Source organism: Clostridia bacterium (genome assembly GCA_017620395.1).
Taxonomy (GTDB): domain Bacteria; phylum Bacillota; class Clostridia; order Oscillospirales; family RGIG8002; genus RGIG8002.
In genome coordinates, this window is the sequence record JAFZQJ010000013.1 from 1 (window position 1) to 57671 (window position 57671).

The following is a 57671-nucleotide window of genomic DNA, read 5'->3' on the forward strand; positions in this document are numbered from 1 at the left end:
AACGACGATCACGAACCTGATCAACCGCTTCTACGACATCGCGGACGGCAAGATCCGCTACGACGGGATCAACATAAACAAGATCAAAAAAGCCGATCTGCGCCAGTCGCTCGGGATCGTTCTGCAGGACACGAACCTCTTCTCCGGCACGGTGATGGACAACATCCGCTACGGGCGGCTCGACGCGACGGACGAGGAGTGCCGCGAGGCGGCGCGGCTCGCGGGCGCGGACGATTTCATCACGCGACTGCCGAACAGCTACGACACCGAGCTTGCGAACAACGGCGCGAACCTCTCGCAGGGACAGCGCCAGCTCATCTCCATCGCGCGCGCCGCCGTCGCCGATCCGCCCGTAATGATACTCGACGAGGCGACCTCCTCCATCGACACCCGCACCGAAGCCATCGTTCAGCGCGGCATGGATAAGCTGATGGAAGGCCGCACCGTCTTCGTCATCGCGCACCGCCTCTCCACCGTCATGAACTCCGACGTCATCATGGTGCTCGACCACGGCAGGATAATCGAGCGCGGCACGCACAAGGACCTTCTCGCGCAGAAGGGCACGTATTACCAGCTTTACACCGGCGCGTTCGAGCTTGAATAAGCCCGCGGACCAACGGCGTTTACATTTTGGGAAGTGAAACTATGAAAAACATACGCAACGTCGCGATAATCGCGCACGTCGACCACGGCAAGACCACGCTCGTTGACGAAATGCTCAAGCAGAGCGGCGTCTTCCGCGAGAACCAGTCGGTCAAGGAGCGCGTCATGGACTCCGGCGACCTCGAGCGCGAGCGCGGGATAACCATTCTCGCGAAGAACACCGCCGTAACCTACGGCGGCGTGAAGATCAATATCGTCGACACCCCCGGCCACGCCGATTTCGGAGGCGAGGTCGAGCGCATACTGAAAATGGTCAACGGAGTCATCCTGCTCGTCGACGCCGCCGAAGGTCCGATGCCGCAGACCCGCTTCGTCCTTCAGCGCGCGCTGGAGCTTGGGCACCGCGTCATAGTTGTCGTCAACAAGATAGACCGCCCCGACCAGCGCATACACGAGGTCGTCGACGAGATACTCGAGCTGCTCATCGACCTCAACGCCACCGACGACCAGCTCGACAGCCCGATGCTCTTCTGCTCGGCGCGGCAGGGCACGGCGTCCTTCTCGCCGGAGGCGCCCGGCACAGATCTCAAGCCGCTTTTCGACACGATACTCGAATACATCCCCGCGCCCGAAGACAACGACGAAGGGCCATTCCAGATGCTCGTTTCGTCCGTCGACTACAACGAATACGTCGGCCGCATCGCGATCGGCAGGATCGAGCGCGGCGTGATTAAGCAGAATCAGGACATCGTCGTCTGCAACTACCACGAGGAGCGCAGTCCGAAGCGCGTGAAGGTCTCCAACATCTTCGAGTTCGACGGGCTGAGCAGGATCCCGGTCACGGAATCATCCTCCGGAAACATAATCGCGATAAGCGGCATCGGCGACATCACGATAGGCGACACCATCTGCGCGCCGGAAACGCCGGAGGCGCTCCCCTTCGTGAAGATCTCCGCGCCGACGATGGAGATGACCTTCTCGGTCAACGACAGCCCCTACGCGGGACGCGACGGCAAGTACGTCACCACCCGCAACATACGCGACCGCCTCATGCGCGAAACGCTCAAGGACGTTTCGCTCAAGGTCAGCGAGGTGCCGAACAGCGACAGCTTCAACGTAGCCGGCCGCGGCGAGATGCACCTGAGCATACTCATCGAAACGATGCGCCGCGAGGGCTACGAATTCCAGGTCAGCCCCCCGCGTATCCTCAACCGCGAGATCGACGGAGTGCTCTGCGAACCGGTCGAGCGCGTCGCGATAGACGTTCCCGCCGACGCGGTCGGCTCCGTCATCGAGAAGCTCGGCGGCCGCAAGGGCGAGCTGCTTGAAATGAACCCCGTCGGCAGCCGCATGAAGCTCGAGTTCTTCGTCCCGTCGCGCGGACTTTTCGGTTACCGCAACGAGTTCCTCACCGACACAAAGGGCGAGGGCATCATGAGCTCCGTTTTCGAACGCTACGAGCCCTTCAAGGGCGAGATAAAGCGCCGCAACACCGGCTCGCTTATCGCCTTCGAGACCGGCGACGCCGTCGCCTACGGCATCTGGTGCGTGCAGGACCGCGGGCAGATGTTCATCGCGCCCGGCACGCCCGTCTACGGCGGTATGATAGTCGGCGAGTGCGCGAAGACGGAGGACATCACCGTCAACGTCTGCAAGACGAAGCACCTGACCAACACCCGCGCCGCCGGAAGCGACGAGGCGCTCCGCCTCGTGCCTCCGCGCATCATGTCGCTTGAACAGTGCCTCGAGTTCCTCGCGGACGACGAGCTGCTGGAGGTAACGCCCCACAGCCTGCGCCTGCGCAAGAGCATACTCGACCACCAGAACAGGATGAAGGCGCTGAAAAAGAAAGCCTGACCTTATGCTTGAAATGAGAACCGCACGCGCGGAGGATATCGACCGCATTATGGAGGTCTACGCCGCCGCGCAGGAGTATATGATCGCCTCCGGCAACCCGACGCAGTGGCGCCGCGCGTATCCGGCGCGGGAGCTTATCGAAGACGACGTCGCCGCCGGCCGCTGCCGCGTGCTGACGGAGGGCGGCGAGATACACGCCGTCGCCGCGATATGCGCGGGCGAAGACCCCGCCTATCTCGGCATCGTCGGAAAGTGGCTCAACGACGAGCCGTATATCGCGATCCACCGCATCGCGAGCGACGGAAAATGCCGCGGCGTTTTCCGCTTCGTCGCCGACGAGTGCAAGCGGATCAGCGATAACGTCCGCGTGGATACGCACGAAAACAACCGCAAGATGCGGGAGAATATCGCCGCCTGCGGCTTCGTGCACTGCGGCACCGTCTTCATGGCGGACGGCTCCCCGCGCCTCGCGTTCCACTGGAGCAGAGAATACGAAAAGGAGCAAGCGAAATGAAAACCGCAATCGTCTACTTCTCCCTTAACGGCAACACCGAGTTTGTCGCAAGCGAACTCGCCGCGAAGCTCGGCGCAGACGTTATACGCCTCGCACCGAAAAAGGCGTTCCCCGACAGCGGCTTCAAAAAGTTCCTGTGGGGCGGCAAAAGCGCCGTCATGAAGGAAAAGCCCGAGCTCGAGCCGTATGAGTTCGACTCGGAAAAGTACGGCCGCGTGATCTTCGGCACTCCCGTCTGGGCGAGCCGCTTCACGCCGCCGATACGCACCTTCATCGCCGACAACGCCGACGCGCTGAAGGGCAAGCGCTTCGCCGCATTCACCTGCTTCTCCGGCGGCGGCGCGGACAAGGCGCTCGCGCGGCTGAAGGAGCTGCTCGGCGCCGACCTCGACGCGGAGCTTATCCTCGTCGACCCGAAGGACAAGCCCTCCGACGGAAACGCCGCGAAGATCGCGGAGTTCTGCGAAAAGCTCGGCGAGTAAAAAATGATACGAAAAAAGCGGAGCGTTATGCTCCGCTTTTTATTATGCCTGTTGCGTTTTTCCTTCGCGCGCGCCGCCGCTATTCCTCGGGCGACCATGACGGCTGAAGCTCGTCTATCTGCAGGAAGCCGTCCGCCTTCGCGGCGATCTGGTACTTATCCTCATAGACTATCTCGCCGGGCGTGTTCGTATAGACGAGGAAGTACGGATGCTCGTACCTTTCGAGCAGCCACAGCGCGGGACGTATCATTTTCATCATCTCGGCGGAGTTCTCCGTCTTGAACCAGCATACGACCGGCTCGCGGTTTCTGCACTGGGGAGGCCACGGGAGATTCTCCGCGAACCAGGCGTCGATCTCTTTGAAAAGGTCGGCGTCCTCCGCCTCCATAACGTCGTTCTGAACGAGCTGCCAGCACATACTGAACACGCCCTTGGCGTGCATGGTGTTCCTCGCCAGCTCCTTGCCCTGAATGCGCACGTATTTGAAGTTGAGATTACTCATCGGTTTCCGCTCCCCCCGTATCAGCCGGCTATAAACGCCTCGATCTTCGCGATCTGCCCGTCGGTAAGGCCGCCGCGGCGGAGGTAGTTCTCGCCGCCCTTTTTAAGGTCGAGCGTGTTGATATCCGTTCCCTTCTCCGCTTCGCACATGCAGTAGAGGAAGTCGTCGACGTTGCCCTTGACCGCCTCGTATTTATCGGGCATTCCCTCTTTGGTTATGCCGTAGTAATTATAATAGGTGATCATATAGTCGTCGACGATCTCCTGAGCGGAGGCGCCGGCGAGCGCGAGCAGCAGCGCGCAGACGAAGCCGGTCCTGTCCTTGCCCTCGACGCAGTGGATGAGCACGCGGCCGCCGTTTTCGGTCATTTTGACGAAGGCGTCCGATACGACCTGCGCGAACCCGTCCGCGCGGTAGTTGGCGTTCAGCGCCATCAGCAGGACGTTGCCCTCTTTATAGAGCGAGTCGTAGTATTCGGAAACGAAGTCCTCCTTCTCGGTATGCGCCTTATACTTCGTTTCGTTATCCGAGAGGTTGAGCACGAATCTGACGCCGTATTCCTCGGCGAATCTGTTCGCGTACGCCGCGCGGTTGTGCTGGTTGTCGCAGGGGGACGCGGAGCGGTAGAAGCCGCCCTTCTTCAGATTTCCGCCGACGACCTCGCGGAAGTTGGCGAACATAATATCTGAGTCGAACTCCTCGCGCAGATCGGAATAGTCCAGCGCGTAGAGCTCCTGAACCGCCATGTACTTGCCCCGCTCCCTCAGCGTGACCGTGACCTTGGAGGATTCCGTCATTTCGAACTCCTCCCAGGTGGACGCGCCGTAGTTGCGCGCGATGACGACGTGGGGGTAGCCGGGATAGCCGCAGGCGAGCATTTCTCCCACCGGCACGTAGTAGCCGGAGTAATACGGGACGTCTTCGTAGCTCTTGCCGTTATCGAAGGCTATGTCGACGCTGTCGCCGAAGGCGAAGCCGAGCGCGTTGAATCCGTCGATCGTAAGGTCTATATAGACGTTGCCGAATTCCTCGTCTCTGACGACTCCTATCTCGCCGGTGGTAACGGCCTCGCCGGGCTCTTCGTTACTGCCGCCGCAGCCGCCGAGGGCGAGCGCGGAAAGCATCAGAGCCGCCGCGATCAGGAGTGATATTATTCTCTTTGTTTTGCAACGCATAACGATTTCCCCTTTGCGTAATTCAGAAACAGCGGAGCGCGCGCTCCGCTGTTTTGTTATTTATTTATCCGAGACGGACTTGGCGTCGTCGTCTTCCTCGTAGTTGCGGCGGCGGTCGCCGAACTGCTTATAGTAGTTGCCCTTGTTCTGATACATCGCCTCGTCGGCGCGCTTGAAGACTTCCTTGAACGCGGCGTCTTCGCCCGGGCGGTAGACCGCGCCGCCGCCGGAGAAGGAGAGCGTCATCGCGTAACGCTTCTCTTCGGCGTTGAACTTCTCCACAAGCTCGCCGATCTGAAGGAGCTTGGCGTCCAGCTCGTTCTCGGTGGTTGAGCCGAGTATGACGATGAATTCGTCGCCGCCGATGCGGAAGATCTGCTCGCCGCTGAATACGCGGCGGATCATCGCCGCGGCGTCTACTATGATGCGGTCGCCGCATTCGTGGCCGTAGTTGTCGTTCGTGGTCTTCAGACCGTTGACATCGAAGACGGCTATCGCGAAGGAGGCGGTGCCGTTGTATATCCTGCTGTTGAGCTCCTTGACGTAGTCGAGGTACGCTGTCTTGTTCGCGACGCCGGTCATGGAGTCGGTGTACGCCTGCTCGTGCGCATACTGCATATACGCCTGGAGCTTGCCGCGCATGGCGTGGATCTTGCCGCTGAGCTCGCCGATGGTATCGCCGGATTCGTTCTCCTCCGGCGCCGCGTCCGAGTAACCGGGGCGCACGCGGATCTCGTTCGAGAGCTTCTCGACGTCGCCGGAGAGCGTCTGCATTTCGGAATTGAGCTCGCGGATGCGGCGGCGGAGCTGGCCGGTCAGAAGCAGCATTATCGCGGCGCCGACGACCAGCGAAAGCGCGCTGCCGATAACGACGAATTTCGTATGCGCGGCGATCTGCTCATCGAACCAGTCGGCGACGAAGTCGACTCCGACGAGGCCGACGACCTTGCCGGAGAAGTTCTTGATCGGACTCCACGCGGTGTAAAAGCTGCCCCATTCGTCCTGATACTTCTCGGCGTCGACCGCGGAAACGCCGGTATTCCAAGCGGCGGCCTGCGAATCGGTGTCTACGACGCGCTTGCCGTAGAGTCCCGGGTTCACGGGGTCGGGATCGACGACGAATATGAAGTGATCGCCCTGTTTCTTGACGGTGTAAATATACTTGATGTCGCTGTCCTTCTGCGCGCGCAGGACGTTCGTCAGATCGGAGTATATCCCGTCGTACTCCGGCGTTCCGGCGTTGTCGCCGTCTATTGTCGCGAAGGCGTCGCCGTCGAGCGAAGCGGCGACTGTATCGGCGACGGAGAGCATGTTCCTGCGGATCATTTCCTTCATCGACTTGCCGGACTGCGACATGAGCAGCAGTCCGAGCGTGACGTTCAGCGTAAGCAGAAGCACGCAGACTATGACCACGTACTGAGTCGTAATATTCAGCTTTCGTTTACGTTTCGTCATATATATCCCTTCAAAGCGGCGCGAACGCCGTTTAATTACAGCAAGAACGATTATACCATATTATCGCAAAAAAATCTACGGTTATTTTATTGAGTTTATATATCCGCGGAGCGATCAGTGCTTCGTCGTCATTTCGAGCTCGATATTGAAGAAGCCGCCGCCGAGCTGATCCGGAAGTCTTTTGCCGCCGGGAACGGTTATCACGCCGCCGTCGGCGAAAACGAAGGCGAGCGTTTTTTCGGAACCGTATTTGAAGCCGCTTTCCGGCAGGTCCGCCCAGGCGAGCATTCCGCAGTTCCCGATGCTCCCGCGGATCGCGGCGACGGTTTCGGCGTCTACCGGCTTCTCGCTCTCGTAGACCGCGGGGCCGTCGTAACGCGAGGTCTTCGCGTTCGTTCCCGTGCCGTCGGGGTTGATCGTCAGCGTCGCGCGGGTGAAGCCGCCGTCCTCGCGTTCCTCCGCGTAGCGTATCTCCGTCAGCGCGGAAAGATCGGGAAGCGTCTCGCGTTCGCCCTTCAGGGCGGCGCGGAACGCGCCGGCAATCGCGACGCCGGCGTCGTAGGAGATTACCGGACACTGGTTGTCTGAAGCGCTTATCCGTTCGCCGGAGGCGTATCTTATATCCACGCTGCCGCCGAAGTTTTCCGGAAGGCCGTGGGTCTGCGAATGATAGCCGTTGTTTTTCGCAAGGCCGTGCTCACGCGCGAGGGCGGTCAGCTTCGGCATGATATTTTCCTTCAGCAGCGCCCACTCGCAGTGCGGCTCGTCGTAATCGGAATACTCGCGCGTTTCGAGGAAGACGAAGCTGCCGTCCCCGACCGGCGCGGCGAAGGCGGAAACGTAGTCCAGCCGGTCGGCGCCGTCGACGGCGAGCGTTCTGAACGCGCTCGTCACGTCGAAGAGAGTCATATCGCCGGAGGTTATCTCCTTCGGCGCCTTCGTGTCAATATAGGCGTCGGTGCCGCCGCAGACGCACGGAGGCGTCTTTTTTATTATTACTATGCCGTCGTCGACGTCTTCATCTCGCTTTTTCTTCTTGAATATCGACATATTACCCCTCCCCGTTCAGCGTTTTATAAAGCCAGTCGCGCAGTTCGCGGAAACCGTTCGGAAAGTTCTGCGAGCCGTCGGCGCGTATGCGTTCGCCGTCCATGACCGCCTCGAGGCGGAACATTTCGCCGTCCAGCACACCGCGCGGGTGCTTGCCGTGAAAGCCGTTCCAAGAAGGCACGCCGCAGTCGTTCAGCGTATCCAGCGCAGTTTCCGCAGGGCAGGCCGCGCGTTTCTCGAGGCGGCGCTCCTCCCCGTCCGGCGCGCAGTAACGGTAGGTATACATCGACACTTCCGCTTCAGCGCCGAGGTTTTTTATTTCGTATTCGGTCATCCCGCGCATACCGCTTATCGAAAGCGTCAGCGTTTCGAACGAGACCGCCTTTTTCTTTTTGAACATAGCGTTTTATTCCTTCCGCTCCTGCGCCTGCGGTTTGGCGGGCTCCGAAAGGAAGACCGCGGGCGAATACAGATAGCCCTGATAGCAGTCGCAGCCGATCTCGTGCAGCGCTTCGCGCTCCTCCGCCGTCTCCACGTATTCGGCGAGCACCGTCAGACTCAGGCTCGCGGCGAGCTGCGTTATGGAGAGGATTATCTCGCGGCAGTTCTTATGAGTGAAGAGCCCCTTGACGAGCGAGCCGTCCAGCTTGATGAAATCGAAGAGGCTTTCCTTCAGATAGTTGATGGAGGTCTGCCCCATCGAGAAGTCGTCGATGGCGAGCAACAGCCCCAGATCGCGGAACGCGTGAAGCGTGTTTATCGTTTCCTCGTCAAATGAAAGCGCCGCCTGCTCGGTCAGCTCGAGACAGAAATTCTTGCCCTCGAAGGACTCTTTGGCCGCGAGCCTCTGCATGAACTGCATGTAGCGCGGCGTGACTATCGTCGTGCCGGTGACGTTGACGGAGATCTTGACGTCCTTTCCGAAGCGTTCGATTATCTTCGGGCGGTCCTCAAGCGCACGGAGCACGACCGCCTCCTCCATATCCGGGAGGTATCCTCCCTCCTGCGCGAGTTTTATGACCATCGGCGGATAGAGCATGCCGTAGTTCGGATGATGCCAGCGCAGCAGCGCCTCGACTCCGATACAGCGGCCGTCATAACCGTACTGCGGCTGATACGCGAGGACGACGCCCTTCTTCATGCCGTGTTTGATCTCCGCGCAGAGCGCTCTGGCGAAGTCGCCGTACACGCTCTTCTGCTCGAGAATGCTGGCGTTCGCAAGCGACTGCTCGTTCTGACGGAAGTATTCGAGGAACGAATCGTATTCCCTCTTGTATTTATCCGCGTCGCGTTTGTCGAGCATACGGACGAAAGGAACGTATATCAGCACGCCGAGCACGACGTTCGCCACCTGCAGCAGGCTGCCGGCGACCGAGCCGGTCGCGTGGAAGCCGCCGAGCAGTATCGGCGTCGTCCATTCGACGCTGCCGGTTATCATCGGCACGAGCCCCGTCGCTATCGCGACGTACGCCGTAGAATAGCAGACGAGCGGAACGGTGATGAACGGTATAAGCATTATGGGATTGAAGACCACCGGCAGCCCGAAGACCATCAGCTCGTTGATGTTGAAAAGCATCGGGAACGCCGCCGACCAGCCGAGTCCGCGGCGGGCTCTGTTTTTGGAGAAAAGCAGTATCGCTATAAGAAGGCATATCGCGGAACCGCATCCTCCCATAAGCACGAAGCAGTCGAAAAACTGCTTCGTCAGTATCTCGGTCGGCGCGTTTCCCGCCGCGGCCGCGGCCTGATTCGCCGCGAGTCCGGGCGCGAAGTACTGCTGCATAACGCCCTCCAGCGTGTCGCTGCCGTGGATACCGAAGAACCACAGCACCGAGGAGAGCATTACGAAGAAGAATCCCTTGAAGAATCCGCTCCCGCCGATAGAGAAGAGATTGTTAAACGCGCTCGCGAGCAGCTCGCGGAAGGAATGAACGCTGAATATGTTGACTATCGCCGTGTTGAATACCGCAAAGACCGCAGCGGTCAGGGTTATCGGGAAAAGATATGAAAGCATCAGGTTGAAATCGTGATCCGCGCCCGTCGAGTAGAAGCGTCTGCGGCGTCCGTGAAGCAGGCGGTAAAACCGAGCGTACAGCGCGGCGGCGCCGATGCCCGTGAGTATCGCGAGGAACATCGCCTGCGGACCGAGACCGTTAGTGACGAAGGCTATGTTGAACTTATCGTTCGTCCCCGCTTCCGTTATCTCGCGGAACGTGCCCGCGAGTATCGTAAAGGACAGCATCGACGAGAGCATCGCGCCGATGGCAGGCGTATCCTCGTTAAGCTTCTCAGCGTTTTTCACGCGCATATACGAACGGCTTATCGCGACAGTCATATAAAGGCTCAGAATGCCGAAGGTTGCGTTGTAAACGAAGTCGAGGAACTGAAGCAGAAGTCCGCCCGCGAAGCCGTTGACAAACTTCTGATACGCTTCGACCGGGAAGGTCTTCAGTATCAGCGCGAACGCGCCGATGATGAGCACCGGCGTTATGCTGAGCAGTCCGCCGCGTATCGCGCGTACGAGGGTATAACCCTCCGCTTTTTCCATCAGATCCCTGACCGCGCCGGTTTTTTTCAAACTGTTGCCCATTTGCGTCATACCTTTTGTTGCGGATAGATATATGCGTCCTCCGCGTCCGTTTTCCGACGGCTGTATGTAGACGCATATAGATATATATTTAATATGATAACTCAACCACAAGCCTTTGTCAAGAAATGTTATGGATGAACCGGTATTTTTTTACTTCGAGCTCCCGGACGCGGGGGATTCGCTCGGCGCGCTTTTGCGCGCGCCGACACGCCCTCGTCGGCGGAAACGCGCCACCGGCGCGTTTCCTTCCGTCCGCTCCGCGGACTCCCTCCTTTTCGAATCCCTCCGATTCTATATTAAAAGCGTAAGGCGCCCGAATGGGCGCCTTACGCTTTTGGCGGAAGCGGTGGGATTCGCTCGGCGCGCTTTTGCGCGCGCCGACACGCCCTCGTCGGCGGAAACGCGCCCCCGGCGCGTTTCCTTCCGCTTCGCTCCCTCCTTTTCGAATCCCTCCGATTCATATTAAAAGCGTAAGGCGCCCATCGGGCGCCTTACGCTTTTGGCGGAAGCGGTGGGATTCGAACCCACGAGACCTTGCGATCTACCTGATTTCGAGTCAGGCCCGTTATGACCACTTCGATACGCTTCCGTATTATCCGCCGCGCTTTCCGCGCGGCCACGAACTATTTTACTTTATACCCCGCCGGTTGTCAAGTGTTTTTACGCTTTTCATCTCCGCGGAAGTCCCGTTTTTTCGCTTTTAACCCGCCCCGGACGGTCTGACGAATATTTTTCAAAATTTTTTCGCCACTTTACTTGACTAAATTGATAAAGTGTGATATAGTACGTCATATACTTCCGAAGATATTAACGAAAACCGCGCGGGAACGCGCTTTGAGAGGTACTTGTCTATGATCTCCGACGCTTATGAAAACGGAATAAACGGACGCGACTTCGGCGCGATTTACCGCAAGCTCGGCTACAAGCCGTTCCGCATGAACCGCTTTGAGGAATATTCCCTCTACGCCGAGAACCGCAGCTTCCTCGTCTGCGACAGCGTGATAACCTTCAACGACAGGCGCGGGCGCCTCATGGCGCTGAAGCCCGACGTCACGCTCTCCATCGCCAAAAGCTGCCGCGACGACGGCGGCACGTCGAAGTTTTACTACGACGAAAACGTCTACAGGCTCGACGACGCCTCCGGCGAGTTCCGCGAGATAATGCAGTCCGGCCTTGAATGCATGGGCGCGATCGATCTCTACTCTGAATGCGAAGTGCTTTCGCTCGCAGTAAAAAGCCTTGAGCTGATAAGCGGCGACTGCGTGCTCGACGTTTCGCACGTCGGGATACCGCAGGCGGTCATCGACGACGCGGGGCTCGACCGCGACGCCGCGCTGAAGCTGCTCGCCGCGAAGAACGCGCACGGTCTGCGCGCGCTCTGCGCGGAAAGCGGCGTTCCCGCCGCGAAGGCGGACGCGCTCGCGGAGCTGGCGCAGCTCTACGGCGGTTTCGCCGAGCTGCTGCCGCGCCTGCGTTCTCTCCTGCCCGAAGCCGCGCAGCCGGCGCTCGCCGAGCTCGAGCGCGTATACTCCGTGATGGGCGCCGCCGGCGAAGCGGATAAGCTACGGCTCGACTTCTCCCTCGTCAGCGACATGAGCTATTACAACGGGATAATCTTCCGCGGCTTCGTCAAGGGCGTCACCCGAGCGGTTATCTCCGGCGGCCGCTACGATAACCTTCTGAAAAAACTGGGCAAAAACGCGCAGGCGATCGGCTTCGCCGTCTACCGCGACACGCTCGCGGACCTCGACTGCGCGCCTGAATACGACGCGGACGTGCTGCTCCTCTGCGGCGACGCCGCGCCGGAGGAAACGATGCGCGCCGTGAAGGCGCTGAACGGCGCCGGAAAGAGCGTGCGCGTTTCGCGCGACGGCGCGGGACTCCGCTGCCGCGAGGTCAAAAAGCTCGTGAAAGGAGCGATAACCGATGCCGAATGAGATGCTGAACGTCGCGCTGCCGAAGGGGCGGCTCGGCGAAGCCGTCTATGAACGCTTCGAGAAGGCGGGCTTCGGCTGTCCGTCGATACGCGAGACCAACCGCAAGCTGATATTCGAGAATCCCGAAACGCGGGTGCGCTACTTCTGGGTAAAGCCCTCCGACGTCGCGATCTACGTCGAGCGCGGAGCCGCCGACTGCGGAGTCGCCGGCAGCGATATCCTGCTGGAGTACTCCCCCGACGTCTACGAGCTTCTCGACCTCGGGCTCGGTAAATGCAGGATGGCGGTCGCCGGCAAAAAGGGCTTCGCCGACAACACCGAGCGCGCCCTGCGCGTCGCGACCAAGTTCCCCAACATCGCCCGCGATTTCTACATGAAAAAGGGCAGGCAGATAGACATCATCCGCCTCAACGGCTCCATCGAGCTCGCGCCGATACTCGGCATATCCGACGTCATCGTCGACATTGTCGAAACGGGCAAGACCCTGCTGGAAAACGACCTCGAGCCCTTCGAGGACATCGTTCCGATAAGCGCGCGGCTGATCGCAAACAAGGTCAGCTGCAAATTCAAGACGGACCTGATAAACGCCCTCGTCAGCGGGCTGGAAGGAGACCTGAAATGATAAGGATACTCGACAGCGCCTCCGTGCCGCTCAGCGAGATACTGCTTCGCGAAAACGCCGTTTCCGGCGTGACCGACGCGGTGGCGAACATACTGCGCGAGGTGCGCGAACGCGGCGACGAAGCCGTGCGCGAATTCACCGAGCGCTTCGACCGCACGCGGCTCGACTCCTTCGAGCTGACCGCGGAGGAGTACGCCGACGGCGCCGCGAAGGCGGATCCGCGGCTCGTCGCCGTCATGGAAAAGGCGGCGGCCAACATACGCGAATACCACTCCGCGCAGGTGCGCGGGTCGAGCGTAGTCAAGGAGCGCGACGGCATCGTGCTCGGGCAGCGCGTGATGGGGCTCGCGAAGGTGCTGCTTTACGTTCCCGGCGGCACGGCGAGGTATCCCTCCTCCGTGCTTATGAACGCGATACCCGCCTCCCTCGCGGGAGTAGGCGAGATAATAATGACCACACCGCCCTCCGCGGACGGCACCGTTCCGCCGGCGATACTCGCCGCCGCGAAGATAGCGGGCGTGCACCGCGTTTTCAAGCTCGGCGGAGCGCAGGCGGTCGCCGCCTTCGCCTACGGCACCGAAAGCGCGCCGCGGGTCGATAAGATAGTCGGACCCGGCAACGCCTTCGTCGCCGAAGCCAAGCGGCAGGTCTACGGGCTCGTCGCGATAGACATGATCGCCGGACCGAGCGAAATACTCGTCGTTTCCGACGGAAAGAACGACCCCCGCGTGCTCGCCGCCGACCTGCTCTCGCAGGCGGAGCATGACAGAAACGCGACCGCGGCGCTCGTCACCGTCAGCCGCGAAGAAGCCGACGCGGTCAGCGCGGAGCTGGAGCGTCAGATACCGCTGCTCCCGCGCGCCGAGATCGCCCGCGCGTCAATAGACGGCAACGGCAAGATAATACTCGTCTCCGACGTTGAGGCGGCGGTGGAAATGTCCAACGCGCTCGCGCCGGAGCATCTGGAACTCGCGGTGGAGGACCCCTTCGCCCTGCTCCCGCTGGTGCGCGACGCCGGCTCGGTCTTCCTCGGCAGGAGCTGCCCCGAGCCGCTCGGCGACTACTTCGCCGGCACCAACCACACACTCCCGACCGGAGGCACCGCCCGTTTCTCGAGCCCGCTCTCCGTCGACGATTTCTGCAAAAAGTCATCCTATACGTACTACACGCCCGAAGCGCTCGACGCGGTATGCGACGACATCGCGTACTTCGCGCGCGCCGAGGGACTTGAAGCGCACGCGCGTTCGGCGCTTGCGCGGAGGGAGAAAGAATGAGCCGTTTCATGCTGCCGCGCCTCGAAGCGCTCGAGGCGTACGTCCCCGGCGAACAGCCGCGCGACCGCAAATACGTAAAGCTGAATACGAACGAATCGCCCTATCCGCCGTCGCCTTCCGTGCTCGAAGCGGTGAGCCGCGGCGAGCTTGAAGACCTGCGCCTCTACTCCGACCCGACCTGCGCCGCGCTGAAGGCCGCGCTGGCGGACGAGTACGGCGTGAAGCCCGAAAACGTCTTCGTTTCCAACGGCTCGGACGAAACGCTTTCCTTCTTCTTCGCCGCCTACTGCGGCGAAGAGGCCGCGGCGTACTGCCCGGAGATAAGCTACGGCTTCTACCCCGTTTTCGCGCAGTTTTACGGCGCGCCGTACAAGGCAGTGCCGATGGAGGACGACCTGTCGATAGACTACCGCCGCTTCCTCGGCGTCGACGGTAACGTCGTCATCGCCAACCCGAACGCGCCGACGGGGATCGCGCTGCCCGTTTCGCAGCTGCGCGAGATCGCGGAAAGCATTCCCGACCGCGTGCTCTGCGTCGACGAGGCCTACGTCGACTTCGGCGCGGAAAGCGCCCTGCCGCTGATAAAGGAGCTGCCGAACGTGCTCGTCGTGCGCACCTACTCCAAGTCGCGCTCGATGGCGGGCGCGCGGCTCGGCTTCGCCTTCGGCCCGCCGGAGATCGTAGCCGACCTGGAGAAGCTGAAGTACTCCTTCAACCCCTACAACGTCAACCGCCTGACGCAGCTCTGCGGCGCGGCCGCGCTCAAGGACGGCGGCTACTACCGCGACTGCTGCGCTAAGATAATCCGCGAACGCGAATATCTTTCCGGCGAGCTGAAGGCGCTCGGCGGCGAAACGACTCCGTCGGAGGCGAACTTCGTCTTCGTGCGTTTCCCCGGCTGCGACGGCGCGGAGCTCTGCGCGGAGCTGAAGGCGCGCGGCGTGCTCGTCAGGCATTTCAATATACCCGCGATAAAAGACTATTTGAGGATAACCGTCGGCTCGCGCGACGAATGCGAAACGCTCGTAGCGCGGCTGACTGAAATAATCGGAGGTGCAAAATGAGGACCGCTGAAATCAAAAGAAAGACCGCAGAGACCGATATCGCCGTTAAGCTGAATATAGACGGCAGCGGCAACGCCGCCGTTTCCACCGGAGTCGGCTTTCTCGACCACATGCTGACGCTCTTCGCGAAGCACGGCCGCTTCGACCTCGACGTAAAGTGCAAGGGCGACCTCAACGTCGACTTCCACCACACCGTCGAGGACGTCGCGATCTGCATCGGCAAGGCGTTCGGGCAGGCGCTCGGCGACAAGGCGGGAATCACGCGCTACGGAAGCGTCATTCTGCCGATGGACGAGGCGCTCGTGCTCTGCGCGCTCGATATTTCCGGCCGCACCTTCCTCGCGCTCGACCTCGGCATACGGGCGAAGCGCATCGGCGACTTCGACGTGGAGCTTATAGAGGAGTTTTTCCACGGCTTCACGCGCGCCTGCCCCGTCACGCTTCACATAAAGAAGCTCGACGGGCGCAACTCGCATCACATCGCGGAGGCGGCGTTCAAGGCGTTCGGCAGAACGCTCTGCGCGGCCTGCGCGTTCGACGAACGGCTCGGCGGACGCATTCCGTCGACGAAAGGCGTTTTATGACAGCGATAGTAGACTACGGCGTGGGCAACCTCTTTTCCCTCGCCTGCTCATTCAAGGCCGTCGGCGCCGACGCGGTCGTCACCGGCGACGCGGAGGTCATACGCTCCGCCGACCGCGTGGTGCTCCCCGGAGTCGGCGCGTTCGCGGACGCGGCGGCGAAGCTGCGCGAAAGCGGACTTGACGCGGTCATCCGCGAGCAGGCCGCCGCCGGCAAGCCGCTGCTCGGCGTCTGCCTCGGTATGCAGCTTCTGTTTGACCGCAGCCTCGAATACGGCGAGCACGAAGGGCTCGGGCTCATCCCCGGCGAGATCGTGCCAATCGCCTCGGCGCTTCCCGGGGGCTCGGACCTGAAGATCCCGCAGATCGGCTGGAACGCGCTGCGCTTCCCCGCCGGCAGGCCGAAAAGCCGCCTCTTCGCAGGAATAAACGAGGGCGACTGCGTTTACTTCGTCCACTCCTACTACGCAGCGACCGAGCCGCAGTACGTCTCCGCGTACACGGAGTACGGCGCGGAGCTGACCGCTTCCGCGGAGCGCGGTAGCGTCTACGGCATGCAGTTCCACCCCGAAAAAAGCGGCCGCGTGGGGCTCGCGATACTCTCCGCCTTCGCGGAGCTGAAATAGAAAGGGCATTTCTTTTATGGAGATTTTTCCCGCCATCGACATATACGGCGGCAAGGTCGTCCGGCTCATGCAGGGCGACTACGATAAGATGACCGTCTACTCCGACGACCCGCCCGCGTTCGCGAAAAAGTTCGCGGCGCAGGGGGCGAAGTTCCTGCACGCCGTCGACCTCGAGGGCGCGCGGGACGGCGGCACGCCGAACTTCGCGGTCGTAAAGCGCCTCGCCGCGACCTCCGGTCTGAAGGTCGAGATCGGCGGCGGCATCCGCTCCGCCGAGGTCGCCGAGAAGTACCTCGAGGCGGGCGTGTGGCGCGTGATACTCGGCACGGCCGCGGTCTCCGACCCCGGCCTGCTGCGGAAGCTCGTCTCTAAATGGGGCGAACGCGTCGCCGTCGGCGTCGACGTCAAGGACGGCTTCGTCGCGGTGCGCGGCTGGCGCGAGGTCAGCAGGCGCGAATGCTTCGAGTTCTGCGGCGAGCTGCAGGACGCCGGAGTGCGCTGCGTCATCTGCACCGACGTTTCCCGCGACGGTATGCTCGGCGGTTCGAACGCCGAACTTTACCGCCGGCTGACCGCCGAATACGATATGGATTTCGTCGCCTCGGGCGGCGTGTCGAGCGCCGGCGAGCTGAAAAAGCTCGCGGAAACGGGCGTTTACGGCGCGATACTCGGCCGCGCTCTCTACGAGGGGCGGCTGACGGTCGCTCAGGCACTGGAGGCGGTCAAATGATAACGAAACGCATCATTCCCTGCCTCGACGTCCGCGACGGACGAGTGGTCAAGGGCGTCAACTTCGAAGGGCTGCGGGACGTGTCCTCCCCCGTCGAGCTGGCCGAATACTACGACAAAAACGGCGCGGACGAGCTGGTCTTTTACGACATCACCGCTTCCGCCGAGGGGCGCTCGCTCTTCACCGACGCGCTGCGCGAAACCGCAAGCAAGGTCTTCATTCCGCTCACCGTCGGCGGCGGGATAAACACGCTCGACGACTTCGACCGCGTGCTCAAATGCGGCGCGGACAAGGTCAGCGTCAACTCCGGCGCGATACGCGATCCCTCGCTCATCGAAAAGGCGGCGAAGCGTTACGGCGATCAGTGCGTCGTCCTCTCCGTAGACTGCAAGCGCGTCGGCGGCAGGTACGTCGTCTTCGCGCGCGGAGGCCGCGACGACACCGGCATCGACGCGATCGAATGGGTAAAGCGCGGAGTCGCGTCCGGCGCGGGCGAGATAGTGCTCAACTCCATCGACACCGACGGAGTCAAGGGCGGCTTCGATATCGAAATGCTACGCGACGTCTGCGGAAACGCCGGCGTTCCGGTCATCGCTTCCGGCGGCGCGGGCGGCATAGAGGACTTCGTCACCCTCTTCCGCGAAGCGCCGAACGTCGACGCGGGACTCGCCGCTTCGATATTCCACTTCCGCGAAGTGACGATCCCCGATTTGAAAAACGCGCTCGCCGAAGCGGGCGTGAACGTCCGGAGGGTAAAAGTATGAAACTGATAAACGCAAACGAACTGAAATACGGCGCCGACGGTCTGATCCCCGCGGTCGTCGTCGACGCGGAGACCGGCAAGGTGCTCACCGTCGCCTATATGAACGCCGAATCGCTCGGAATCACGATGAAGGAGGGGCGCACCTGCTTCTGGTCGCGTTCGCGCGGCGAGCTCTGGCGCAAGGGCGAGACCTCCGGCAACGTTCAGCACGTCGTCGATATCACCGCCGACTGCGACCTCGACGCGCTGCTCGTACGCGTCAAAAAGGACGGGCCCGCCTGCCACACCGGCAGCGACAGCTGCTTCTTCAACGCCGTCTACGTTTCCGACGAGAACTCCGCCTTCTCCCTCGACGCGCTGATGGAGCTCATCAAGGGGCGCAAGACCGACAAAAAGGAAGGCAGCTACACCACCTACCTCTTCGAAAAAGGCATAGACAAGATACTTAAAAAGATCGGCGAGGAATCCACCGAGGTCATCGTCGCCGGCAAGGGCGGCGACCGCGCCGAAACGATATACGAGATTGCCGACCTCTGCTATCACGTCATGGTGCTGATGGCGGAAATGGGCATCTCAAACGACGAAATACTCCGCGAGCTCGCCTCGCGCCACGTCATCGACAGGAAGGTCAAACAGGAGAAAATGGTCTGACCTTCCCGAAATATGCAATAAAAACACGGTATTCCGTGTTTTTATTCATTTTTTGAGCGCAGATATACACTTTTGGTCAAATATTCCATAACTTTGGTATATATTAAGACGATTTAGTGTAAATTTTTCATTTTTGCTATTGACAAATCCGGATATGCGAGTATAATTATTCACATAAATTGAATAAATTACATATTCGGAGGCAACAAAATGAAAAAATCAGACATCAAAAAGGTAGTTCTTGCATATTCCGGCGGACTTGATACTTCGATAATCATTCCGTGGCTGAAAGAGAATTACAACAACTGCGAAGTCATCGCCGTTTCCGGCAACGTCGGCCAGGGCACCGAGCTCGACGGCCTCGAGGAGAAGGCGCTGAAGACCGGCGCTTCCAAGCTCTATATCGAGGATCTGCGCAAGGAGTTCGTCGAGGATTACATCTTCCCGACCGTCAAGGCGGGCGCCGTCTACGAGGGCGACTACCTGCTCGGCACCTCCTTCGCCCGTCCCTCCATCGCCAAGCGCATCGTCGAGATCGCGAAGGCGGAGGGCGCGGACGCCATCTGCCACGGCTGCACCGGCAAGGGCAACGACCAGGTCCGCTTCGAGCTGACGATAAAGGCGTTCGCGCCTGATATGCCCGTCATCGCCCCCTGGCGCGAATGGGACATCAAGAGCCGCGAGGAAGAGATCGACTACGCCGAGGCGCACGACATCCCGCTGAAGATCAACCGCGAGACGAACTATTCCAAGGACAAGAACCTCTGGCACCTCTCGCACGAGGGACTCGACCTCGAGGATCCCGCCAACGAGCCGCAGTACAACAAGCCCGGCTTCCTCGAAATGTGCGTTTCGCCCGAGCAGGCGCCCGATACTCCCACCTATATGACGCTCCACTTCGAGAAGGGTATCCCCACCGCGATAGACGGCGTTGAGTACGGTCCCGTCGAGCTCGTGGAAAAGCTCAACGAGCTGGGCGGCAAGAACGGCATCGGCCTCGCCGACCTCGTGGAAAACCGCCTCGTCGGAATGAAGAGCCGCGGCGTTTACGAAACTCCCGGCGGCACGATCCTCTTCCGCGCCCATCAGGTGCTTGAAACGATCACCCTCGACCGCGACACCCAGCACTACAAGTCGCTCGTCGCGCAGAAGTTCGCCGAGCTCGTCTACTTCGGCCAGTGGTTCACCCCGCTGCGCGAGGCGCTCTCCGCCTTCGTCGACAAGACGCAGGAGACCGTCACCGGCGACGTCAAGCTCAAACTCTACAAGGGCAATATCATCAACGCCGGAGTCACCTCCCCCTACTCCCTCTACGATCCGGAGATCGCTACCTTCGACGAGGACGAGGTCTATAACCAGGCGGACAGCGCGGGCTTCATCAATCTCTTCGGACTGCCCGTGAAGGTCGCCGCCAAGGCGAAGGCGAAATACCAGAAATAACACAGAAAGCGAAAATCCATGCTGAACAAACCGGTCATAAAAGTATTCATAGACGGCAGCGCCGGAACGACGGGACTGCGCATCAACGAACGCCTGCGCGGGCTCGGCGGAGTCGAACCGCTGACGCTCCCCGAGGAGCTGCGCAAGGACGTTTCCGCGCGCACGGAGGCGATAGCCGCCGCGGACGTCGCGGTGCTCTGCCTGCCGGACGACGCCGCGAGGGAGGCCGCCGCGATAGCCGATTCCGTCGGCACCGCGGTAATCGACGCCTCCACCGCGCACCGCGTCGCGCCCGGGTGGGCGTACGGCTTTCCGGAGCTTTCCGCCGCGCACAGAAGCGCCGTTGAAAGCTCGAACCGCGTCGCCGTCCCCGGCTGCCACGCGAGCGGCTTCGTCGCGCTGGTCTTCCCCCTCGTAGAGGCGGGCGTCATACCGGCGGACGCGGAGCTGACGGCGTTTTCGCTGACCGGATACAGCGGCGGCGGCAAGAAGATGATCGCCGAGTATCAGTCCGGAGCGCGCTCCGCGCTTTACGGCGCGCCGAGGCAGTACGCGCTCGGGCAGACGCACAAGCACCTGCCTGAGATGGCGGCGGTCACGGGGCTGAAAAAAGCCCCCGCCTTCTGCCCGATCGTCGCGGATTTCTACAGCGGCATGGAGGTCACCGTCCCGCTCTTCGCCGACGCGATAAACGGCGGGATTGACGGGATAAAAGAGATTTATAAAGCGAAGTACCGCGGGCCCGTCGTCAACTATACGGACAGCCCCGACGCCGACGGATTCCTTTCCGCCGCGGCGTTCTCGGGCAGGGACGACATGGCGGTAAGCGTTTTCGGCAACGGCGAGCGGATACTGCTCACGGCGAGGTTCGACAACCTCGGCAAGGGCGCTTCCGGAGCCGCCGTGCAGTGTCTGAACGTCATGCGCGGCGCCGATGAGACCGCGGGACTCGTTATCGGAGGCAGTTATGAGTGATTTCAAGCATATACCGGGCGGCGTATGCGCCGCTAAGGGCTTTAAGGCGAACGGCGTACACTGCGGCATCCGCCGCAGTCAGAGCAAGCGCGATCTCGCGCTGATCTGGTCGGAAACTCCCGCCGCGGCCGCCGCCGTCTACACGACCAACCTCGTGAAAGGCGCGCCTATCGCGGTCACGAAGGCGAATATATCCGACGGCTTCGCCAGAGCGGTCATCTGCAACAGCGGCAACGCCAACACCTGCAACGCGAACGGAGTCGAGATCGCGGAGCAGACCTGCGCGCTGCTCGCCGAAAAGCTCGGCGTTTCCGCCTCCGACGTCATCGTCGCCTCAACCGGCGTAATCGGTCAGCCGCTCGATATAGCGCCGATCGCCTCCGGCATCCCCTCCCTCTGCGAAGGGCTCGCCGCCGACGGCTCCGACCTCGCCGCCGAAGCGATAATGACCACCGACACGAAGCTAAAATCCGTCTCCGTTTCGTTCGAGATAGGCGGAACCGAATGCCGCGTCGGCGGCATCGCGAAGGGCAGCGGAATGATACATCCGAATATGGCGACGATGCTCGTTTTCGTCACCACCGACTGCGCGATAACCCCCGCAATGCTCCAAAAGGCGCTCTCCGCCGACGTTGAGGACTCCTTCAACATGATAAGCGTCGACGGCGACACCTCCACAAACGATATGGTCTGCGTAATGGCCAACGGCGCGGCTGGCAACCCCGTCATCGACGCCGAAGGCGCGGAGTTTGAAACCTTCCGCGCCGCGCTCGCGGAAGTCACCGTTTCGCTCTGCAGGATGATCGCCGGCGACGGCGAGGGCGCGACGAAGCTGCTCGAATGCAGCGTCACCGGCGCCGCGGACGCCGCTTCCGCGAAGACGGTCGCGAAAAGCGTGATATGCTCCTCCCTGCTGAAAGCCGCGATGTTCGGCGCCGACGCCAACTGGGGCCGCGTGCTCTGCGCCGTCGGCTACAGCGGAGTCGATACCGACGTTTCGAAGATAGGCGTTTCCTTCGCCTCCTGCGCCGGAGAGATCGAAGTCTGCAGAAACGGAGCGGGCATGGAGTTCTCGGAAGAGAAAGCCAAAGAGATACTCTCGCAGAGCGAGATAAAAATAAACGTGTCGCTGGGCGACGGAAACGCCTCCGCTGTCGCGTGGGGCTGCGACCTGACCTACGACTACGTGAAGATCAACGGAGATTACAGAACGTGATGAACATTTCAAACGCCGCGCGCGCCGAGATACTTACACAGGCGCTCCCCTACATCCGCGAATACTACGACAAGACCGTCGTCGTCAAATACGGCGGCAACGCGATGATAAACGAAGAGCTGAAGGAGGCCGTCATGGGCGACCTCGTTCTGCTTTCGCTTATCGGAATAAAGGTCGTGCTCGTCCACGGCGGCGGGCCGGAAATAACCGAAACGCTCGCAAAGATCGGCAAGAAGAGCGAGTTCGTCAACGGCCTGCGCGTCACCGACAAGGAAACCGTCGACGTCGTGCAGATGGTGCTGGCGGGCAAGATAAACAAGAACCTCGTCAACCTGCTCGAAGGCAAGGGCGGCCGCGCGATGGGGCTCTGCGGCATAGACGGACATATGCTCCGCGCCAGGCCGATAAGCGCCGAGCTCGGCTACGTCGGCGAGATAACCGAGGTGGATATCAAGCCGATAAACGACCTGCTTGAAAAGGGCTATATCCCGGTCGTTTCCTCCGTCGGCTGCGACGAGGACGGCAACGTCTACAACATCAACGCGGACAGCGCCGCCGCCGCGATAGCGGGCGCGGTAAACGCCGAATGCCTCATCTCCATGACCGACATCAGCGGCATTCTGCGCGATAAGGACGACCCCTCCACGCTTATTCCGCAGGTCACGGTCGCAGAGGCGCCGCAGCTCGTCAGGGACGGCGTCATCTCCGGCGGCATGATCCCGAAGATAGACTGCTGCATCGAGGCGATAAACAAGGGCGTGCGCAAGGTCTTCATCATCGACGGCCGCGTTCCGCACGCGATACTGATAGAAATACTCACCGACGAAGGCGTCGGCACTATGATAATCTGACGGGTGAAGCCATGGATACCGTACGCAAGGATAACGAATATATCGCGAACACCTACTCGCGCTTTCCGCTCACGCTGACGCGCGGGCGGGGTTCCCTTTTATATGACGAAAACGGGAAAGAATACGTAGACCTCGGCACCGGCATCGCGGTCAACGGCTTCGGCGTCGCCGACTCCGTCTGGGCGGGCGCGGTGACGATGCAGCTCAACACCCTGCCGCATACGTCGAACCTCTACTACTCCGCCCCCTGCGCCGAACTCGCCGAGGAACTTTGCAAGCGCACCGGGATGAAAAAGGTCTTCTTCTCCAACAGCGGCGCCGAGGCGAACGAATGCGCGATAAAGGCCGCGCGGAAGTACGCCGAGGACAAGGGCAACGCCGGAGCGAAGATAATCACGCTGAAAAACAGCTTCCACGGCCGCACCCTCGCGACTCTCGCCGCGACCGGACAGGATACCTTCCACAAGGACTTCCTGCCCGTCACCCCCGGCTTCGCGTACGTCGATCCGGCATCGCCCGAAGCGCTCGAAGCCGCCGTCGCCGAAGGCGGCGTATGCGCGATAATGATAGAGGTCGTGCAGGGCGAGGGCGGCGTAGTGCCGCTGAAGCCCGAGTTCGCGGCGAAGGCCGCTTCGCTCGCCGCGGAAAACGATATCCTGCTCATCTGCGACGAGGTGCAGATCGGCAACGGCCGCAGCGGCGCGCTTTACGGCTACATGAACTACGGGCTGAAGCCCGATATCGTCACCACCGCGAAGGGGCTCGGCGGCGGCCTTCCCATCGGCGCGACGCTGCTGGGCGAAAAGGTGAAGGACACCCTCACCCCCGGCTCCCACGGCTCCACCTTCGGCGGCAACCCCGTCTGCTGCGCCGGCGCGCTCTCGATAATCAAGCGCATCGACGATAAGCTCCTCGCCGGAGTCCGCGAACGGAGCGAGTATATCTTCTCCGAGCTTTCCGGCGCGAAGGGCGTCGTTTCCGTCAGCGGTATGGGGCTGATGATCGGAGTCGAGACCGTCCGTCCCGCCGCCGACGTCATCGCCGACTGTATGGCGGAGGGCGTTCTCGTGATAAAAGCGAAAAACAAGGTCCGGCTGCTGCCGGCGCTGAACATACCGACGGAGCTGCTTAAAGCCGCCGTCAGAACGCTCAAGGAGGTCTGCGCAAAATGAAACATCTGCTCAAACTCGCCGACTGGTCGGGCGAAGAAATAATCGCGACGCTCGACCTCGCGGATAAGCTCAAAAAGGAAAAGAAAGCCGGCGTTCCCCACCACGTCCTCGCGGGAAAAACGCTCGGAATGATATTCTCGAAGGCGTCCACGCGCACCCGCGTTTCCTTCGAGGTCGGAATGTACGACCTCGGCGGCAGCGCGCTCTTCCTCTCCTCCCACGACCTGCAGATAGGCCGCGGCGAGCCGGTGGAGGACACCGCGCGCGTGCTCTCGCGCTTCCTCGACGGGATAATGATACGCACCTTCGAACAGAAGGAGGTCGAGGACCTCGCGAAGTACGGCAGCATCCCGATAATCAACGGGCTGACCGACTACTGCCATCCCTGCCAGGTGCTCGCCGATCTGATGACGATACGCGAACACCGCGGCGCGCTCGCCGGCAACAAGCTCTGCTTCGTCGGCGACGGGAACAATATGGCCAACTCCCTCATCGTAGGCGGCATAAAGACCGGAATGAAGGTCGCGATCGCCTGCCCCTCCACGCACAAGCCGGACGCGGCGCTGATGAAGTGGGCGGCTGAAAACGGCGATTTCACCTGCACCGAGAGCGTGCTTGAAGCCGCCGAGGGCGCGGACGTGCTCTACACCGACGTGTGGGCTTCGATGGGCCAGGAGGGCGAAGCGGACGAGCGCAAGCTCGCCTTCGCCGGATACTGCGTCGACGATTCCGTCATGGCGGTCGCCAAGAGCGACGCGATGGTGCAGCACTGCCTGCCCGCGCACCGCGGGGAGGAGATCACAGCCGAGGTCTTCGAGGCGCACGCCGGCGAGATCTTCGACGAGGCGGAGAACCGCCTGCACGCGCAGAAGGCGGTGCTCGTGCGCTGCCTCGGCGCAGAATAACGCGAAAAGCGGGTTTTTACTATGAAGAAATTTCTCGTGCTTGCCGACGGCTCGGTCTTCGAGGGCGTCGGCTTCGGCGCCGACAGAGACGCGGTCGGCGAGCTCGTTTTCACCACCGGCGTCTGCGGTTATATAGAAACGCTGACCGACCCGAGCTACTACGGGCAGATCGTCATGCAGACCTTCCCGCAGATCGGCAACTACGGCGTCATAAGGGAGGACTTCGAAGGGAAGCCCGCCCTTTTCGGCTACGTTACGCGCGAATACTGCGACGCGCCCTCAAACTTCCGCTGCGGCGGCACGCTCGACGCCTTCCTGCGCGAAAGCGGCATCCCCGCGATCTGCGGAGTCGACACGCGCGAGATCACCCGCCGCATACGCGAAAGCGGCACGATGAACGCCGCGATATGCTCCGAAATCCCCGCCGACCTTTCCGCGATAAAGGCGTATTCAGTCAAAGACGCCGTCGCCGCTGTCAGCCGCCGCGACTCCGCCGTCTTCCCCGCGCTGAACGGCGAACGCTTCAGGGTCGCGCTCATCGACTACGGCGCGAAGGGGCACATCGTGCAGTGCCTGCGCGAACGCGGCTGCTCCGTGACCGAGCTGCCCTTCGACGTTACGGCGGAGTACATACTTTCAAACGGCTTCGACGGCGTGATGCTCTCAAACGGCCCGGGCGATCCGGCGGAGAACGCCGCCGCCGTCGCGGAGCTGAAAAAGCTGCTCGGAAAGCTGCCGATCTTCGGCATCTGCCTCGGGCATCAGCTCCTCGCGCTCGCCGCCGGCGGACGCACCGTCAAGCTCCCCTACGGGCACCGCGGCGCGAACCAGCCCGTCCGCGACCTTGAAAGCGGGCGCGTCTACATCACGAGCCAGAACCACGGCTACGCCGCCGACGGAAGCATCCCCGGCGCGACGGAGCTTTTCAAAAACGCCAACGACGGCACGAACGAGGGCCTCGCCTACCCCGGCCTGCAGGCGCTCTCCGTGCAGTTCCACCCCGAAGCGAGCGCAGGTCCGCACGACGCGGGCTTCATGTTCGACCGCTTTATTCAGCTGATGGAGGATAATAAGTAATGCCGCGCGATCCCGAAATCAAAAAAGTCGTCGTCATCGGCTCCGGCCCCATCGTTATCGGGCAGGCCGCCGAGTTCGACTACGCCGGCGCCCAGGCCTGCCGCGTGCTTCGCGCGGAGGGAGTGGACACCGTGCTAGTCAACTCCAACCCCGCCACGATAATGACCGACGCCGCGCTCGCCGACGAAATATACCTCGAGCCCCTCAACGAAGAAACGCTCAAGCGCGTCATCGAGAAGGAGAAGCCCGACAGTCTGCTCGCCTCCCTCGGCGGACAGACCGGCCTTACGCTCGCGATGAAGCTCTCCCGCGACGGCTGGCTCGCCGCGCACGGCGTGCGCCTGCTCGGCACCGACGCGGAAGCCATTTCGCGCGCCGAGGACCGCGAGCTTTTCAAGCAGACGATGGAGGAGCTCGGCCAGCCGACGATACCCTCCGACATCGCCAACGACGTCGAAACCGCGCTTTATATCGCTGACAGGATTAAATACCCCGTCATCGTGCGCCCCGCCTTCACCCTCGGCGGAAGCGGCGGCGGCATCGCATATAACGCCGAGGAGCTGCGCTCCGTCGCGGCGATAGGGCTCGACACCTCCCCGATACGCCAGATACTCGTAGAGCGTTACATCTACGGCTGGAAGGAGATCGAGTTAGAGACCGTCCGCGACAGCGCCGGCAACGCCATCGCCGTCTGCAGCATGGAGAACTTCGACCCCGTCGGCGTCCACACCGGCGACAGCATCGTCGCCGCGCCCGCGCTGACGCTCTCCGACAAGGAATACCAGATGCTCCGCACGGCGTCGCTCGACATAATCTCCGCGCTCGGCATCGTCGGCGGCTGCAACTGCCAGTTCGCGCTCGATCCCGACAGCTTCGAATACGCCGTCATCGAGGTCAACCCGCGCGTTTCGCGCTCCTCCGCCCTCGCGTCGAAGGCGACCGGATACCCGATCGCGAAGATCACCACGAAGCTCGCGCTCGGCTACACGCTCGACGAGATACCCAACGAAATAACCGGCAAGACCTGCGCCTGCTTCGAGCCGACGGTCGACTACGTCGTCGTCAAGTTCCCGAAGTGGCCCTTCGACAAGTTCCCCGGCAGCGACCGCACGCTCGGCACGCAGATGAAGGCGACCGGCGAGGTCATGGCCATCGCCCACTCCTTTGAGGCCGCCGTAATGAAGGCGGCGCGCGGCGCGGAGATCTCTCTCGACACGCTCGACCGCTCCGGCGGCGGCGAGCCGGTAGAAGAACGGCTGAAGCGCATGGACGACCACCGCCTTTTCACGATATTCGAGGCGCTCCGCAAGGGAGTCGGCGCCGACGAGATAAACGCCGCGACGCGCATCGACAAATACTTCATCGGCTGCCTGAAGAAGCTCGCCGACTTCGAGAACGAAATCGAGGGGCGCGCGCTGACGGAGGAAGAATACCTCCGCGCAAAGCGCCTCGGCTACACCGACAAGGCGCTGGCGCGGCTCTCCGCGCACCCGCTTCCGCCGCACCGCGACGCCGTCTATAAGATGGTCGACACCTGCGCCGCGGAGTTCGACGCGGAAACGCCGTATTTCTACTCGACCTACGACGACGCCTGCGACTCGCGCCGCTTCGTCCGCTCCGGCAAGCCGGTCATAATCGTGCTCGGATCCGGCCCGATACGCATCGGGCAGGGCATCGAGTTCGACTACTCCTCCGTCCACTGCGTCAAAACGCTCAAGGAAATCGGCTACGACGTCGTCATCATCAACAACAACCCCGAGACCGTCTCCACCGACTACGACACCGCCGACCGCCTCTATTTCGAGCCGCTCTGCGAGGAGGACGTGATGAACGTCATCCGCGCCGAGAACCCCGTGGGAGTCGTCGTCGCCTTCGGCGGCCAGACCGCGATACGCCTCGCGAAGTTCCTTGACGAAAACGGAGTGAAAATACTCGGCACCTCCGCCGACGGCATCGACACCGCCGAGGACCGCGAGCGCTTCGACGCGCTGCTCGAGCGCTTCTCGATAAGGCGCCCGAAGGGCGAATCCGTCACCACCGAGGAAGGCGCGCTCGCCGCTGCGAAAGAGCTCGGCTACCCCGTGCTGCTCCGCCCGAGCTACGTCATCGGCGGCCAGAATATGACCATCGCGCACGACGAGCGCGACGTATCGGTCTATATGCGCCGCATACTCGCCGGAGGCATCTCCGCGCCCGTGCTCTGCGACAAATACATGATGGGGCCCGAGCTCGAGGTGGACGTCATCTCCGACGGCACGGACGTGCTCATCCCCGGCATAATGCAGCACATCGAGCGCGCCGGAGTACATTCCGGCGACTCCATCGCCGTCTACCCGACCTACAACATCGGCGACATAATGCTGAAAAAGCTCGTCGACTACTCGACGAAGCTCGCCCTCGCGCTCGGCACGAAGGGCCTTGTCAACATACAGTATCTCATATACGAAAACGAGCTCTACGTTATCGAAGTCAACCCCCGCGCGTCGCGCACCGTGCCGTATATCAGCAAGGTCTCCGGCGTGCCGATGGTGGATATCGCCTCCCGCGTCATGTGCGGAGCGACGCTGCGCGAGCTCGGCTGCGGAACGGGGCTCTGCCCGACTCCGCCCTACTACGCCGTCAAGGTGCCTGTCTTCTCCTTCGAGAAGCTGACCGACGTCAACGCGTACCTCGGGCCCGAGATGAAGTCCACCGGCGAAGCGCTCGGCATCGGCAGGACTCTGCCGGAAGCGCTCTTCAAGGGACTGACCGCCGCGGGCATCAAGGTAGTTTCGCCGCACGATACGAACGCCGACGTCGGCGTCTTCCTCAGCGTCGACGCGCACGATCTCTACGAAGTCGTCGGGCTCGCCAAGAAGTTCGACGATCTCGGCATGAAGCTCTACGCGACCGCCGACACCGCCGACTCCATCGCCTCGCTCGGCATCGACGTCGAGCGCGTGCCCGGAGTGCGTGAAAGCGGCGAGGTCTTCAACCTCATCGAGAGCGGCGCGGTCAGCTACGTCGTCTACACCGGCGCCGTCTACGACGACACCATCGAGGACTATATCGCGCTGCACCGCCGCGCGCTCGCGCATTCGGTGGCGTGCTTCACGTCGCTCGACACCGCGAACGCCGTAGCGGACATAATCGCGAGCCGCTACAACGCCTTCAACACCGAGCTGGTGGACATAGCGCATATGCGCAGGGAGCGTCCGCGCCTGCGCTTCACGAAGATGCAGGGCTCCGGCAACGACTACATCTTCTTCGAGAACTTCGACGGCGCGCTGCCCGCGCCGGAATCCCTCTGCGTCACCCTCTGCGACCGCGCCTACGGCGTCGGCGGCGACGGGATCGTCTATATCGAGCGCTCCGAGGTCGCGGACGCGAAGATGCGCATCTTCAACCGCGACGGAAGCGAGGGACTTATGGCGGGCAACAGCATCCGCTGCGTCGGCAAATATCTGCACGACAAGGGGATTGTCGCCGGCGACGAGATCTCCGTAGAGACCGCGAGCGGAATAAAGAAGCTGCGGCTGTATCTGACCAACGGGCGCGTGACCTCCGTCACCGTCGATATGGGCGAAGCCGACTTCGACGCCGCATCCCTGCCCTCCGCGCTCGGCGGCGAGATAATCGACCGCCCGGTGAACGTCGCGGGCGAGGAGCGCCGCATAACCTGCCTCTCGGTAGGCAACCCGCACTGCGTCATCTTCTGCGACCGCGTGGACGCCGTGGACGTGCCGCGCGTCGGTCAGATTTTCGAGCACGCGGATATGTTCCCCGACAGGATAAACGTCGAGTTCGTCCGCGTCGTCAACCCCACGACGCTGAAAATGCGCGTCTGGGAGCGCGGCAACGGCGAAACGCTCGCCTGCGGTACCGGCGCCTGCGCCGGAGCCGCCGCCGCGATACGCCTCGGGCTCTGCCGCGCGGACGGCGACGTGACCGTCAAGCTACCCGGCGGCGACCTGAGCGTCCGCGTCGAGAACGGCCGCGTACTGCTGACCGGCGACGCCGCCTTCGTGTATGAGGGCGAAGTGGAAATATAAAGATTCGCCCGCGCCACGGGCGAAATAATGAATACTGAAAACTGAAGATTTAATAATGAATAATTAAGGAAAAACGGCTCCGGATTCGGAGCCGTTTTGAATTACAGCGGCTTCCGCAGCGAAAACGCGCTCGCGCCGTAAAAGTTACAAAATAGTTACAAAACAGCCGTAAAAGTAACAAAACAGTTACAAAAACGCCCTAAAAGTTACAAAAGGGTTACAAAACTGTAACTAATTTGTAACCGTTTTTCGCGTTTTTTTATGATATAATGCAATTGTAGCGAGATACCGCGCCCGCGAGCGCGAAAAACATACGATCATATTTCAAAGGAGGAATCGGAAATGAAAAAACTGCTTGCGTTCACACTTGCATTGGCGATGGCGCTGACGCTCTTCGCCTGCTCGAAGGCGGCGGATCCGGTCAGCAGCTCGGAACCCGTCACGGATACGCAGGATGACGCCGAGCCCGCGTTCACCTTCGAGGACATCCGCGTCTACGACAAGTACCTGCCGACCTCGCTCGGCATAGAGATGAAAAACGTAAATCTCACGGCTGTCCGCGACGACCGGCCTCTCGAAGATTACGAACTCCAACTCGCGGCAAGATACGGCGTTACCGGCGAAGCCGCGAAGGCCATGACACGCGCCGAGCTTCTCGATCTCGAAAGCAAACACAAACTCACTCCGCAATCAATAAGCAGCATAAAAACAGTTTATCCCGAAGTTCCGGAAAGCGTACTGAGAACGTGGACGTACGGCGATTACGAAGCTTACGGCGTCGCCGTATCGTATGAGAGACTCAGGCCGAGCGAAGAGATCCGCGCCGAGCTCGAGCGCCGCGGGATAACCGAAGACGATTTCATGCGCCTTCGCAAGTTCTACGAATACGAATCCGATGAGGAGATAATCGCGAGAAGCGACGATGAACTGAGGGCGACCATCATCAAGGATTACGAGCAAAAGCTCGAATACGCCCGCGCGGTATCGAAGGACGATTACGGAGATTGATCGCCGATCATGCAGAAAGGAGCGACAGTATGAATATGAAGAAGCTTTTTGCGTTCATACTTGCGGCGGCGATGGCGCTGACGCTCTTCGCCTGCGCGAAGGCAGCGGATCCGACCGCGTCTTCGAGCGGGCTCGGCGGGCCTAAGCTCTATATCCTCGCGGACCGCGGGACAGGACAGATGTATTACAAGGTGCTCGAGCTGCATCCCGAGCCGGAGTTCGACGGCGCCGGCGAGCCGATGGATGAGAAGTATATCGAATACCTCATCCGCTGTCAGGTCTACGAGGACGAGTATCGCGACTGGACGAACGGCGACGCCGAGGCGCGCCTGCGCGGCAAGACGTATCTGTTCGAACGTGAATACACCGCGGCGCAGCTTGCGAAGTTCAACGAGCTCGGGCTGACGACGGGCAAGCTGCATACGCTGCTGGATTTAAGTTACGGCATAGATGATATAATGAAAATGACCGCCGATCAGGTGCCCGGAAGTATCGAAGACAAACAAAGCGATATGATCATATACAACAAACTGAACGCCGTAGTGCCGAGGTCAGACGCAAAACGCCTGACACTCGATGACGTCGATACCTTCGGTCTCTCAGCGGATATGCTTGAGGAGGATGTCGTTGCAAAGCTCGGACCCGCAAGTGAGGTACGTGAAGAAGACGACGACGGAGAGGGAAGGTTCGGTAAAAAGATATACATCTACGACGGCTTGACGATCACCTTTTTAAAAACGCTTTACGGCGAGCCGTATATGGACGAGATATTCTCCGCCGAGTTCACGTCGCCCGATAAAGAGTATATGCACGGGATAAAGCTCGGCGACACGCTTTATGACGTCGTCGCGAAGTTCCCGCAGGACCGCGATTACCGCTGCGGCACGCCGTATGGTGATCCGATGGACAAATACACTGACGGTTATTCCGTTCTGCAGAACATCCGAGAGTATAATCGACACAACGACGATATCTACCGCCTGATCGTTACGGTCGGATACTATCCGCAGGTCAACTTCTATTTTGCGGAGGACTTGACGCTTTCGTCGATACTCATCAAATATCGCAACGACGGATTTGAGGAATAATTCACGCATAACAAAAACGCTCCGAGGTAGCCTCGGGGCGTTTTGTTTTATTCAGATACCGTCATCCCGAGGGCGGCTATGCCGCGCCCGAGGGATCCCCTGCCGTCTGCTGACGGTGTGGGATCCTTCGACTCGCTTCGCTCGCTCAGGATGACACCCGGCATGGAGCTTTGGTCAATTATAATGCAAATTGGAAGACACAATACCCCGCGTAAATACACAGCAGCAGTATCCCCTGCCAGCGGCTTACCTTGCCGCGGATAAGCGCCGGAAGCGCCATTATCAGCATCACCGCGCCCATGACCGGAATATCCACGACGAGCGAGGCGTTCATGCCGCCGATCAGCTTTTCCGCGGGCACGCCGAACGGTCTGACCGTCATCGCCGCGCCGCTGACGAGCACGAGGTTGAAGAGGTTCGCGCCTATTATGTTGCCGAGCGAAAGGGCGCTGTGCCCCTTGACGAGCGAGGTTATCGCCGTGACGAGCTCCGGCAGCGACGTGCCGAGCGCGACGAAGGTCAGCGCGATGACCGTTTCCGGCACTCCCAGCTCGGTGGCGATCTTCGTGCCGTTATCGACGAGCAGACGCGCGCCGACCGCGATCAGCGCCGCGCCGACGACGAGCAGCAGGATATCCTTCCACGCCTTGCCCTCCGGAGCCGGCTCCGGCTCCTCCTTCTGCGCCTCGAGCTTCCTGCCCGCCCTGCGCGAGGTGATTATCAGCGCGAACATATACGCGACGAAAACGAGCAGCAGGCCTATGCCCATCAGGCGCGAGAAATACCCGGTCGTGTACGCGACCGCCGCGTAAGCCGCCGCCGCGGCGAAGAAGAACGCGAGCGGCAGGCGGAGCGTCTTCTTATCGACGTCCGACGGACGCACCGCCATAGTCACCGCGGAGATAAGCGCGGTGTTGCAGATTATCGAGCCGATGGCGTTCCCGTAGGCGATCTCCGGATGAGTCTCGAACGCCGCGGTGACGGAGACCATCACCTCCGGCAGCGTGGTGCCTATCGAAACGACCGTCGCGCCGATGATCAGCTCCGACATCTTCAGCCGGCGGGCGATGCCGACGGAGCCGTCGACGAACCAGTCGCCTCCGAATATCAGCATCACGAGCCCCAGAATAAACAGTAAAACGGCAACAAGCATACGGTTTCCCTTTCTCAAGCCGCACGGCAAGGTGAGACTCTGCGGCGGGCGCTTCCGCGCCGCCCCCGATGCCTGTTGCCACCGATTTTAATTCCGTGCGTTATTTCGGTAGTATTATAACCGCTCGCCGCCGTTTTGTCAAGACGGCGTGGAAATCCGTTATATTATTTGAAAAAAATCGTTGACAAATCGGCGTTTATGCGATATAATACTCAGGCTGCGTAAAAATCCGCAGTATCCTTGCTTCCGAAAGGAAGCCATAAGTCCAAAAGGAGGTGCAATTATGTCAAAGATCAAGAACAACTACGAAGCTATGTTCGTCATCGACTGCGATCTCGACAGCAAGGAAGAAAACGCTACCGCCAATCTGGTGGCGAAATTCAAGTCCTTCATCGAAGAGAACGCCGAGAACGTCGAGCTCGAGGAGTGGGGCATGCGCAAGCTCGCTTATCCGATCAACTACAAGGACAGCGGCTATTACTGCGTCTGCAAGTTCACCAGCGAGACCGAGTTCCCCGCCGAGCTGGAGCGTAACTTCAACATCAACGAGAGCATCATCCGCTATCTCGTCATCAAGCTTGAGAAGTAAGGGAGGAAACGAAAATGATTAACAAGGTCATTCTTATGGGCCGCCTCGTGGCCGATCCCGAGCTCAAGCATACCCAGAGCGACGTACCCGTCGTCTCCACCCGCATCGCCGTAGACCGCGATTTCAAATCCGCGAGCGGCGAGCGTCAGGCCGATTTCATCGACATCGTCTGCTGGCGCGAAAGAGCGGAGTTCGTCTCCCGCTATTTCCGCAAGGGCAACATGATCGCCGTCGTCGGCTCCCTGCAGAGCCGCCAGTTCGAGACCAAGGACGGTCAGAAGCGTACCGCCTACGAGGTCGTCTGCGATCAGGTATCCTTCACCGGCGAAAAAGCCAACAACGCTCCCTCCGCCGGCGGAAGCTACGCGCCCCGTCAGGACGCGCCCGCTCCGGAGTTCAGCGCTCCCGGCGGCGACGACTTCGAGGAAGTCGACGACGACAGCCAGCTGCCCTTCTGAGGCAGCCCCACATTCTACAACCAAGGAGTGTTATAAATGGAAAAAGAGAACACCGCGCCGCGCTTCTCCAAGAAGCCCCGCAAAAAGGTCTGCGCCTTCTGCGTCGACCGCGTCGATTACATCGACTATAAGGACGTCGGCAAGCTCCGCAAGTACATTTCCGAGAGAGCGAAGATCCTGCCCCGCAGGACCACCGGCACCTGCGCTTATCATCAGACTCAGCTGACCACCGCCATCAAGAGAGCCCGCCACTGCGCGCTGCTCCCCTACGTCAACAACTGAGCGAAACACGAAAGAACGGAGCAAGAACCTTGCTCCGTTTTTTTATTGAAAAAGCACGCCGCGGCGTGCTTTTTTGCTTATCTGATCTATCTCACCTGACCGTCGCCTTCGATGAGGTATTTGTAGGTGGTCAGGCAGTCGACGCCCATCGGTCCGCGGGCGTGGAGTTTCTGCGTGGAGATGCCGATCTCCGCGCCGTAGCCGAACTCGCCGCCGTCGGTGAAGCGTGTGGAGGCGTTGACGTAGACCGCCGCGGCGTCAACTTCGCGCAGAAAGCGCGCGGCGTTTTCCGCGTTTTCCGTGATTATCGCCTCGCTGTGTCCTGTGGAGTAGCGCGCGATATGCGCGAGCGCTTCGTCGATGCCGGCGACGACCTTGACGGCGAGGATATAGTCGAGGAATTCGTTCGCCCAGTCGCTCTCGGACGCGGGCTTCACGCAGCCGCCGAGGATCACGCGGGCGCGTTCGCAGCCGCGCAGCTCGACGTTCTTCTCGTCAAGCTTCGCCTTCATCAGCGGCAGGAACTTCTCCGCGACGTCAGCGTGAACGAGCGCGGTTTCGAGCGCGTTGCAGACGGAGGGGCGCGAGGTCTTGGCGTTGAAGATTATATCCGCCGCCATATCGAGGTCGGCGGAGGCGTCCACGAAGGCGTGGCAGTTGCCCGTTCCCGTTTCTATCGTCGGTACGGTGGCGTTCTTCACCACCGCGGAGATGAGTCCGGCGCCTCCGCGCGGGATAAGCACGTCGACGTAATCGTTAAGCGTCATCAGCGCCGTAGCCGCTTCGCGCGAGGTATCCGGCAGGACGGTGACGCAGTCGGCGGGAAGCCCCGCGCTCTCGAGCGCGGAACGCATTATCTCGCCGAGCTTGAGGTTGGAGTTTATCGCCTCTTTGCCGCCCTTCAGGATAACGGCGTTGCCGCTTTTCAGGCAGAGCACGGCGGCGTCGACGGTGACGTTCGGACGCGCCTCGTATATGATCGCGATGACGCCGAGCGGCACCGCTTTTTTCGTTATCTTCAGCCCGTTGGGGCGGACGCGCTCGTCGAAGACGCGGTCGAGCGGGTCGGGAACGCCGAGCAGTTCGAGCGCGCCCTGCGCCATGAGCTTCACGCGGCTCTCGTTCAGCGCGAGGCGGTCGAGCATCGCGGCGCTCATGCCGTTTTCGCGCGCGGCGGCGAGGTCCGCTTCGTTCGCGGCGAAGATCTCGGCCTTGCGCGCTTCAAGCGCGGCGGCGATCGCACGGAGCGCGGCGTTGCGCGTTTCGTTCGAGGAGGTTCCTATTATGCGCGACGCCGCTTTCGACGCGGCGCCGATGGCTCTGATATCCATATTCCCTGCCTTTCTTTTCACTCGGCGGCGAAGACCGTGCCGACCTGTTTTCCTTCAAGCAGTTCGTAGATCAGCGCGGGGTTCGCACTGTTCATTATCACCGTTTCCCTGCCCTGCGCGAGCATACGCTCGGCGGCGCGGAGCTTGGAGGTCATGCCTCCCGTGCCGAGGGCGGATTTGCCGTCGCAGCTCTCGTACATCTCCGCCGTTATCTCGGTCACGCGCGGGATGAGCTTCGCGTTCGGGTTGGAGTGCGGGTTGGAGTCGAAAAGTCCGTCCGCGTCGGTCAGAAAGACGAGCATATCCGCGCTTATCAGCTCCGCGACGACGGCGGAAAGGTTATCGTTGTCGCGGAAGCCGGCGAGCTCTTTTATCTCGTCGGTGTTCACGACGTCGTTGGCGTTGACTATCGGGATGACGCCGAGCGAAAGCAGCCGCTCGAAGGCGTTCAGGCAGTTGCGGCGCTGTACCTCGTTCTCGACGACGTTGCGCGTCAGAAGCACCTGCGCGACCGGCACGCCGAACTCGGCGAAAAGCTTGTCGTATATGTGCATCAGGCGTATCTGTCCGACCGCGGCGGCGGCCTGCAGACCGTCCAGCTCCGTCGGGCGGACGCCGTTCCAGAGCATCGCGCTGCCGACTCCGACCGCGCCGCTGCTCACGAGGACCACGCTGTTGCCGGTGTTGCGGACGCCGCTGAGTACCTTCGCGAGCTCGTCGATCCTGCGCAGGTTGACGCTTCCGCCTTCACCGGTCAGCGAGGACGTGCCTATCTTGACTACTATCCTCTTGCCTTTTTCCATACACGTCAGCTCCTTTTATACCGCGCGACCGCTCCGTCATGCGGCTTCTTCCCTTATTTTGTTATATTACCATATTTTTTGAAGATGTCAACAAAAAAGTGTTGAGAAACCGCCGATTATTTGCTATAATATGAGATGATAGTATAATTGTATAACTATGTTTATTACGAGGTGGGCATTATGAGTCAAAAGAACATCATCAACATAAGGATCGGCGGGGTGCCTTACACCATCAAGACAGACGAGCCTGCGGTGAACGTTGAACGCGCCGCCGCGGACGTCGACCGCCGCATAGCCGCGCACCAGCGCGACGCGGAATGGCTCAGCACCGAGAAGGCGCTCGCGCTGACTTCCATCGAGCTCGCTGACCGTTATCTGCGCCTGAAGGACGAGGTAGACAACGTCAACGCCCGCTACCGCGAGACATCCAAGCAGCTCTTCTATCTGCAGAAGGAAACGGACGAGCTCAAGCAGCAGTTGTTTGAGCTTAAACAGGGCGGAAAATCCGAACCGCTCGGCGACGAGCCGGATAATAAGGACGGCGGCGAAAACGGCTACGGCTACGGCGGCGAGGTGAGCAGCTTTGTCTGACTCCCGCGTTTTCGTTAAGCTGACCGGACGCGCCGGCGTGAAGGCGCCCGAACGCGCGACCTCCGGCAGCGCAGGCTTCGACCTCTGCGCCGCGATAGAAGCGCCGCTGATGCTTCAACCCGGCAAGCTCGCATCCGTGCCGACGGGGATAGCGGTAAAGCTTCCCGAAGGCAGCGTAGGACTGCTCTTCGGCAGGAGCGGCCTCGGCGTGAAGCACGGAATTACCCTCTCGAACTCCGTCGGCGTCATCGACAGCGACTACGTCGGCGAAATATTAGTCGGACTGTGCAACGTCTCCGACGAGCCGTACACGATAATGCCGCTTGACCGTATCGCGCAGCTCGTGGTCATGTCTCCCCTGCCGGTAACGCTCGTTCCGGCCGAAACGCTCGAAGATACCGAACGCGGCTCCGGCGGCTTCGGCTCGACGGGCAGATAAATCCGTTTATACAACTCACCTCCCGCTCCGGCGGAGAAAGGCAGCTTCATATGGGACTTTTCAATAACTTCATCGGCATCGATATGGGCACTTCGAACACGAAGATATACTACAAGGATCGCGGCATAGTGCTGCGCGAGCCCAGCGTCGTCGCCATCGACAACTACGACGAGGTCATCCGCGCCGCCGGCAACGAGGCGAAGGAGATGCTCGGACGCACACCCAAGGACATCACCGCAGTACGCCCGATACAGGACGGCGTCATCGCCGACCTGACCAGCACGGAGGGAATGCTCCGCCGCTTCGTCAAGGAGGTCTGCGGTAACAGCTTCTTCTCGAAGCCGCGCGCCGTTATCGCCGTGCCTTTCAACGTCACGGAGGTCGAGCGCCACGCCGTCAAGCAGGCGGCGTCAGGCGCGGGAGTGCGCGATCCGCGCACCGTCGACGAGCCTATGGCGGCCGCTATCGGCGCGGGGCTCCCGATCGCGGAGGCGACCGGCTCGATGATCGTCGACATCGGCGGCGGACTGACCGAGGTCGCGGTCATTTCCTACCAGGGCATCGTTTCCAGCTGCTCAGTGAAGGTCGCCGGCGACGATTTCGACGACGCGATCGTCGATTACGTCAGACGCAAATACAACATCGCCATCGGCGGCCGTACCGCCGAGGAGGTCAAGATACATATCGGCTCCGCCTACCCATATGAGAACGAGGGACGCGAGCTGATCAAGGGCAGAAACATCATCGACGGACTGCCCAGAGAACTCGAGATAACCGCCTCCGAGGTGCGCGAGGCGCTCAGCGACTCGGTCGCCGCGATCCTGGAAGCCGTCCGCTCGACGCTTGAAAAGACCCCGCCGGAGCTTTCCGCCGACCTGATCGAGCGCGGAATAATGCTCTGCGGCGGCTCCGCGCTGCTCCGCGGTATCGACACCGTCATCGCGCAGGAGACAGGTATGCCCGTCTATATCGCGCCCGAGCCGACCGACTGCGTCGCCATCGGCGCCGGAATGATGCTCGAGCATATCGACGAATTCGACAACGACGATTCCTACGGATACAGAATGGCGTAAGCGCCCTCAAGCGCTCACACGGATTATACGTAACGCACGGGCGATTACTGTCGCCTGACGCAAAAGAGGTCACGAAATGCGGGATTTCTTCACCGGAAAGAAAATCAAAATAATCGCCGCGGTCTGCCTCGTGCTTATCGGCTCGATGATATATTCCATCAGCCGGGGCGGCGAGGCGAGCTACCTCGAGAGCTTCTTCGGCGCACTGACCGTCCCCTTCCAGAAGGCAAACGCAGCCATTGTCAACGGTCTTTCCGATTTCTTTGTCAAGATCGGCGACTACGACAGACTGAAGGAGGAGAACGATATGCTCCGCCAGGAGGTGCGGCGACTGCAGGCGCTGGAAAGCCAGAACGAGATGCTGATGCAGGAGAACGAATTCCTCAAGGGCAGTCTCGGACTGACCGAACGCCTGACCGAGCTTTCGCTCACCAAGGCTAAGGTCATCGGACGCGATCCCTCCGGATGGTTCGACGTCATCTCAGTTGACCGCGGAAGCATAGACGGAGTCGAGGTGCGCGATCCCGTTATCTCCGGCGGCAGCCTGATAGGCTACGTCAGCGAGGTCTACCTCACTTACAGCAAAGTCACGACGATACTCGACGTTTCATTCGAATGCGGCGCGCTCGAGACGCGTACCGGCGAAGTCGCGGTCATCGAAGGCGACGCAAAGCTCCGTGAGGACGGCAAGTGCAAGCTCAGCTACCTGCCGCGCGAAACGCAGGTCGCCGCGGGCGATATGGTCGTCACCAGCGGACTCGGCGGGGCCTTCCCGAAAAATATAATCGTCGGCACCGTGGAAGAGGTGCTCGTTGAAACACACGGCGCTTCAAGCTACGCGGTCATCGCGCCGTACACCGACATAAGCCGGCTGCGCAACGTCTACGTAATCACCGATTTCACCGGACAGGAGCAGGAGTAACGTGAATAACAACACCAAACCGAAGGCGTCCTTCGCGAAGTGGACGGTGTACTCGTTTCTGCTGCTGCTCATGCTCGTGCTGCAGAACACACTGTCTCTCCACATCGAGAATATCTGCCTCGTGCTGCCTGCCGTCATAGTCATTTCGCTGAACGACGACTCGGACGTAGGACTCGTGCTCGGGGGTGTTTTCGGCTTGCTCTGGGACGTGACTTCGGGCAGGCTTTTCGGCTACAACGCGCTGCTGATGCTTTTGTTCGCTTTCGCGGCGCAGATAGTCGCGGCGAATCTGATACGCGTCAAGTGGCTGACGAATCTCGTGACCGTCGCGGCGTTCGCGGCGATATACCAGTTGATAACCTACTTGTTTTTCTTCCTTATATGGGGCAACGGAGGCGCGTGGTATACGATCTTCCGCGCGATCTTCCGGGGCGGACTGAGCGCCGCGATCGCCGGAACGGTGTTCTTCATTATCTTCCGACCGATATGCCGGAAGATAAACTCTCCCGTCGGATAAGGGGCAGTTATGGATAAGCGAAGCAAAAAAATCAAAACGCTTATACTGGGCGTCTTCTGGTGCCTGGTCGTCGTTGTGTACACCGTTCGCCTTATGAACCTCCAGCTCGTCCACGGCGATGAATACCTCGAAACTGCGACCAAGCGTTCGTACAAAACGCAGACGACCGTCGCCGTTCGCGGCGAGATACTCGACTCCGACGGCGAGCCGATCGTTACGAACCGTATGGGACTGTCGGTAACGATCGACCGCGCATACATAACTAAGGATCAGGAAAACGAGACCTGCTCGAAACTGATAAAGATACTGCTCGAAAACGGCGTCGAGATAAAGGACGGCATACCTATAACCGACGAATCCCCCTACGAATGGGAAGCCGGCAAGGAGAACGCGAAAAAGAAGCTTCTCAAAACGCTCGGCCTCGGAGACAACGCCACGACTCAGGAGGCGCTCGCGGCAATCTATAAGCGCTACGGCATAGAGGACGGCAGCGCCGACGATATGCGCCGGCTCGCCGGCTTCCGCTACGAGATGGAGCTCCGCAACTTCGCGATCGGCACGCCGTTCACCGCCGCCAGCGATATTTCCGCAGAGACCGCCAGCGAGATAAAGGAGCGCCGCTATGAGATGAGCGGGGTCGACGTCACGGTCGAGCCGATACGCATCATCAACGACGGCACCTTCGCTCCTCACGTCATCGGCAGGACCGGCCTCATCTCCGCCGAGGAGGCGGACAGTTACGTAGAGCGCGGTTATCCGCTCAGCGCCGTCGTAGGAAAAGACGGCGTGGAAAAGTCGTTTGAGGACTACCTGCGCGGCACGGAAGGCGAAAACCTCGTCGAGGTCGACAGCACCGGCAAGGTCGTCGGCGTACACTCGGGCGAGACCTCGAAGCCGGGCAATACCGTCAAACTTACGATAAACTCGAAGCTTCAGTGCGTTGCGCAGGAGGCTCTGGAAGCCACCGTCAAGCGCATCCGCGCGAACGCGAAGAACGGCGTCGGAGAGGACTGCAACGCGGGTTCCGTCGTCGCGATAAACCCGAATACCGGCGCTATATACGCGATGGCAAGCTATCCGAGCTACGATTCGACAAGGTATTCCGCCGACTTCTCCGATATGATAAACAATCCGGCAAATCCGCTGCTCAACCGCGTCATCGGAGGCACCTACTCCCCCGGCTCGACCTTCAAACCCGCGACCGCCCTTGCCGGACTTGAAAACGGCGTCATCACCACCGACGAAATCATACTCGACAAGGGTATCTACACGTTTTACGACGACTATCAGCCGAAATGCTGGATATACGACAGCTACGGCACTACGCACGGGCCATGCAACGTCGCGAAGGCGCTGCAGACCTCCTGCAACTACTTCTTCTTCGAGGTCGGCAGACGGCTCGGCATCGATAAGCTCGACGACGTCTGCAGAAGACTCGGACTGGGCGAGAAAACCGGCGTTGAACTCCCCGGTGAAAGCGCCGGAGTGCTCGCGAGCCGCAAATACAAGGAATCGAACTTCAACGAACCCTGGTACGGCGGCGACGACCTGCAGGCGGCGATAGGCCAGTCATACCACCTCTTCACGCCGCTCCAGATCGCGAACTACATCGCGACTATCGCAAACGGCGGAACGCGTTATCAAGTCCACCTTCTTGATAAAATCCTCGATTATAACGACGGCTCCGTCATCAGCAGCTTTGAGCCGAAAGTCGTTTCCACCGTCAATATGACCTCCGAAGAGCAGAGCGCTATCCTCAAGGGAATGCGCTCCGTCACCGAGGAGGGCGGCACCGCCTCGAGAGTTTTCGAGAACTATCCCATAGCCGTCGGCGGCAAGACGGGAACGGCCTCCGTTGCGAAAGGCACCGCGACCGGCGTCTTCGTCAGCTTCGCGCCGTATAAGGATCCGGAAATCGTCATATGCGTGCTCGTCGAGCACGCAGGCAGCGGCAACGGCGTCGCGCCCGTCGCCAAGGAGATAATGGACGCCTATTTCAAGCTCGGCAAATACGCCGACGGATACGAGGCGCCGGAATCCTCATCCGAGCCGAAGAGCTCGTCCGTTTCGAGCTCGCGCGGCGAAAGTTCCGGTCAGGAGCCCGCGCTTCCCGACAGCAACAGCTCCGCCGAGCCCTCGAGCTCTTCGCAGGAAAGCGAGCCCGACGACGGCAGCGAGGAAGAGAGTTCTTCCGAGCCGCAGGAGCCCGAAGAGAATCCGCCGGACAACGAAGGCGACGGAGAGTCGCCGTGATCCGAGAAAAAGGATAAAGAACGGAGGGAGAAAACGTGATCCAGTCTATCGCGGTAATATCCGGAAAAGGCGGCGTCGGAAAGTCATTTTTCTGCGTTAACGTCGCGACCGCGCTCGCGTTGCGCGGCAAAGCGGCGCTCATCGTCGACGCTGATTCCGGTATGCGCAACGCCGATATCATCCTGCGCAAAAGCGACAGTTTCATATACGATCTTTCCGATATCGAGCGCGGAAACTGCTCCTTTGACGACGCGGTCGTCGACGTCGCCGGAAAAGGCAAGCTCGCCCTAATTCCCGGCGCGAAGGATTCCGATTACGTTCCGAACGCGGAGTTTCTTAAAAAGCTCGCCGGCGAAGCCGCGAAGAAATACAACTTCATCATATACGACTGCCCCGCCGGCGTCGGCGCTTCCGTGAAAAGCTCCGCGGCCGCTGCGGACAAGGTCGTAATCATCACGAATCCGCCGACGGAATCCGCGCTTCCCGCTTCCGCAGCGGCGGAAGCCGTGCGCCGTTCGAGTCCGGACAAGCCCTTTTACGTCGTGGTGAACAGAGTCAATCCTAAGGGACTTTACCGCCGCGACATGTCCCCCGATCAGATCATGGACGCCTGCTGCGCCAGACTGCTCGGGATCATCTACGAAACCGACGAGATCGAAAAAGCGCGCCGCGCAAACACGCTGCCCGTCACCGGCAAGAGCCGCGAAGCGAAGCAGCTGCGCAACATCGCCGCACGTCTCTGCGGCGAGCGCGTACCGCTTCTCATCTGATAATATCCCATTCCTTTCACACGCATTTTTCCACGAAACGGAGGTAATCATATGGAAATCGCGCTGATGGCAGACGACAAGAAGAAGGAACTTATGATACAGTTCTGCATCGCCTACGCCGGCATACTCAGCAAGCACAATCTCTGCGCCACGGGCGCGACCGCACGCCAGATCTCCGAGGCGACCGGCCTTACGATCGAACCGTATCTCGGCGGAGTGCAGGGCGGCGGCGAGCAGGTTTTCGCCCGCATCTCATGCGACGAGATCGACCTGGTGATATATTTCCGCGATCCACAGTCCGCGGACGAGACGCTCGACTTCTCCCGTATATGCGACGTGCACAATATCCCCTACGCGACGAATATCGCCGGCGCGGAGGTGCTTATACTCGCGCTCCAGCGCGGAGACCTCGACTGGCGCTATAATCTGAAACCGCGCAGAGGTCGTTGACGCTTCTTCGCGCGAAAAAACTTCTCTGTGAGAAGACCGACTATGAGAAACAGGATGTGAACCGATGGCGCGTACCAAAAAGCCCGTGCCGAAGAACGCAGTAAACCCGAACGCCGAAATATCCGGCGCCGGCACCGTTCTTGACCAGAAGATCACCGAAACCCTGCGGGAGAACTATATGCCTTACGCCATGAGCGTTATCGCCTCCCGCGCCATACCCGAAATAGACGGCCTGAAGCCCTCTCACCGCAAGCTCCTCTATACCATGTATAAGATGGGGCTCTCGGAGGGCGGCTTCGTCAAGTCCGCGAACATCGTCGGCCAGACGATGCGCTACAACCCGCACGGAGACGCCGGCATCTACGAAACGATGGTGCGTCTTACCCGCGCCTGCGAATCGCTGCTGCACCCGCTGGTGGAGTCGAAGGGCTCCTTCGGCAAGGCGTATTCCCGCGATATGAAGTACGCCGCCGCGCGTTATACCGAGGCGAAGCTCGCGAAGATAACCTCCGAGTTTTTCCGCGACATCAACCGCGACGCCGTCGACTTCATCCCCAACTACGACAACACGACCACCGAGCCGCGTTTGCTGCCCGTCACCTTCCCCGCGATACTCTGCAACCCCACCGTCGGCATCGCCGTCGGCATGGCGTCGAACATTCCCTCATTCAATCTCGCGGAGATAATCGACGTCACCGTCGAGCTGCTCGAAAACGAGGACTTCGACGTCGCCTCCGTGCTGAAGGCGCCCGATTTCCCCGGCGGCGGCAAGCTCATCTACAACGCCGAGGAGATGAACAAGGTCATCGAGACCGGCAGCGGCAGCTTCAAAATACGCTCAGTCTGGAGCTACGACAAATCCGGCAACCGCATCGAGATCACCCAGCTCCCGCCGACGACCACCGTCGAGGCGGTAAAGGATAAGATAATCGACATTATCAAGGGCGGAGGACTCAAAGAGATACGCGACATCCGCGACGAGACAGACATCAACGGTCTGCGCCTGACGATCGACCTGCGCGGAAGCGCCGAGCCCGAGAAGCTGATGGAGCGCCTCTTCGCCTCCACCACGCTGCAGGACACCTTCTCCGCGAACATCAACGTGCTGATCGAGGGCTCGCCCCGCGTGCTCGGCGTTCGCCAGCTCCTGCTCGAGTGGATCGCCTTCCGCATCGAGTGCGTCAAGCGCCGCATCTACTTCGACCGGCAGAAGCTCTCCGACCGCCTCCACCTGCTCGAAGGCCTCGAGCTGATACTGCTCGATATCGACAAGGCCATCCGCATCGTCCGCGACACCGCCGAGGAGGCGGAGGTCGTGCCCAACCTGATGATCGGCTTCGGCATCGACGAAACGCAGGCGGAGTACGTCGCGGAGATCAAGCTGCGCCACCTCAACCGCGAATACATCCTCAAGCGCACCAAGGAGATAAGCGAGCTCAAATCCGAGGTCAAGCGCCTCGGCGAGATACTGAAAAGCCCCGAGAAGCAGCGTGCGGTAATCCGCGGCGAACTGCTCGAGGTCAAGGCGAAGTACGGCATGCCGCGCAAGACCGAGATCATCTACAACTTCGAGGAGCCGACCGTCGCCGCGGCGGACGAGCCGGACGACTACCCCGTCACCGTCTTCATGACGAAGGACGGCTACTTCAAGAAGGTCACCCCGCTTTCGCTCCGCATGAGCGGCGAGCACAAGCTCAAGGAGGGCGACTTCATCGCGCAGTCCGCGGAGATAACCAACTGCACCGACCTGCTCTTCTTCACCGACAAGCATCAGGTCTATAAGGCGAAGGCGTATAACTTCGCGGATACTAAGATTTCCCTCATCGGCGACTTCCTGCCCGTCAAGCTCGGCATGGACGAGGACGAGCTCCCCGTCTATATGGTCGCGACGAAGGACTACTCCGGCAGCATACTCTTCTTCTTCGAGAACGGCAAGTGCGCACGCATCGCGCTGAAGAGCTACGAGACGAAGACCAACCGCAAGCGTCTTATCTCCGCTTACAGCGACAAGAGCCCGCTGGTCGCCGCCTTCACCGAAACGGAGGGCAACCTCCTGCTGCTGCTCAACTCCACGAACGGCAAGCTGCTGCTCATCGACGCCGCGCAGGTGCCGCTGAAGACCTCGAAGGATACCATCGGCGTCGCCGTTATGTCAATGAAGCCGCAGCACAAGGTCGCGGGCGTCCGCGTCTACGAGGAAGGCTCGCTCTCCTCGCCGCACCGCTACCGCGTCAAGAACCTCCCCGCCGCAGGCGCGAAGCCCGCGGAGGGCGACGAACTGAACAAGCAGCTGTCGATATTCTGACGGGCAGAACCCGAACCCGACGAAAGGACGTTTTTATGCAGCGAGTGCTGTCATACCTGCGCCGCGCAGTTGAAGATTACAAGCTCATATCCGACGGCGACCGCATCGCGGTAGGCGTCAGCGGCGGCAAGGACTCCGTGCTGCTGCTCTGCGCGCTGAACGCATTCAAACGCTTCTGCGGCATAGACTTTTCGCTCGTCGGGATAACGCTGGATATGGGCTTTGACGAGAAGACGGACTTCGCTCCGCTCGCGGAGTTTTTAGCGAACGAGGGGATCGAATACCGCGTCCGCGAAACGCAGATAGGGCAGATCGTCTTCAATATACGGCAGGAGGACTCCCCCTGCTCCCTCTGCGCGCGCATGCGCCGCGGAGCGCTGCACGACGCGGCCAAGGAGCTCGGCTGCAACAAGGTCGCGCTCGGGCACAACCGCGACGATCTGCTGGAGACCTTCGTGATGAATATGCTTTACGAGGGGCGGCTCGGCGTTTTCGCGCCGATGACATACCTCGACCGCAAGGATATCACAGTCATCCGTCCGCTCGCGCTTATGCCGGAACGCGACGTCGTCGGCGCCGCGAACCGCCTGAAGCTGCCGATACTCCGCCAGCGCTGCCCCGCCGACGGCGAGACCTCCCGCCAGGAGACGAAGGAAATGCTTCTCGCTCTCGAGAAGGAAAAGCGCGGCACGATGAATAAGATTTTCGGCGCGATCCGCCGCTCCCACCTCAACGGGTGGTAATACCCCACCGAAAGGAAAACGATATGAACAACGACAGCGTAACGCTCGGAAAAATGATACTCAAGGTACTCGGCTGGTATCTCGCCGTGGACTTCATGGTATTCTTCATCAACCTGCCCTTCACACGCGTGGTGACCTCGACCTCCGCGGACGGCAACGTGACCGTGCCGCGTGTCATCCCTTGCGTTATACTCGGGGCGTTCACCCTGCTTATACACTTCGCGCTGACGCTCGGTTATATGGGCCCGATAGGTGAAAAGATACACTCGCCCTTCAACGAAGCCCCCGTCGACAGATGGCTCGCGCTGAAGGCGGCGGGAATAGTTTTCGCGCTGCCGCTTCTTTTCAGCGCTTTCACCGCGCTGACCGGCGCGGGAGTCTTCCTGAACACGAACTTCTATGAGGCGATGCGCTTCCCGCACAACATCTTCTACGGCCCCGTATTCGGCTTCCTGCTCGCGTTTTATCAGAAGTCCTGGCTGACGCCCTTCTTCCCGCCGCTGATAATGATCTGCGTCGTGGAGCTTTCCTATTGGCTGGTCGTCGTCAAGCGCGTCAAGCTGCCGAAAATCTTTTACCGCGACAGATAACATACACGCGCCCCTTCCGCAATAGTATTATCCGGGAGGGTGCGTATGAAAAAGTATTTCCGTTCAAGGATAAGCAAATCAACGCTCGCGCGGCTTTTCGCCTGCGCGTTCGCGGCATTCCTCGCCGCGCTCTTTACGCTCGCGGCGCTGAAGCTCGCCGCTTCGCCGGCAAACGGCTCCCCCGCGAGAACCTACGCTCCGCTCATCCTCATTGACGCCGGACACGGCGGCGAGGACGGAGGCGCGTCCGGCGCAGGCGGACTGCTCGAGAAGGAGCTTAACCTCGACATCGCTCTGAAGCTGCGCGACGTGCTGCGGTTGATGGGCTTCCGCGTGCGGATGACGCGCGAAACGGACGTTTCGCTGCACACCGGCGAGGGAAAGCGCAAGCAGTCCGACCTTCAAACGCGAGTGGAAGCGATAAACGCCGGCGACGTCGACCTCTGCGTGAGCGTTCATCAGAACTCCTACGCAGGAAAGGGCGTCGCACGCGGCGCGCAGGTCTTCTGCGCTCCGAACGGCGAACGCAGCCGCGCCTTCGCGGAAAGCGTCCGCGAGTCACTCGCTGAATTGAGAAAAGAAAACGCCCGCAGCGTAAAGACCGCGGGCAGCTCCGTTTATATACTCAACAACGCAAAGAACCCCGCCATCCTCGTTGAATGCGGATTCCTCTCCGACCCGCTCGACGCGCTGACGCTCTCCAAACCGGAAAGCCGCGCCGAGATCGCCTTCGCGATAGCGAAGGGCGTCGCGGAGGGATTCTTCGGCGAAAGCATGGCTGAAAGGCGGTAACCCCTTGAAAACCAAAACCGTATTCGTTTGCTCTTCCTGCGGACACGAGGAGCTGCGCTGGATGGGCGTCTGCCCCGACTGCGGCGAGTTCAGCACCTTCGTAGAGGAGGTGCGCGCCGAGGAGCCGAAGAAGGCCGCCAACGCCAAACCTTCGCGCGCATTCACCGCGCCGGCGCACATAAACGACGTTTCCGCGAAGGGCGAGGACCGCTCCTCTACCGGTATAGGTGAGCTCGACCGCGTTATGGGCGGCGGCATCGTCAAGGGCTCCGTCACGCTCGTCGGCGGCGATCCCGGCATAGGCAAGTCCACCCTGCTGCTCCAGCTCTGCGGAACGGTCGGCGGAAAGCGCAAGCTGCTTTACGTCTCCGGCGAGGAATCCGCAAGACAGCTGAAGATGCGCGCCGAGCGTCTCGGAGTTAACGGCGGCGAGATATACATTCTCAACGAAACCGACATCGATTCCGTCATCGAGGCGATAAACTCCGCCGCGCCCGAGATAGTTATAATAGATTCGATACAGACTATGTACTGCTCCGCGGTGACCTCCTCGACGGGCAGCGTTTCGCAGGTGCGCGAATGCACCATGCGGCTGACCGAATGCGCGAAGTCGAACGAGATAAGCGTATTCATCGTAGGCCACGTCAACAAGGAGGGCGCGATCGCCGGCCCGAAGGTGATGGAGCATATGGTAGACACCGTGCTCTACTTCGAAGGCGAGCGCAGCATGAGCTACCGCATACTCCGCGCGGTGAAAAACCGCTTCGGCTCGACCAACGAGATCGGCGTTTTCGAAATGACCGACCGCGGACTCGCCGAGGTGGAGAATCCCTCCGCGAAGCTGCTGGAGGACAGGCCCCGCGGCACGAGCGGCAACTGCGTAATCTGCCTCGTCGAAGGCAGCCGCCCGATACTCACCGAAACGCAGGCGCTCGTAACTCCGACCGGCTTCGGCAATCCGCGCAGGATGGCCAACGGCTTCGACTACAACCGCCTCGCGATGCTGCTCGCGGTGCTTGAAAAGCGCTGCGGCTACCGCTTCTCGGTCAATGACGTCTACGTCAACGCCGTCGGCGGACTGAAGATCGACGAGCCCGCCGCCGATTTAGGCGTCTGCGCCGCGCTCGTTTCCGCGCTGAAGAACGCCGCGGTTCCCGAAACGACGCTCATCTTCGGCGAGGTCGGACTCGGCGGCGAAGTACGCGGCGTCAGCGGCGCCGTCAAGCGCATCACCGAGGCCGAACGCCTCGGCTTCACCGACTGCGTGCTGCCGGCGCACACCGTCCGCACGCTCCCCGACGGCTTCTCTACGAAGCTGAACCTCATCCCCGTCAAATCCGTTTTCGAGGCGTGCGGCAGGCTTTTCGGCGACTGACCGCGCGATGAAATAGGCGCAGTCGGCGTCCCCGCCGGCTCCGTAGACCTGCTCCAGCCCGCAGCAGCCCTCAAGCTGATAAACGCATTCTTTCGCGCAGGGTATCAACGGCGCTCTCCCCTTTCTTTTGAAATCCACGATTATTCTCTGCCGCGCGGACGGCTTTATTCCGCGAAAATCACTTTGGAGGTCATTTTATGGACGTTCTCCGCGGACTTGAACCGCGCAAAATGTTTGAGATTTTCGAGCGCATCAGCGCCATTCCGCACGGCTCCGGAAATATGAACGGCATCGCCGACTTCGTCGAGCGCTTCGCCGAGGAGCGCCGGCTGGAGCACCACCGCGACGGTGCGAACAACGTGGTGATAATCTCCGAAGCCACGCCCGGCAGGATGGCCGAGCCCGCGCTGATTCTGCAGGGACATCTCGATATGGTGTGCGCGAAGGACGACGACGCAGACTTCGACTTCAAAACGCAGGCGCTTCGCCTGAAGGTCGAGGACGGCCTTGTCGGCGCGGAGGGGACGAGTCTCGGCGCGGACGACGGCATCGCGGTCGCGATGATGCTCGCCCTGCTCGACGATAATGAGCTCTCGCATCCGCGCCTCGAATGCGTCTTCACCACCGACGAGGAGATCGGCATGATCGGCGCGAACGCGCTCGACGTTTCCATGCTGCGCGGCAGGCGCCTGCTCAACCTCGACAGCGAGGAGGAAGGCGTCATCACCACCGGATGCGCCGGCGGCATATGCCTGACCGGCGAATTCGGCGCCGAATCCGAAGAGATACACGGCATGCTCTACAAGCTGACCGTGCAGGGACTCATCGGCGGCCACTCCGGCACCGAGATAATCGCGCAGCGCGCGAACGCGAACAAGGTGCTCGCCCGCCTGCTGACCGAGCTTCAGTTCCGCGCCGACTTCCGACTTTCCTGCGCCGAGGGCGGCTTCTTCGACAACGCCATCCCGCGCAAAGCGGAGGCGCTCTTCATCTCCGACTCCGACGGCGACGCGATCGCCGCCGCGATAAACGCCTCCGCGGAGGCGATAAAACACGAATACTCGCTTTCCGATCCGGGTATGACGATCGCGCTCGCGCCCGCCGGCGTTGCGGACTGCCGCGTGCTGACGCCGGCGGATCAGGAACGGCTGCTCTTCGCGTGGTATCAGGCGCCGGACGGGATCGTCCGTATGTGTGACGGGCTTGACGACATGGTCGAGACCTCGCTCAACCTCGGCATCCTCAAGCTCGACGAAAACGGCATGAAGCTGACCTTCATGCTCCGCAGCATGATCGACAGCGCCGCCGAGGAGCTGCATATGCGGCTTGAATCCCTCTTCGCCTTCGCGGGCGGAAAAACGGTCGTTTCAAGCAGCTACGGCGCGTGGGAGTTCCGTCAGGATTCCCCGCTCCGCGATCTCTGCGTGAAGGTATATGAAGAGATGTACGGCTCGCGTCCGCTCGTGGGCACGATCCACGCGGGACTTGAAGCCGCGGTCATCGCCGCGAAGCTCGGCGGCGCCGACTGCGTTTCCATCGGCCCGACGCTCCGCGACGTGCATACCGCTGCCGAACGGCTCGACGCCGACTCCGCCGGACGCGTATACGACTACGTCAAGGCGCTTATCGAAAGGAAGATCTGATATATGAAGGTAGCACTGCTCGCCGATTTGCACTACTCCTCCGCCGTCGCAGACTATGACGGCAGACGCACCTCCGGTGCGCTCGACCGCCTCGACAGATTCATAACGGAGGTTTCCGGCTGCGATTTCATACTGAATCTGGGCGACCTCGTCAACGGCTCCGGCAAGCGCGACATCGACCGCTCCGACCTGCGCCGCGTTCTGAAGGCGCTCGACTCGCAACCGTTGGCGGTCTATCACGCCATCGGCAACCACGACCTCTGGGCTATGCCCCGAAACGAACTCGTGCAGACGCTCGGGCTCCCCGCCGCGGATTACTCCTTCAAGCGCGGAGACGTCCGCTTCGTCGTGCTTGACGCCAACTACTCACCGGAGGGCGGCGCGCCGCGCGACTGGACGGTTGCGCACGTAAGCGAAAGCCGCCTCGTCTGGCTCGAACGCGTGCTCTCGCGAGAGGACTTCAAGTGGGCGATAATCGTCTGCCACCATTGCCTCGACGACCTCGGTACTCCGGAGAAGCCCGACGTCTACGCGCCGGACAACGCCGCCGAGGTGCGAGCGATAATCGAGAGAAGCGGCAAGGTGCCGCTTGTCGTCTCCGGCCATTACCACGAAGGGCGACTGCGCCCCGTGGGCGGCGTTATGTATTACACCCAGCCCGCGATATGCGAGGGCGATATGCTCACCTTCGGCATACTTGAGATCGATCCCGACACCCGCAAGTGCGGCGTCGAACCGCACGGGCTGAAGGTCAAACCGCGTCTGGACTGATATTATGGCAAAAGAAGAAAAACAGGAAATCAAACTTAAGCTGCTGACCACCGTCAGCGACTTCACCGAAAGCCAGATGATAGTCGGGCTGCTGAAGGACGAGGGTATCCCCGTGCTCGTCAAGGATCTCGGGCTCGGCGGCTTCATGAAGGTAACGATGGGCTACACCGTCTTCGGTCGTGAGCTGTACGTTTCCGAAGCCGACTTCGAGCGCGCGGCGGAGCTGGTCAAGGCGTTCTTCGACCGCGACGCCGACGGCGGCGACGGCATCAAAAAGCACCCGTTCACCGTATTCTGACGCATGACGGATAATAAAAGAGCCGGAAGCGATCGCTTCCGGCTCTTTTATTATCATCTATTGTCTTATCGCGTCAATCGGCTTTTGCCGCGAGATTGCGGCTATCGGTATAAAACTCGACAACAGCGCGATTCCGAAGCCGAGCGCTGCGATGATACCTATTTGCCGCGGCCCGAACGTCATCAGCGGGAACAGCAATCCGAAGCTGTCTGCAAGCACGGTATTGGCTGTAGCCGAGAGCGCCGCGGTCAGAGCGCACGCGAGAAGCATGTTGACCGCCGCGATAAATAAACTTTCGTAAAGGAACACTCTGAAAACATCTGCTCCGCGCGCTCCCATAGCGCGCATTATACCTATCTGACGTTTCTTCTGTGTTATGCTGACCGAGATGAAGTTGAACATCAATGCGGCGGCAAAGACCGCGAGCGCAATGCCGATTATCCCGGAAATGCGGGCTGCGCTGCTGACCGTATCCTCAAGGGCGTCCATCTGAAAGGTAACAGCATTCATTACGGCGAAACGCGCGCTTTCGGAGAAACCGGAACAGTCGCCCAGCAGACGTTTTATCCCGTCCTTGTCGCGCGGCAGCGAAACGAGCGCGAATGAATACAATCCCTCTCTCCCATCTGCGAGCGCGTCGAAAACCGCGTCGGAAACGATGACCGTATCGCCGGTCGGGTAGAGGTGTCCGTCGTCGCCGCGTCCGGGATAAATGTATGTGATTATTCTCTGTCCTGCGGTGTAATAAGACGTCCTGCCGTCAGCATAGGTAAGCAGCAGTTTCAGATTTGACTTCAGCTCTTCATCCGACACACCCGGATTTGCAGCCCGAAGCGAAACCATATTTATCGCGTTGTATATAGTTACTATATCGTTGTCGGTGAGCTTGTCAACGGGGTCCGGCTTATACAGCAGACCGCCCGCTTTTTTCATATCAACACCGCCGATGCGGGCGACGCTGCCTGTCGAAAATGAAAGGCCGTATTTATTTTCGATATTCAGCTTTCCGTCGCCAAGCGAAACGACCGAAGGATACCGCGAGACTATCTCCGCGATCCGTCCCTTGCCGACAAAGGCGAGCGTTTCGACTCCGTAATCGCGCTCGCGCTCGAATGCGCCGCTTTTGATAAGCTGCTTGAGATCGGGCTTTTCGCTTTTCTCCAGAGCCGAGCGGTCGACGGCGCCGGCATAGCGGCCGCTGTCGAATCCGGTATCGATTATACCCGTCACGGTGTAATTGCGTTCGCCGAGGAAGATCGTTTTGCCTATCATTTCATCAGGCGCGTTTATCAAAGCAGTCTCTGTAGCGGTATTTTCCCAATCAATGAGCACGGCCTTCTTTTCCGGATCATGTTCAGGCGATTGCACCCACTCATCCCATGTTTTGAATTCTTTTTCTTCCGTTTCAATCATGTCCTCAGAAGAATGAGTTACGACTATTTCAGGGCCTGTGAAAAAGCGGTAACCCGCACCGACGAACGACTCGGCGGCGTATTTGCTTATGGCGATCTCGGGCTTGTTCCCGTCCGGCAGTCTGCCGGCGATAAGCTCCATCCCGAGCTGCTCGGGTTCGCCCTCGGCAAGTTCCGCAAATCCGGAAAAAGCCGGCATATACTTATTGTAATTCTCTGCTGTCACGACAGTGGAAGCGTAGTTGAGTTCAAGCGTCAGTTCGGTAAACGGCGGCTTGTAGACACCCTTGACGAGCCTGCCGGTCTTTGCTCCGAGCGCGTCGAGTTCGTCCGGCGTTATCATATAACCGTCGCCGTACCAGCCGGAAACGCCTTCGTATTCGCGAAACGCCTCCTTCTTCACGCTGACGTAATCTCCGCCGCCATCACAAAGCGCGCGCAGCAGCGCGTTGCCGCGAGAGTAAGACGCAAACGCGTCGGCGGCGCCGACAAGCGTGAGTGAAAAGACGGAAAGAAGTATGACTGCCGCAAGACGCAGTTTTTTACTTTTTACAGAGTTCAGCGCAAGCCGCAGCGCAATACGGTCGGGAAGTCGGTTCCTTTTATCATCGGCGTTTTTGCCCGAGGGCTGCTTCACGTCTTCTCCACCGCTGTCACCCGCGATCATACCGTCGGACATGGTGATTATCCTGTCGGCGTATTCCTCTGCCGCCGCGCTGTCGTGAGAAGCGACGATGACGAGACGTTCGCGCGAGAGGCGTTTCAATATCTCGAATACCTGACGTGAGTTCTCTGAATCAAGGGCGCCCGTCGGCTCATCCGCGATTATTATATCCGCCGATTTGACGAGTGCGCGGGCTATTGCAACGCGCTGACGCTGTCCGCCGGAGAGTTGGTCCGGCTTCCGGTCTCCGCAGCCCGCTAAATCGACGCTTTCGAGAGCGGTGTTTATGCGCTCCGCAGTCGCTTTTCCGTTTTGCAGCTCAAGCGCGAGAGCGATATTTTCCGCAACGGTAAGCTCGTCGAGCAGGTTATATTCCTGAAAAATGAACCCGATGCGTGAATTGCGGTACGAGTCGTACTGCGCAGATGAAAAATCCCTCACCGAGACGCCGTCGATAAGCATGTCGCCGTCAGTGAGGGAATCAAGTCCGCCTATTATATTAAGCAGCGTCGTCTTGCCGCAGCCGGACTTGCCGGTGAAGAAGACGAGCCCGCGCTCGCCCAAAGTAAAAGAAACCCCGCCGAGAGCTGCGGCGTCGTTTGCGTTTTTATAGACTTTAGTGAGCTCTTTTAATGTAATCATAGTGATTATCTAAGAATCTTTGCTTATATGGCGGCGGTTACCGCCGCCATATAGTTCGTTATAAGAAAACAATCAGACAACCAATAAATTGTCAATCATCTTATTAAAACATTTTACGATTTTAGATATTTATACGTCATTGTTTTCTGATTTGCGCACCTGAGAATTACGCCTGCGCGTCAGATCTGATCGTGCAGCTTGCGGAACTTCTTGGATTTGGAGTCAAGCTCGGAGAAGCTCTGCTCCGAGGGGATATCGTTCATACCCGACTCGATGTAGTTTCTCAGCACGCCGGTCAGGACGAACGGCTTTATGAAAATCGAGTGGACGATCGACCAGAGGATGAGCGCGCCGATGACCGAGAAGATGACGGGAAGCGCTTTGGGGTCCTGCAGCGCCTGCGCCAGCCAGCCGGTCTCGCCGGCGAGCTTCTCGGAAATCTGCGAAGCAAGGTTCGCGTAAAGCTCCTGATGTCCGCTCATGAAAAGGTAGCAGCCGCCGAAGAACACGCCGCCGATGAGTATCAGCGAAGCGAGCCCGATGCCGAATACTCTGCCCATATTCTTGAAGAAGGTCTTGCCGTGCTTGAAGAAGATCACGGCGCCTTCGCAGGCGGCTTTGGCGGGCTTTTCGTCCTTGCGGTAGAAGATCCAGCCGAGGCAGCAGTCGCTGAGGTAGTTGACTATCGTCTGCATTATCGAGCTGATCGCGCTGCCGACGGTGCCTCCGGTGTCGCCTCCGATGCTCTCGCCGAGCTTGGTGATAAGTCTGCCGAGCTGGCGGAAGATGCCCTTGATCGCGCCGGTGATCGCGAAGTAGACCGCGAGCGTAACGAAGCGCTCACGGACGGTCTTTTTACCCTCCGCGACGACGTTATCCGGCAGTTCGCCTTCGGTTATGCCGCGCGTCATCATCGCGATCTGCCCCGCCTTCAGCATGAAGGACACGAAGCGCAGCACGATGATTAGAACGACAAGCCCGACAAGTGCGCCGATAAGAAGTCCTATCGGGCCGTTCTTCGCGGCTCTGTCTCCGATCACGTAACCGACTGTGCTGAGTCCCGCGAACGCCACGAGCGCGAGGAAATCCCACAGCAGGCGGCGAAGCGAGAAGCCGAGCGTCTTTTTGTAGATCTGTTTGTTGTTCATAAGCTCCCCCTTCCTTTTTTTGTATTTTTAACTGAATAACAGTTACTCAACGTACTCCTGCCCCGGCGTATCGAGCAGCTCGAAGCTCTCGACGTCAAGGAAAACGTGATAGTGATCATCGTGGCGTTCCGAGTTAAGCGTTCCGACAACGCGGATCCACGCCTTCTCGGGCGTGTCGGCGGGGACCTTGTCACCCCTCAGCATAAAGCCGCGGTAGTAGGCGTATTCTTTGCCGTCCGCAGGGTCTACCTCGCGATGATAGCGGAAAACCTGCATTGTCTCGCCGCCCTCGAACTTCGTGACGTGGAACATTCCGTCGACAGCGAACTTCTTGCCGTTATACTCGTCCGAATTCGTGGTGAAGGCAAGGTAGTAGGTGTAATACAGCGCGTCGCTGATATAGGTCACGCCTTCGCCGAAGTCCGGAGTCGTGCCGGCGGGCGCGTTTCCGCTTTCGTTACCGCCCTTGCCGCTGCAGCCGGCGGCGAACAGCAACGCGAGCGTCAGCATAAGCGCGAGCGCGATCCTCAGCGTTTTTTTCATATTGTCCTCCTTCCGCACCGGCCGTGCCGGGCATTTGAGTTTGATTATTTATCAAACGGCTTCGCCGCGATAAAACGTTACGAGAAGCTACGCGCAGCCCTTCACGGTCACCCGGTGGACGAAACCGCAGAGCGCGGACGAGGCGCAGAGCTGCGGCTTGCCTGGCGCGATCTCGCTGCGGACGAAGCAGTGAAGATGTCCGCAGAGCACCGCCTTGACCGCTGTTTCATCCCGCTCGAGGCGGACGAATTCCGCGGCGTTGGCTTTTTCGGAATCCGCGCCGATATAGAAGTATTCGCCGAAGCCGGCGATCTTTTCGCGGCTCGTTTCGGTCAGCACGGGAACGTGCTGCGCGACTATGAGCGGCGCGCCCTCGGTGCAGAGCGCTTTCAGATCCGCAAGCCCGGCGTCTGAAACGGTCAGCCCGCCGTTATTCACTCCGACTACGGTGAAGCCGTCGAGGCGCGCAACCTCGGCGCCGCCATCGCGCACTCCGCCGCCGCCGGCGTCGTGGTTGCCGTCTACGTAGATCAGCCTGCCGCCGTAGCCGGCGAGCGCCGCGCGCATAGCGCGGACTCCCGCGGGGCCGACGAAATCGAGCATATCGCCCGTCATTATCAGGACGTCCGGACGCATCGCCTCCGCGAGCGCAAGCATCTTTTTCAGCACCTCCGCGCTCGGGATGCGCTTGGAATCGTCAAACGGCTCGCTGTGCCAGCGGGTGAAGTCCTCGCGCAGCGTCATCCAGTTCGCCTCGCGCGAAGCGGCTGTTTCGCGTTCCGCTTCATCCGACAGTTCGTCCGAAACCGCGAGGTGCAGATCGCTGACCTGCATGAGCGTATGCGTTCCCGCGACGCCGGGGATAACTATTTCGC

55 protein-coding genes and 2 tRNA genes (1 of these 57 running past the window's edge) are annotated in these 57671 nt (G+C 60.5%); 42 read left to right on the forward strand and 15 right to left on the reverse strand.

Going from position 1 to position 57671, the window contains the following annotated elements; all coding sequences use genetic code 11:
• The 4 genes from J5441_02035 to J5441_02050 all read left to right on the forward strand — a co-directional run.
• Positions 1–604, forward strand: a 604-nt coding sequence (locus J5441_02035) for an ATP-binding cassette domain-containing protein (protein MBO4933934.1), incomplete at its 5' end; no start/stop codon positions are given.
• Between the two features lie 41 nt (positions 605–645).
• Positions 646–2460: a translational GTPase TypA gene (gene typA, locus J5441_02040; GenBank protein MBO4933935.1), complete on the forward strand. Its 1815-nt coding sequence runs from the start codon at positions 646–648 to the stop codon at positions 2458–2460.
• Positions 2461–2464: 4 nt separating this feature from the next.
• Entirely contained in the window at positions 2465–2974 is a 510-nt protein-coding gene (locus J5441_02045; GenBank protein ID MBO4933936.1) for an N-acetyltransferase, read from the forward strand.
• Positions 2971–3456 (forward strand): flavodoxin family protein, encoded by a 486-nt coding sequence (locus J5441_02050; protein ID MBO4933937.1) that lies wholly within the window; start codon positions 2971–2973, stop codon positions 3454–3456. The genes J5441_02045 and J5441_02050 overlap by 4 nt, the downstream gene beginning before the upstream one ends.
• Positions 3457–3535: 79 nt before the next feature.
• Here the strand turns inward: J5441_02050 and J5441_02055 are convergent, their stop codons facing one another.
• The 8 genes from J5441_02055 to J5441_02090 all read right to left on the reverse strand — a co-directional run bounded on the left by J5441_02055 (position 3536) and on the right by J5441_02090 (position 10817).
• A complete protein-coding gene (locus J5441_02055; GenBank protein ID MBO4933938.1) occupies positions 3536–3958 on the reverse strand; it encodes a hypothetical protein in 423 nt (140 codons plus the stop codon).
• Between the two features lie 20 nt (positions 3959–3978).
• The gene (locus J5441_02060; protein MBO4933939.1) at positions 3979–5133 is read right to left on the reverse strand and encodes a tyrosine-protein phosphatase; all 1155 of its coding nucleotides are present in this window, start codon (positions 5131–5133) and stop codon (positions 3979–3981) included.
• A 60-nt stretch (positions 5134–5193) separates the two neighbouring features.
• Positions 5194–6588 (reverse strand): diguanylate cyclase, encoded by a 1395-nt coding sequence (locus J5441_02065; GenBank protein MBO4933940.1) that lies wholly within the window; start codon positions 6586–6588, stop codon positions 5194–5196.
• Positions 6589–6702: 114 nt separating this feature from the next.
• Positions 6703–7638 carry a hypothetical protein gene (locus J5441_02070; protein MBO4933941.1) on the reverse strand — a complete coding sequence of 312 codons (936 nt, stop codon included), beginning with the start codon at positions 7636–7638 and terminating at the stop codon, positions 6703–6705.
• Position 7639: 1 nt separating this feature from the next.
• Entirely contained in the window at positions 7640–8038 is a 399-nt protein-coding gene (locus J5441_02075; GenBank protein MBO4933942.1) for a hypothetical protein, read from the reverse strand.
• Positions 8039–8044: 6 nt separating this feature from the next.
• The gene (locus tag J5441_02080; GenBank protein ID MBO4933943.1) at positions 8045–10216 is read right to left on the reverse strand and encodes a PTS sugar transporter subunit IIC/EAL domain-containing protein; all 2172 of its coding nucleotides are present in this window, start codon (positions 10214–10216) and stop codon (positions 8045–8047) included.
• A gap of 347 nt (positions 10217–10563) precedes the next feature.
• A tRNA-Gly gene (locus tag J5441_02085) sits at positions 10564–10664 on the reverse strand.
• Between the two features lie 64 nt (positions 10665–10728).
• Positions 10729–10817: transfer RNA gene (locus J5441_02090), tRNA-Ser, on the reverse strand.
• 262 nt (positions 10818–11079) lie between these two features.
• Between J5441_02090 and J5441_02095 the strand changes: the two genes are divergently transcribed.
• The 19 genes from J5441_02095 (at position 11080) to J5441_02185 (ending at position 32239) form a co-directional block, all read left to right on the forward strand.
• Positions 11080–12165, forward strand: coding sequence for an ATP phosphoribosyltransferase regulatory subunit (locus tag J5441_02095; protein ID MBO4933944.1), 1086 nt, complete (start codon positions 11080–11082; stop codon positions 12163–12165).
• Between the two features lies 1 nt (position 12166).
• Positions 12167–12787 carry an ATP phosphoribosyltransferase gene (locus tag J5441_02100; protein MBO4933945.1) on the forward strand — a complete coding sequence of 207 codons (621 nt, stop codon included), beginning with the start codon at positions 12167–12169 and terminating at the stop codon, positions 12785–12787.
• The gene (gene hisD / locus J5441_02105) at positions 12784–14061 is read left to right on the forward strand and encodes a histidinol dehydrogenase (protein MBO4933946.1); all 1278 of its coding nucleotides are present in this window, start codon (positions 12784–12786) and stop codon (positions 14059–14061) included. The genes J5441_02100 and hisD overlap by 4 nt, the downstream gene beginning before the upstream one ends.
• A complete protein-coding gene (locus tag J5441_02110) occupies positions 14058–15125 on the forward strand; it encodes a histidinol-phosphate transaminase (protein MBO4933947.1) in 1068 nt (355 codons plus the stop codon). The genes hisD and J5441_02110 overlap by 4 nt, the downstream gene beginning before the upstream one ends.
• Entirely contained in the window at positions 15122–15709 is a 588-nt protein-coding gene (gene hisB / locus J5441_02115; GenBank protein MBO4933948.1) for an imidazoleglycerol-phosphate dehydratase HisB, read from the forward strand. The genes J5441_02110 and hisB overlap by 4 nt, the downstream gene beginning before the upstream one ends.
• The gene (hisH, locus tag J5441_02120; GenBank protein ID MBO4933949.1) at positions 15706–16332 is read left to right on the forward strand and encodes an imidazole glycerol phosphate synthase subunit HisH; all 627 of its coding nucleotides are present in this window, start codon (positions 15706–15708) and stop codon (positions 16330–16332) included. Before hisB ends, hisH begins: the two co-directional genes overlap by 4 nt.
• Positions 16333–16348: 16 nt before the next feature.
• Complete coding sequence (hisA, locus tag J5441_02125) at positions 16349–17062, forward strand: 1-(5-phosphoribosyl)-5-[(5-phosphoribosylamino)methylideneamino]imidazole-4-carboxamide isomerase (GenBank protein ID MBO4933950.1); 714 nt, start codon at positions 16349–16351, stop codon at positions 17060–17062.
• Positions 17059–17826 carry an imidazole glycerol phosphate synthase subunit HisF gene (gene hisF / locus J5441_02130; GenBank protein MBO4933951.1) on the forward strand — a complete coding sequence of 256 codons (768 nt, stop codon included), beginning with the start codon at positions 17059–17061 and terminating at the stop codon, positions 17824–17826. The genes hisA and hisF overlap by 4 nt, the downstream gene beginning before the upstream one ends.
• On the forward strand, positions 17823–18476 hold the full coding sequence (locus tag J5441_02135; GenBank protein ID MBO4933952.1) for a bifunctional phosphoribosyl-AMP cyclohydrolase/phosphoribosyl-ATP diphosphatase HisIE: 654 nt from the start codon (positions 17823–17825) through the stop codon (positions 18474–18476). Before hisF ends, J5441_02135 begins: the two co-directional genes overlap by 4 nt.
• A gap of 210 nt (positions 18477–18686) precedes the next feature.
• Positions 18687–19916: an argininosuccinate synthase gene (locus tag J5441_02140; GenBank protein ID MBO4933953.1), complete on the forward strand. Its 1230-nt coding sequence runs from the start codon at positions 18687–18689 to the stop codon at positions 19914–19916.
• Between the two features lie 18 nt (positions 19917–19934).
• Positions 19935–20891: an N-acetyl-gamma-glutamyl-phosphate reductase gene (gene argC / locus J5441_02145; protein ID MBO4933954.1), complete on the forward strand. Its 957-nt coding sequence runs from the start codon at positions 19935–19937 to the stop codon at positions 20889–20891.
• Positions 20884–22107 carry a bifunctional glutamate N-acetyltransferase/amino-acid acetyltransferase ArgJ gene (argJ, locus tag J5441_02150; GenBank protein ID MBO4933955.1) on the forward strand — a complete coding sequence of 408 codons (1224 nt, stop codon included), beginning with the start codon at positions 20884–20886 and terminating at the stop codon, positions 22105–22107. The genes argC and argJ overlap by 8 nt, the downstream gene beginning before the upstream one ends.
• Entirely contained in the window at positions 22107–22958 is an 852-nt protein-coding gene (gene argB, locus J5441_02155; protein MBO4933956.1) for an acetylglutamate kinase, read from the forward strand. Before argJ ends, argB begins: the two co-directional genes overlap by 1 nt.
• An 11-nt stretch (positions 22959–22969) precedes the next feature.
• A complete protein-coding gene (locus J5441_02160; GenBank protein ID MBO4933957.1) occupies positions 22970–24130 on the forward strand; it encodes an acetylornithine/succinylornithine family transaminase in 1161 nt (386 codons plus the stop codon).
• Complete coding sequence (gene argF, locus J5441_02165) at positions 24127–25035, forward strand: ornithine carbamoyltransferase (protein MBO4933958.1); 909 nt, start codon at positions 24127–24129, stop codon at positions 25033–25035. The genes J5441_02160 and argF overlap by 4 nt, the downstream gene beginning before the upstream one ends.
• 21 nt (positions 25036–25056) lie before the next feature.
• Positions 25057–26112 (forward strand): glutamine-hydrolyzing carbamoyl-phosphate synthase small subunit, encoded by a 1056-nt coding sequence (gene carA, locus J5441_02170; GenBank protein ID MBO4933959.1) that lies wholly within the window; start codon positions 25057–25059, stop codon positions 26110–26112.
• A complete protein-coding gene (gene carB, locus J5441_02175; GenBank protein ID MBO4933960.1) occupies positions 26112–30143 on the forward strand; it encodes a carbamoyl-phosphate synthase large subunit in 4032 nt (1343 codons plus the stop codon). Before carA ends, carB begins: the two co-directional genes overlap by 1 nt.
• A gap of 342 nt (positions 30144–30485) precedes the next feature.
• A complete protein-coding gene (locus tag J5441_02180) occupies positions 30486–31151 on the forward strand; it encodes a hypothetical protein (GenBank protein MBO4933961.1) in 666 nt (221 codons plus the stop codon).
• A gap of 29 nt (positions 31152–31180) precedes the next feature.
• Positions 31181–32239: a hypothetical protein gene (locus tag J5441_02185; GenBank protein ID MBO4933962.1), complete on the forward strand. Its 1059-nt coding sequence runs from the start codon at positions 31181–31183 to the stop codon at positions 32237–32239.
• Positions 32240–32417: 178 nt separating this feature from the next.
• Here the strand turns inward: J5441_02185 and J5441_02190 are convergent, their stop codons facing one another.
• Positions 32418–33392, reverse strand: a complete 975-nt coding sequence (locus tag J5441_02190; GenBank protein ID MBO4933963.1) for a calcium/sodium antiporter — start codon at positions 33390–33392, stop codon at positions 32418–32420.
• 283 nt (positions 33393–33675) lie between these two features.
• On the opposite strand from J5441_02190, the gene rpsF reads away from it, so the two are divergent.
• From rpsF to J5441_02205, 3 genes are read left to right on the forward strand one after another with little or no spacing between them, the layout of a single operon-like run.
• Positions 33676–33981, forward strand: a complete 306-nt coding sequence (gene rpsF, locus J5441_02195; GenBank protein MBO4933964.1) for a 30S ribosomal protein S6 — start codon at positions 33676–33678, stop codon at positions 33979–33981.
• 14 nt (positions 33982–33995) lie between these two features.
• Positions 33996–34439, forward strand: a complete 444-nt coding sequence (locus J5441_02200) for a single-stranded DNA-binding protein (protein MBO4933965.1) — start codon at positions 33996–33998, stop codon at positions 34437–34439.
• Positions 34440–34475: 36 nt separating this feature from the next.
• Complete coding sequence (locus J5441_02205) at positions 34476–34721, forward strand: 30S ribosomal protein S18 (protein ID MBO4933966.1); 246 nt, start codon at positions 34476–34478, stop codon at positions 34719–34721.
• An 86-nt stretch (positions 34722–34807) separates the two neighbouring features.
• Here J5441_02205 and J5441_02210 read toward each other — a convergent pair whose 3' ends face one another.
• Positions 34808–36052: a glutamate-5-semialdehyde dehydrogenase gene (locus tag J5441_02210; GenBank protein MBO4933967.1), complete on the reverse strand. Its 1245-nt coding sequence runs from the start codon at positions 36050–36052 to the stop codon at positions 34808–34810.
• A gap of 17 nt (positions 36053–36069) precedes the next feature.
• Positions 36070–36855: a glutamate 5-kinase gene (proB, locus tag J5441_02215; protein MBO4933968.1), complete on the reverse strand. Its 786-nt coding sequence runs from the start codon at positions 36853–36855 to the stop codon at positions 36070–36072.
• Positions 36856–37035: 180 nt separating this feature from the next.
• On the opposite strand from proB, the gene J5441_02220 reads away from it, so the two are divergent.
• The 16 genes from J5441_02220 to J5441_02295 all read left to right on the forward strand — a co-directional run bounded on the left by J5441_02220 (position 37036) and on the right by J5441_02295 (position 52387).
• Positions 37036–37446, forward strand: a complete 411-nt coding sequence (locus J5441_02220; protein MBO4933969.1) for a cell division protein ZapA — start codon at positions 37036–37038, stop codon at positions 37444–37446.
• On the forward strand, positions 37439–37885 hold the full coding sequence (gene dut, locus J5441_02225) for a dUTP diphosphatase (protein MBO4933970.1): 447 nt from the start codon (positions 37439–37441) through the stop codon (positions 37883–37885). The genes J5441_02220 and dut overlap by 8 nt, the downstream gene beginning before the upstream one ends.
• Positions 37886–37935: 50 nt before the next feature.
• The gene (locus J5441_02230) at positions 37936–38958 is read left to right on the forward strand and encodes a rod shape-determining protein (GenBank protein ID MBO4933971.1); all 1023 of its coding nucleotides are present in this window, start codon (positions 37936–37938) and stop codon (positions 38956–38958) included.
• Between the two features lie 76 nt (positions 38959–39034).
• Positions 39035–39880, forward strand: a complete 846-nt coding sequence (gene mreC / locus J5441_02235) for a rod shape-determining protein MreC (protein MBO4933972.1) — start codon at positions 39035–39037, stop codon at positions 39878–39880.
• Position 39881: 1 nt separating this feature from the next.
• The gene (gene mreD, locus J5441_02240) at positions 39882–40397 is read left to right on the forward strand and encodes a rod shape-determining protein MreD (protein MBO4933973.1); all 516 of its coding nucleotides are present in this window, start codon (positions 39882–39884) and stop codon (positions 40395–40397) included.
• Positions 40398–40406: 9 nt separating this feature from the next.
• Entirely contained in the window at positions 40407–42650 is a 2244-nt protein-coding gene (locus J5441_02245; GenBank protein ID MBO4933974.1) for a penicillin-binding protein 2, read from the forward strand.
• Between the two features lie 35 nt (positions 42651–42685).
• Positions 42686–43420, forward strand: coding sequence for an AAA family ATPase (locus tag J5441_02250; GenBank protein MBO4933975.1), 735 nt, complete (start codon positions 42686–42688; stop codon positions 43418–43420).
• A 51-nt stretch (positions 43421–43471) separates the two neighbouring features.
• Positions 43472–43870 carry a methylglyoxal synthase gene (locus tag J5441_02255; protein ID MBO4933976.1) on the forward strand — a complete coding sequence of 133 codons (399 nt, stop codon included), beginning with the start codon at positions 43472–43474 and terminating at the stop codon, positions 43868–43870.
• A gap of 64 nt (positions 43871–43934) precedes the next feature.
• Complete coding sequence (locus J5441_02260; GenBank protein MBO4933977.1) at positions 43935–46175, forward strand: topoisomerase IV; 2241 nt, start codon at positions 43935–43937, stop codon at positions 46173–46175.
• Positions 46176–46210: 35 nt separating this feature from the next.
• Positions 46211–46918 carry a tRNA 2-thiocytidine(32) synthetase TtcA gene (locus tag J5441_02265; GenBank protein MBO4933978.1) on the forward strand — a complete coding sequence of 236 codons (708 nt, stop codon included), beginning with the start codon at positions 46211–46213 and terminating at the stop codon, positions 46916–46918.
• A gap of 23 nt (positions 46919–46941) precedes the next feature.
• Complete coding sequence (locus tag J5441_02270) at positions 46942–47508, forward strand: hypothetical protein (GenBank protein ID MBO4933979.1); 567 nt, start codon at positions 46942–46944, stop codon at positions 47506–47508.
• Between the two features lie 45 nt (positions 47509–47553).
• Entirely contained in the window at positions 47554–48300 is a 747-nt protein-coding gene (locus tag J5441_02275; GenBank protein MBO4933980.1) for an N-acetylmuramoyl-L-alanine amidase, read from the forward strand.
• A gap of 4 nt (positions 48301–48304) precedes the next feature.
• Complete coding sequence (gene radA, locus J5441_02280; GenBank protein MBO4933981.1) at positions 48305–49675, forward strand: DNA repair protein RadA; 1371 nt, start codon at positions 48305–48307, stop codon at positions 49673–49675.
• Between the two features lie 197 nt (positions 49676–49872).
• Positions 49873–51318: a beta-Ala-His dipeptidase gene (gene pepD, locus J5441_02285; protein ID MBO4933982.1), complete on the forward strand. Its 1446-nt coding sequence runs from the start codon at positions 49873–49875 to the stop codon at positions 51316–51318.
• 3 nt (positions 51319–51321) lie between these two features.
• On the forward strand, positions 51322–52089 hold the full coding sequence (locus tag J5441_02290; GenBank protein ID MBO4933983.1) for a metallophosphoesterase: 768 nt from the start codon (positions 51322–51324) through the stop codon (positions 52087–52089).
• A gap of 4 nt (positions 52090–52093) precedes the next feature.
• Entirely contained in the window at positions 52094–52387 is a 294-nt protein-coding gene (locus J5441_02295) for a DUF2007 domain-containing protein (protein MBO4933984.1), read from the forward strand.
• Positions 52388–52444: 57 nt separating this feature from the next.
• On the opposite strand, the gene J5441_02300 is transcribed toward J5441_02295, so the two are convergent.
• From J5441_02300 to J5441_02315, 4 genes are all read right to left on the reverse strand, one after another.
• Positions 52445–55105: an ATP-binding cassette domain-containing protein gene (locus J5441_02300; protein MBO4933985.1), complete on the reverse strand. Its 2661-nt coding sequence runs from the start codon at positions 55103–55105 to the stop codon at positions 52445–52447.
• 179 nt (positions 55106–55284) lie between these two features.
• On the reverse strand, positions 55285–56253 hold the full coding sequence (locus J5441_02305) for a hypothetical protein (GenBank protein MBO4933986.1): 969 nt from the start codon (positions 56251–56253) through the stop codon (positions 55285–55287).
• Positions 56254–56295: 42 nt separating this feature from the next.
• A complete protein-coding gene (locus tag J5441_02310; GenBank protein MBO4933987.1) occupies positions 56296–56796 on the reverse strand; it encodes a hypothetical protein in 501 nt (166 codons plus the stop codon).
• Between the two features lie 87 nt (positions 56797–56883).
• Positions 56884–57671 carry the 3' portion of a metallophosphoesterase gene (locus J5441_02315; GenBank protein ID MBO4933988.1) on the reverse strand. 40 nt of this gene lie beyond the right edge of the window, so only the last 788 of its 828 coding nucleotides appear in the window; the start codon falls outside the window, past its right edge — the gene reads right to left on this strand; the stop codon is at positions 56884–56886.

What these genes read in the sequence shown, in the direction of transcription:
- typA (MBO4933935.1), top strand. Translation starts at nt 646, where the DNA reads ATGAAAAACATACGCAACGTCGCGATAATCGCGCACGTCGACCACGGC.
- J5441_02045 (MBO4933936.1), top strand. Translation starts at nt 2,465, where the DNA reads ATGCTTGAAATGAGAACCGCACGCGCGGAGGATATCGACCGCATTATG.
- J5441_02050 (MBO4933937.1), top strand. Translation starts at nt 2,971, where the DNA reads ATGAAAACCGCAATCGTCTACTTCTCCCTTAACGGCAACACCGAGTTT.
- J5441_02055 (MBO4933938.1), bottom strand. Translation starts at nt 3,958, where the DNA reads ATGAGTAATCTCAACTTCAAATACGTGCGCATTCAGGGCAAGGAGCTG.
- J5441_02060 (MBO4933939.1), bottom strand. Translation starts at nt 5,133, where the DNA reads ATGCGTTGCAAAACAAAGAGAATAATATCACTCCTGATCGCGGCGGCT.
- J5441_02065 (MBO4933940.1), bottom strand. Translation starts at nt 6,588, where the DNA reads ATGACGAAACGTAAACGAAAGCTGAATATTACGACTCAGTACGTGGTC.
- J5441_02070 (MBO4933941.1), bottom strand. Translation starts at nt 7,638, where the DNA reads ATGTCGATATTCAAGAAGAAAAAGCGAGATGAAGACGTCGACGACGGC.
- J5441_02075 (MBO4933942.1), bottom strand. Translation starts at nt 8,038, where the DNA reads ATGTTCAAAAAGAAAAAGGCGGTCTCGTTCGAAACGCTGACGCTTTCG.
- J5441_02095 (MBO4933944.1), top strand. Translation starts at nt 11,080, where the DNA reads ATGATCTCCGACGCTTATGAAAACGGAATAAACGGACGCGACTTCGGC.
- J5441_02100 (MBO4933945.1), top strand. Translation starts at nt 12,167, where the DNA reads ATGCTGAACGTCGCGCTGCCGAAGGGGCGGCTCGGCGAAGCCGTCTAT.
- hisD (MBO4933946.1), top strand. Translation starts at nt 12,784, where the DNA reads ATGATAAGGATACTCGACAGCGCCTCCGTGCCGCTCAGCGAGATACTG.
- J5441_02110 (MBO4933947.1), top strand. Translation starts at nt 14,058, where the DNA reads ATGAGCCGTTTCATGCTGCCGCGCCTCGAAGCGCTCGAGGCGTACGTC.
- hisB (MBO4933948.1), top strand. Translation starts at nt 15,122, where the DNA reads ATGAGGACCGCTGAAATCAAAAGAAAGACCGCAGAGACCGATATCGCC.
- hisH (MBO4933949.1), top strand. Translation starts at nt 15,706, where the DNA reads ATGACAGCGATAGTAGACTACGGCGTGGGCAACCTCTTTTCCCTCGCC.
- hisA (MBO4933950.1), top strand. Translation starts at nt 16,349, where the DNA reads ATGGAGATTTTTCCCGCCATCGACATATACGGCGGCAAGGTCGTCCGG.
- hisF (MBO4933951.1), top strand. Translation starts at nt 17,059, where the DNA reads ATGATAACGAAACGCATCATTCCCTGCCTCGACGTCCGCGACGGACGA.
- J5441_02135 (MBO4933952.1), top strand. Translation starts at nt 17,823, where the DNA reads ATGAAACTGATAAACGCAAACGAACTGAAATACGGCGCCGACGGTCTG.
- J5441_02140 (MBO4933953.1), top strand. Translation starts at nt 18,687, where the DNA reads ATGAAAAAATCAGACATCAAAAAGGTAGTTCTTGCATATTCCGGCGGA.
- argC (MBO4933954.1), top strand. Translation starts at nt 19,935, where the DNA reads ATGCTGAACAAACCGGTCATAAAAGTATTCATAGACGGCAGCGCCGGA.
- argJ (MBO4933955.1), top strand. Translation starts at nt 20,884, where the DNA reads ATGAGTGATTTCAAGCATATACCGGGCGGCGTATGCGCCGCTAAGGGC.
- argB (MBO4933956.1), top strand. Translation starts at nt 22,107, where the DNA reads ATGAACATTTCAAACGCCGCGCGCGCCGAGATACTTACACAGGCGCTC.
- J5441_02160 (MBO4933957.1), top strand. Translation starts at nt 22,970, where the DNA reads ATGGATACCGTACGCAAGGATAACGAATATATCGCGAACACCTACTCG.
- argF (MBO4933958.1), top strand. Translation starts at nt 24,127, where the DNA reads ATGAAACATCTGCTCAAACTCGCCGACTGGTCGGGCGAAGAAATAATC.
- carA (MBO4933959.1), top strand. Translation starts at nt 25,057, where the DNA reads ATGAAGAAATTTCTCGTGCTTGCCGACGGCTCGGTCTTCGAGGGCGTC.
- carB (MBO4933960.1), top strand. Translation starts at nt 26,112, where the DNA reads ATGCCGCGCGATCCCGAAATCAAAAAAGTCGTCGTCATCGGCTCCGGC.
- J5441_02180 (MBO4933961.1), top strand. Translation starts at nt 30,486, where the DNA reads ATGAAAAAACTGCTTGCGTTCACACTTGCATTGGCGATGGCGCTGACG.
- J5441_02185 (MBO4933962.1), top strand. Translation starts at nt 31,181, where the DNA reads ATGAATATGAAGAAGCTTTTTGCGTTCATACTTGCGGCGGCGATGGCG.
- J5441_02190 (MBO4933963.1), bottom strand. Translation starts at nt 33,392, where the DNA reads ATGCTTGTTGCCGTTTTACTGTTTATTCTGGGGCTCGTGATGCTGATA.
- rpsF (MBO4933964.1), top strand. Translation starts at nt 33,676, where the DNA reads ATGTCAAAGATCAAGAACAACTACGAAGCTATGTTCGTCATCGACTGC.
- J5441_02200 (MBO4933965.1), top strand. Translation starts at nt 33,996, where the DNA reads ATGATTAACAAGGTCATTCTTATGGGCCGCCTCGTGGCCGATCCCGAG.
- J5441_02205 (MBO4933966.1), top strand. Translation starts at nt 34,476, where the DNA reads ATGGAAAAAGAGAACACCGCGCCGCGCTTCTCCAAGAAGCCCCGCAAA.
- J5441_02210 (MBO4933967.1), bottom strand. Translation starts at nt 36,052, where the DNA reads ATGGATATCAGAGCCATCGGCGCCGCGTCGAAAGCGGCGTCGCGCATA.
- proB (MBO4933968.1), bottom strand. Translation starts at nt 36,855, where the DNA reads ATGGAAAAAGGCAAGAGGATAGTAGTCAAGATAGGCACGTCCTCGCTG.
- J5441_02220 (MBO4933969.1), top strand. Translation starts at nt 37,036, where the DNA reads ATGAGTCAAAAGAACATCATCAACATAAGGATCGGCGGGGTGCCTTAC.
- J5441_02230 (MBO4933971.1), top strand. Translation starts at nt 37,936, where the DNA reads ATGGGACTTTTCAATAACTTCATCGGCATCGATATGGGCACTTCGAAC.
- mreC (MBO4933972.1), top strand. Translation starts at nt 39,035, where the DNA reads ATGCGGGATTTCTTCACCGGAAAGAAAATCAAAATAATCGCCGCGGTC.
- J5441_02245 (MBO4933974.1), top strand. Translation starts at nt 40,407, where the DNA reads ATGGATAAGCGAAGCAAAAAAATCAAAACGCTTATACTGGGCGTCTTC.
- J5441_02255 (MBO4933976.1), top strand. Translation starts at nt 43,472, where the DNA reads ATGGAAATCGCGCTGATGGCAGACGACAAGAAGAAGGAACTTATGATA.
- J5441_02260 (MBO4933977.1), top strand. Translation starts at nt 43,935, where the DNA reads ATGGCGCGTACCAAAAAGCCCGTGCCGAAGAACGCAGTAAACCCGAAC.
- J5441_02265 (MBO4933978.1), top strand. Translation starts at nt 46,211, where the DNA reads ATGCAGCGAGTGCTGTCATACCTGCGCCGCGCAGTTGAAGATTACAAG.
- J5441_02270 (MBO4933979.1), top strand. Translation starts at nt 46,942, where the DNA reads ATGAACAACGACAGCGTAACGCTCGGAAAAATGATACTCAAGGTACTC.
- J5441_02275 (MBO4933980.1), top strand. Translation starts at nt 47,554, where the DNA reads ATGAAAAAGTATTTCCGTTCAAGGATAAGCAAATCAACGCTCGCGCGG.
- pepD (MBO4933982.1), top strand. Translation starts at nt 49,873, where the DNA reads ATGGACGTTCTCCGCGGACTTGAACCGCGCAAAATGTTTGAGATTTTC.
- J5441_02290 (MBO4933983.1), top strand. Translation starts at nt 51,322, where the DNA reads ATGAAGGTAGCACTGCTCGCCGATTTGCACTACTCCTCCGCCGTCGCA.
- J5441_02295 (MBO4933984.1), top strand. Translation starts at nt 52,094, where the DNA reads ATGGCAAAAGAAGAAAAACAGGAAATCAAACTTAAGCTGCTGACCACC.
- J5441_02300 (MBO4933985.1), bottom strand. Translation starts at nt 55,105, where the DNA reads ATGATTACATTAAAAGAGCTCACTAAAGTCTATAAAAACGCAAACGAC.
- J5441_02305 (MBO4933986.1), bottom strand. Translation starts at nt 56,253, where the DNA reads ATGAACAACAAACAGATCTACAAAAAGACGCTCGGCTTCTCGCTTCGC.
- J5441_02310 (MBO4933987.1), bottom strand. Translation starts at nt 56,796, where the DNA reads ATGAAAAAAACGCTGAGGATCGCGCTCGCGCTTATGCTGACGCTCGCG.